Here is a 57,671-nt window from a genome sequence, read left to right on the forward strand (position 1 = left end):
GCCCGTCCACTCATGACGGGCTATAAGAGCCCATCCCACAATAACAATTAAAATTGTAAGTTATTTAATTCGCGATCCTTACTCCTACACCCGTTGGGAGGTCAAACAAAAAATATTCGATCATTTATTGACGACGAAAGCGGTAGGGAAAGGAACGGGATTAGGATTGGCGCACGGCTGATTGTAGTTGAGAAACACTTTAGTATGCTAGAAGTCAACTCAACTTTAGATCGCGGTACAGAATTTATAATTTCACTGCCATGTTGAACATTACCTGGGTAATTTATAGCCAATTTTGGGATTTTTATTGAAAATTGAAAGTTTTTTACACCCGACTTTACAATTTATAGTGAGGGATAACTTCTGCCAAAGTCTTGATACTTCCGTCGGGCTAATTCATAAAGGAATCTCGATCGCAAATTCCGTACCTTCTCCTACGGTGGAACGGCAGCTTAAGGATCCGGCGTGTTTTTCCGCGACAATTCGGTAACTGATGGCTAACCCTAAACCAGTGCCTTTTCCCATCGGTTTTGTCGTGAAAAACGGGTCAAATAATCGGCTACGCACGTCTTCTGTCATGCCGATCGCATTATCGGAAATGCGAATACAAATACTATTTTCGTTCAGGGCTTCTGTGCGAATGCTAATAGTTGGTTCCCAATCGTCGCCGCCGGCTGCCGCTCGCCTTTTTTGGTTGCAAGCATCTTCCAATGCGTCAATACTGTTGCTCAGCAGGTTCATAAATACCTGATTTAGCTGACCTGCATAACATTCTATTAAGGGGAGTTTACCGTAATCTTTGATTACTTTAATTTCTGGATAGTCGCCTCTGGCGCGCAGTTTGTTGTGTAAAATTAGCAGCGTATTGTCTATGCCTTCATGAACGTTGGTAGGCTTTTTTACCGAGTCGTCTAAACGCGAGAAATTTCGCAAGCTCAGAACTATTTCGCGAATGCGATCGGCTCCCATTTTCATCGAAGATAATATTTTCAGTAAATCTTCTCTCAGAAATTCTAAATCGATATTGTCAATACATTCTTGAACTTCTACCAGCGGCTGAGGATAGTGTTTTTGGTAAAGTTCTACAAGCTGCAACAAGTCTCTGATATATTGGCTGGCGTAGGAAATATTGCCGTAGATAAAACTGACAGGGTTATTAATTTCGTGAGCTACTCCAGCTACCATTTGACCGAGACTTGACATTTTTTCGGTATGAATTAGATGAGCTTGAGTTTCTCGGAGTTCTTTGAGAGCGATTTCTAGCTGCTGGGCTCTGTTGTTGGCGATCGCCTCGGAGAGGCGCAAAGCATCCTCCGCTGCTTTGCGCTCTGTGATGTCAAAAATGGCGCCGTTGAGGGATAAAACTTTACCGTCTGCGTTGAAAAGGGCTTGACCTTTCTCTGCAACCCACCGCACATTTCCGTCGCAGTGAATTAGGCGATATTCGATGATGTAAGGTTGTTTTGTCTTAATAGCCCGATCGATAATTGTCTCGATTTGCTCCACGTCATCGGCATGAACTATACTCGGAAAAGCCTGCACCGGTTTTTGCATAAAGTTAGCTGCCGGATAGCCGGAAATAGCTTCGATGCCACTGCTGATAAAAGTTACGCTCGATCGCCCCGCAGCACTGCAGCGGTAAACCGCACCGGGAATGCTAGAAACTAATGACCTAAATTCTTCTTCCCTTTCTCGCAAAGCTGCCTCAATCCGCTTGCGTTCGCTAATGTCACGAGCAAACGCACACTGATATTCTTTGCCGTTAAATTCCAAATGGTTGATGGTAATTTCTACGGGAAAAATGCGACCGTACTTAGTGAGGTGGTGAACTTCAATATTAACCGAACCGCAGCGTTTTAAGACTTTCCAGTGCAAACTCCAAGCAGTTTGGGGAAAATCTGGATTGATGTCGTGCACGGTCATCGAGAGCAATTCTGCGGCAGAATATCCTAATGAAGTGCAAGCAGCGTCGTTGACGTACAAAAATTTACCGTCGGGCCCGATCCAGAATATCGCATCTGCCGATCGGTCGATCGCAAATTGAGTCAGTTGCAACTTTTCCTCAACCCGCTGGCGATCGGCAATTTCTTTTTCTAACTGTTCGTTAAGCGAATTGAGAGCTAAAGTGCGATCGACAATAGTATCTAAAGGGTAAATATCGAGCAATTGTTTTGCCAATTCTCCTTTCTCGATATCATATTCGGGCTGATTTTGTTCTACTTTTTTTAAAGACATTTGTTGAAATTTTTCTTTTTGATTGAAACCAGACTCGGCAAGTGCTTTCGGCATGAGGGCGAGGGCAGTTGCGGCTAAAAGCAAAGAAATCAAAGCACTTGCTGCTTTGAGAGTTATCAACAGCCAATATATGGAATGCCAAAGCGTCCAAACTTCCGTCAATTTAGCGGCGCTCCAGGCAAAAAAAACAATGGCAAACAGCCGGAAAATCTTGCGCTGAGAACCTTGGCGGGTAAAATAAACTAACGATAGGGCGATCGAGCAATAAGCCAGTGCCGTCAGCGAGTCAAAAACAGCGTACAATCGCAACTCCGGCACCAGGTTGCAGGCGAGTCTAGAAGATACAGCAAGTGTGGAAAAAAAAATTGTTAATTGTTCTTGCATAAAGTTCAAGAAAAAAATTATCTGTACCAATGCAAATCGGATCAAATCTAATTATTTGATTTCGGCTAGTGAAATATTTACATAATTATATACTTTTTTCATTTTTTATGAAACAGCTATTTTTTCAGGAAATGTCAAAACTGTCGAGGTGGGGCCCTGGGAACGAAGTTTTTCCCAAGCATGAGCCATGCCGAGCGTCACGGCTCGCAACGTAAGCATTGCTCCCTGTGACGGAATACATAGGTTTGCCTACTGATTGCTTCAGAAACATTTAAATAGTTAACGATCGCTATTAAATTTTCTTTGAGATTACTTAAGCAGTGAGCCAGGGGTTAAAAACCCCTGGCTCACAGATGGACTAACAGACTTTTAAGGCAAAGAAAATCTCAATTTTTCCGCTGGAAATCCACAATTAAGCACCGCCCAGCGCCCAATGCACCAAAGTCCGAACACCAAAACCAGTAGCCCCAGGGCCATTATAGCCATTTTCTTTGTCAGTCCAAACCGGGCCGGCAATATCTAAATGCGCCCATGCAGTATCCTTTACAAACTGCTTCAAAAATAGCGCCGCCGTAATCGAACCGCCGGGACGCGGGCCAGTATTTTTCATGTCGGCGTGCAATGCTTTCAACCCCTCAAAATACTTCTCTTCCATCGGCATCCGCCAAAATTTTTCGCCGGCCAATTCTGAGGCGGCGACTATTTCGGCAGCGACGCTATCTTGAGGACTCCACAAACCCGCGATATCGTCGCCTAAAGCAATTACGCAGGCCCCGGTTAGAGTTGCTAAATCTACTATTGCGTCAACTCCCAATTTATCAGCAAATACCAAAGCATCAGCCAGGGTTAAACGACCTTCAGCGTCGGTATTGTTGACTTCAATTGTTTTGCCGTTGGAAGCTGTAAGAATGTCTCCAGGGCGCATGGCGCGGCCGCTGATCATGTTTTCTGTGACGGCGCTGATAAAGTGAACTTCCACATCGGGTTTGATGTGACCGATCGCCTTTGCCGCTCCCAAAGTAGCCGCAGCGCCGCCCATATCTACTTTCATCATTTCAATGCCGCTGCCCGCACCTTTGATGTTCAAACCGCCAGAATCAAAGGTCAATCCTTTGCCGACAATTGCTATTTTGCGGCGCGGTGTGCCTTCGGGTTTGTAAGTTAAATGGATGAATTTAGGCGGTAAATCAGATGCTAGGGCAACGCCGAGAAAGGCTCCCATTCCAAGTTTTTCGCAGTCTTCTCGCTCCAATATTTCTAATTCTAAACCGCATTCGGTAGCTAGACTTTGAGCGGTTTCTGCCATGGTAATCGGGGTGACAAAATTTGCAGGCGCTGCGACTAATTCCCGTGCTAAAATGACTCCGGCAGTGATTTGGCGGGCGCGGACGATCGCACTTTCGGTACCGGCAAAACCGAGCAAATGAATTTGTTCGAGTTGCGGGCTTTTGTCTTCCTGTTCCGATTTGAAACGGTTGTCTTGATTCAAGGAGAGTTCTACACCTTCGGCGATGGCGCTTGCTGTAGAATCCGGCGCGTTTTTCCACACCGGAAAGCTAATTCCGAGGGTTTTGCATTTCTCTTTTTTGGCTAACTTGGCGCAAACGCCTGCAGCTTGCCGCACGGTGTCTAATTTTAAGTCCTCTGTTTTGCCCAAACCGACGATCGCAATTTTGCGAATGGGATTATTGCCGCCGACGCGGGTGATGGCGCTCGTGCCCACTTTGCCCTTAAAATCTACTTCCAGTAGCAGCTCTTTCAAAGTGCCTGCAAGCTTTTCATCTAATTGTGCCAGCTCGCCGGTGAATTCCAAGCCGTCCTCAAATAGACCAATTGCCAGGGCGTCTCCTGTCCAAACAGAGCGGGGCGTATCGGTGACTAGAAATTCCATGTTTTGATTTACACTTTAGATTTTAGATTTTTGATTGTACTTTGCAGTGGGTGGTTTGTGGTTTTTCGTTGGTGCGGGGAAATAGATCGATCGCACAAATTTTCGGCTCCACATCAAAATAAATTCTGCTACTATATCAGCCAAGTCCGCCTGCGATCGGATCTTCCACCAATCTCAATCATCTGTTTGGGGGTCGGCTGTCCGTTTTTGCCCCACTATTAACATTTATTTCTCGTTGAACAGGCATCCTGCCTGTGATGGCGTAGAACACCCATCCTGCCTCTGATGGCTCTTGACAAACGATCGGTTCTCTATATCTTATTCTCTTAAATTTTCCCATGCTAAAACGACGCCGGGCCCGATTTTCTGTTTTAATCAGCGTTTCAGTTTGCGTTATTGCGATCGGCTCTTTGGTTGCTGCGATGAAATTGATGGGTTTGGGCTCATCCCAGAAGGCCGAGCAGCCCCAGAATGCAGCGAATTCCGAATCGCAAGTCAAGATGCTGGTATCGCTGTCACCGAGCGAGCGATCGGCGAAATTAGTTGAAATTGCAGCCAGTCAGCCTCCTGCAAGTACGAACCCGCAGCAGCAAATCTCCCCTCAAAGCCGCGCCCGCTACCTGCTGGCCAGCGATTTAATCCAGCAAGGAAATGCCGCCAAAGCATTAAAATTATTGGACAAATTAGAGCAAGAATATCCGGTTTTAGCCTCTCACATTGCCCTAAAAAGGGCCCGAGCTTACCAATTGAGCGGCGACAAAGGCAAAACTAAAAAAGCTTGGGAGGAACTGCTCAAAAACTATCCGAGGGACCCGGTAGCAGCGGAAGCTTTATATGTTTTAGGCAAGTCAAAACCGGAATATTGGCAACAGGCAATTACTGAATTTCCCGCTCATCCCCGCAGCGTAGAAATTGCTCTCGGCAAGTTAAAAGAAAATCCCAATCAGCCCCAGTTAATGCTGCTAGTAGCAAAACACGGTCATTATGTCAAAGATTACGGGACAATTGTGGAACAACTGGTGCAGCGAAACAGCGCAGGTTTGAAACCGGAAGATTGGGAAGAAATTGCCTTTGGCTATTGGGAAAAACAAGATTATGGCAAAGGAGCTATTGCTTACGGGAAAGCTCCCCGCAACGCCAAAAATCTTTACCGCAAAGCTCGCGGTTTGTGGCTCGACGGAAAAATCCCGGAATCGAGAATTGCCTATCAAGAATTAGTGCGCGATTTTCCCGATGCCGAAGATACTGGTTTGGGTTTAATTCGGCTATCGCGGCTGAGCGAACCGAAAGAAGCGATCGTTTTGCTCGATCGAGTTATTAGCAAATTCCCCAATCATGCCCCCGAAGCTTTGTTAGATAAATCCCAACTTCTCGACAAAGCACGCAGTGGTCAATCCGCCTCAGATACCCGGAAGTTGCTCTTGACAAAATACAATAATTCTGATAAAGCAGGCGAATTGCGGTGGACGATCGCCCAACAGTTTGCCAAAGGCGGAGATTTAAAATCAGCTTGGCAGTGGGCCAGAGAATTAACCACCCATAATCCCGACAGCGAACAAGCTCCAGAAGCAGCATTTTGGGTCGGGAAATGGGCACAGCAACTCGGTCGGCAACAAGACGCCAAGACTGCATTTGAGTACACTATATTACGCTATCCAGAATCATATTTTGCGTGGCGATCGGCTGTACTTCTCGGCTGGCCCGTCGGCGACTTTACCACAGTCCGAGATTTGTCTCCCAATGTAGTGCGGCCGCCTCAGCGCCCCGAACCAATGGCAGGTTCTCCTGCCTTGAAAGAACTCTATCAATTAGGTCAAGATAGAGATGCTTGGACGCTGTGGCAAATAGAATTTATCGACCGCGTAGAACCCAGTATTGCCGAACAGTTTACCGACGGTTTAATGCGAGTTGCAGTCGGAGACAATTTAGACGGTTTGTGGATGGTTGGGAGTTTGCGGCAGCGCGATAAACCAGATGATAGAACCCAATACCTCGAACTCAGACAGCAACCGATTTATTGGCAAGCACTTTATCCTTTTCCTTACTTAGAAACCATTGTCAAATGGTCGCAAGATCGCAAAATAAATCCAGTATTAGTAACAGCATTGATCCGGCAAGAATCGCGATTTATGCCCGCTATTAAATCATCAGTTGGCGCCACAGGTTTAATGCAAGTAATGCCGGAAACAGCAGCTTGGGTTGCTGGACAAATTAGCCTCAAAAAGTATTCATTGGAGAATGTGGACGACAACGTTAAACTCGGTACATGGTATTTGGATCACACTCACGACGAGTACAAGAATAACTCAATGTTAGCTGTGGCGAGTTATAATGCCGGGCCAACTGCAGTATCAGATTGGTTGAAGAGGTTTAATTTTAGTGACCCGGATGCTTTTGCGGAAAAGATTCCGTTTCCTGAAACCAAAGGATACGTAAAATCGGTGTTTGAGAATTACTGGAATTATCTGCGGATTTACAATCCAGAAGTTAATCAGTTAATGAGTGAGCATTATGCGGCTGCTCAGAAAAAAGCAAAGTGAATTATTCGTGGTGTGGGGGCGGGTTTATCTAAATTGTTGGTAATCCTTAGATATTTTTGGTGGAACCCGCCCCTACCAAATAGGGTTTCGTAGGGGTGGGTTCCACCAACCATAATCGCCCCAAACAAACAATTTCAAAAACCCGCCCCCACCCAACAAACAATCATCAGTAATTGACCGGAGATGATATCAGCGGCATCCCAAAGAATCGCGAGTAGAAATCCCAGTTTGGGAATTAATCCCGGTGGCCTTTGTGCACAATTCTTTAACTTGTGATCCGTCCATAATTGCATCAGTAAAGTCAGCGCCGGTAATATCAGCTCCCTCAAAAGTAGAACGCAGCAAAATTGTTTCTGCTAATATTGCATCGCTTAAATCGGCCTTAGTAAATTTAACTTGATCAATCATTGCATTAGTTAAATTTGCTCCGTGCAAATTCGCCTCAGTCATCACCGAAGCGCTCATAATTGCTCCCCGCAAATCGGCATTAGAAAAATTAGTCAAGTCCATATTAGCGTTAGAAAACTCAGCGGCCCGCAGCATTTGACCAGAAAAATCGCGTCTTGTCAGTTCGGCGTTGCTAAAGGACAAGGGCGGAGCGTAATATTTAGATTGAGCTTGGGCTGGCCGCGGCAGGATGAAGATAGTTAGCGCGAATAGGAATGCTGCTAGTTGCCGGAGTTTCATAATTCTGATATTCTCGCAAGGTGGGTATTTCGTAGTGTATCCCGAACTTTGGTCGATCGACTAAACAGTTACAATCTGAATTAATAGTGATGGAGATGGAAAAAAAGATATGCTAAGTTTTTTCTTAACTTGGATAGTAGCCGCAGTTTCGCTGGTCATTACCGCTAACATTGTACCAGGTATGGCGGTGGTTAGCTTTCCGGCGGCGATGCTGGCTGCTGTTGTTATCGGATTGGTGAATGCGGTTGTCAAACCGATTATTACATTGCTGACGCTTCCTTTGACCATTATTACTTTAGGTTTGTTTTTATTCGTTGTCAATGCAATTTCGCTTTCCCTGGCTTCCTGGTTAGCGAGTGTGTTCAGTATCGGCTTTGTGGTTAACGGTTTTTGGCCGGCTTTGGTGGGTTCCATTGTGTTGTCATTCGTTTCTGGGTTGATTGGTCGATTTGTGAATGCCAATACTTTGTCTCAGTAGTAGATTATCCCAGATATTCGATCGGGCAAACTGCAACGGCTACTGTTACCGCAGAACCCGCCCTAACCCCTCCTTGTGAAAGGGGGGGATTTTTGCTGCGAAATATTTGTTTAGGGACTAAAAGCCTTTGCTGGGCGGACAAGATGCCCACCCCACAAGCAGATTCAGTCTTTGTGGAACAGGCATCTTGCCTGTTGTTGAGAATTGTAGAACAGGCAAGATGCCTGTTCTTGAGAATGGTACGGGCAGGCAAGAGGCCCTCCCCACAAGCAGATTCAGTCTTTGTGGAACAGGCATCTTGCCTGTTGTTGAGAATTGTGGAACAGGCATCTTGCCTGTTCTTGAGAATAGTACAAGATATTAGTTCGATCGCACAAAGTGCCGCAGCTTCTGCTACGCTGGGCGTGCCGACTTCTTTGACTACAATATTTGAAGGATTGGGGACTTCTACGGAACTTAAAATGTCAGCCCCAAAGGTTTTTAACGGCCAATTTCGCGCTTGACAAAGCTCCAGCAAGCCGACTTCACCTGCTTTAGTATCTATTGTAGCAATACCTGCGATCGCACTTTCGGCTAAATGATAAGCACGGCATACTTGTTTAATCGCAGTTTCGATTAATTCTCGCCCTGTTCCGCCTTCACAACCTATCCCTACCCACAACACTCTCGGATGCCACTGAACCTTTGGCAAAACAGATTCCGGCGAAAATCTTCTCTGGGTGAAACTAATCCAAATTCGGGCTTTGATAGTTGATAGATTTTCCCCATCCCAATACAAAGAATGTTTTTCTGGCAGACTGTTTTGCCACAACGTAGAACCCACTTCTTGAATTACTTCGACAGTTTCCCCTCTAGCAAGAGCCGCCGCCACTCCAGTCCAGTCACCTTCGCCCCGCCTCCAACCGCTGGGAATCTCTAGCATATCTAAAGTAAATTCATCGTTCATTATTCAGTTATCTATTCTGTAGTTTCACTGCGACCGCAATCTTAAAAAAAACTTAACACTCTGTTTAGTGAAAATTTTGGTATAATTGTAGCACAAACTACAAAAAACCCAAGATTTAAGATGGTAGAACTAAATCAGTTACTGTTAGAGTTTGAAAGCAACCTCAAATGGGAAGGAGTGACAAAAGAATGGATAGACCGCCGGGAAAGTTGGGTTAGCGATGTGGCAGCATCAGTTAACCTGACATATCTAGCAGAATTGCTAGTTGAATTGGAATCTAACTTGCAGTGGGAATCGGTGGATATTCAGTGGCAACAGCGTCGAGACCGTTGGGTAGAAGAATGTCTGGCAGCATCGATTGTTCAAGAAGTATCAAGTTTATTGCTGGAACTTGAAACCAATACCAATTGGGAAGCGGTTACCGATGAATGGCAGCAGAATCGCGAGAAATGGGTACAGCAAATGCACAAGTTTAAGGAGTAGTTTCGAGGATTTAGAGCCTGTAGATATGCGTTTTCAGACTCTAACATTTCCTAATGACTAATCACTAATTCTTCATCTTTCTGCCAAACTCCATTCAGAAAAATATCAGCGAGTCCTTCAGCCATTTCCTGCATTTGCTGCCGAGAAGCATTCGGCTTCATAATCGTATTTTGACTGAAGGGCGCCACTGCAAACATTCTCAAAAATACCTGAGCCGTTTCCCAAAAAGCCTCAGCCACATCGCTCACTATAAAAAACCAAGAGTCTAAATCAATAAAATTTGTACAAAAATAGCACCAACTGCAAACAAGACAAAATTTAATATGGTAGAACTAAACCAATTACTGTTAGAGTTTCAAGCCCACCTAAACGGGGATGCAGTGACGGAAGAATGGAAAGAACGTCGCGACTGTTGGATGAGCGAGGTGTCAGCAGCAATTGACGAAAAACACCTAGCCAAATTGCTAGTTGAATTAGAATCAAATTATCAGCGAGAAGCAGTACAAAGTCTCTGGAAAATGATCCGTGAAAGTTGGGTAGAAGAATGTCATATAGCATCGACGCTGGAAGAAGTATCAAGTCTCTTGCTGGAACTTGAAAGCAATACAACTTGGGAAGTAGTGACGGATGAATGGCAGAATAATCGGGAGAAGTGGGTACAGCAAATGTACGAATTTATAGAGTAATTGGGGATTGGGGATGGGTGAGGGGTTATTGGTTATAACTGAGATATTGCACCATTCTCAATTAGCCGTAGGGGCGGGTTCGCCAACAGCCTTAAAGCTTGCAAATAGGTTCTATAAACCCGCCAGACCCCACGAAAAATCCTCTTATTGATATTGCTGCAAGATGTCGGTTATAACCAATAACCAATAAATAACCAATAACTAATAACTAATGACTAATTATTCATCTTTCTGCAAAACCCCATTCAGAAAAATATCTGCGAGTCCTTCGGCCATTTCCTGCATTTCCTGGGGCGAAGCATTCGGCTCCATAATCGTATTTTGACTGAAACCCGCGACTGCAAACATTCCCAAAAATACCTGAGCGACAATCTTCGGATTCATCTTCCGATAAACTCCTTTTTCCATCGCGGTTTCAAAAAAAGCCTCAGCCACATCGCTCATTTTTCCGATGACTTCCAACTGAATTCTGTCGCGCAAATCCGGGTGAAATTGTGCCTCCAAAAAACACACCCGCATCATGTCGCTATTCTCGCGGATATTCAGCATCCGTCGCCGCATCACCTGAGCCACTGCTTTGTAACTGCCCATCTCGCTTAATTCTGTCAGCAAATCCGTCAGCAACTCCACCCATCCTTCCGTCGCCACCTCAATCAAAATCGCTTTTTTATTATCAAAATGCCGAAAAAGCGTACCCTCGGCCACCCCCGCCGCTGCTGCTAAATCGCGAGTTGTCGTCCCGTCGTATCCGCTGCGGGCAAACAACCGCTGAGCGGCTTGTAAAATCCGCTTCTTGGTTTCTGTTTCAGAAGGAGGAGACTGATTAAAAATTCGCATGGCTTTGCAATGGGTAATTTGCTACTTGGAACTACGGGAGCTGGACTGAGGGACTAATTGATGTTAAGTTTTAAAAAGAATCTCTGGCATTGAGGGCAAACATTTTTTTGTTTGACAATCCAAAATCCAAAATCTAAAATCTAAAATCGAATGACCCTTTTTGAGATTTGCTGTATCAGCCTAACATCTGCGGCGCAACAGATCGCTTATGCCTCAAAAAATCTTTATCCTGAGAAAAGAATCTCTGGCCACCGAGCACAAACATTGTTTGTTTGACAATCCAAAATCTAAAATCTAAAATCTAAAATCGAATGACCCCGCAGTTCCAAAAACCCCGTGAAGCGAAGCTATCCCCTAGGGAATCGCCCGTGAGCCAAACTCGATTCATTGCCTCCCTGCTGGCCGCTGTACTGCTGTGGTGGGGAGTTTCCCCCGAAATAGCCCTTGCCCGCCCCAACCCTGCTAGCGGCTCCCAAGCAGTCTCTGTTCAACCGTCGCTCGATCGAGTAATCAGCCAAGTCAGCGAATTTAAGCTCGACAACGGCATGAAATTCATCGTACTCGAAAGGCCCAGAGCGCCCGTAGCATCGTTTCTGATTCACGCCGATGTCGGCGGGGCAAACGAACCCGACGGCCAAACCGGAGTCGCTCACTATCTCGAACATTTAGCCTTCAAAGGCACGCCAAAAATCGGCACTACCGACTACCAAGCCGAAAAGCCGCTGCTAGAAAAACAAGACCAACTCTTCGAGCAAATGCAAGCAGCCAAGGCCAGCGGCAAAACTGAAGAAGTCGCCCAATTAAAAGCAGAATTTGACAAAGTTGAAGCCGAAGCGTCGCAATTTGTCAAGCGCAATGAACTGGGCAAAATAGTCGAACAAGCAGGCGGAGTCGGACTAAATGCCGCTACTTCCACCGACGCTACGATGTATTTTTACAGCCTGCCAGCTAATAAGTTAGAAATGTGGATGTCGCTGGAATCAGAGCGATTTCTAGAACCAGTATTTCGGGAATTTTACAAAGAAAAACAGGTAATTTTAGAAGAGCGCAGGCTGCGAACCGAGAATTCTCCGATCGGACAAATGGTTGAAGCTTTTGCCAACAAAGCTTTCTCTGTTCATCCCTACCGTCGCCCCGTAATTGGCTACACTGAAGACATTAAAAACCTCACCCGCAGCGACGTGCAGAAGTTTTTCGATACTCACTATGTCCCCAGCAAGCTGACTGTGGCAGTGGTAGGAGACGTGAAAGCTTCGGAGGTGAAGCGACTCGCTCAAATTTATTTCGGCCGTTACAAGGCTTCACCAGAGCCTCCAGAATTGCAGATTGTCGAACCTCCCCAAACGCAAACTAAGGAAGTGACGCTGCAATTAAAAACTCAACCTTGGTATTTGGAAGGATACCACAAACCGGCGATGAATCATCCCGACAATGCGGTTTATGAAATGATTGGTTCTTTGCTCAGCGATGGCCGCACTTCTCGGCTCTATAAATCTTTGGTAGAACAACAGCAATTGGCGCTGGCTGCTCAAGGTTTCAGTGGTTATCCTGGGGAAAAGTATCCGAATTTGATGTTATTTTACGCTCAAACTGCTCCGGGCCGCACGGTTGATGAAGTAGCCTCCGCTTTGAGGAAGGAAATCGAGCGCCTGAAAACAGAGCCGGTTTCTGCTTTGGAATTGGAGCGCGTGAAAACTCAGGCGAGAGCCGATTTGTTGCGATCGCTCAATTCTAATATGGGCATGGCATTTTCGCTGGTGGACTATCAAGTAAACACCGGTTCGTGGCGAAATTTGTTTAAGGAATTGGATGCGATCGCGGCTGTTACTCCCGCTGACATTCAGCGTGTCGCTCAGGCAACTTTCCGCCCGGAAAATCGCACGATTGGTAAGCTTTTGCCTCTGTAAGAAGAAGGAAGAAGGAAGAAAAACTCGTTTTCAGGCTCTGCCCCTTCCTGACAACTTAAGACTAAAACCCATAATAAATGTCGCTTTTAGTCGAATCTAGATCCCCCTAAATCCCCCTTAAGAAGGGGGACTTTGAGAACACTCTTGTCCCCCCCTTAATAAGGGGGGTTAGGGGGGATCTTGCAGTTCGCGACAAACAAGAGAGACGGTAGGTTTAACGTTAAGTTGTCACGCCTTGGGCAGAGGCGGGGAACGCAGATCCAGAGGCTCTGCCTCGCTATGTCACAATAGGAAACTTAGGAGAAAGAATGAAAAGGACTAAATTGATACTGAAAAAAGTAAAGTTATTTCTGCTATCGCTGTGCTTTTTTACAGTTTCACTGGGCACGTTTAATTTGTTACCTTCCTTTGCTGCTGCACCGAAACACTACGACGAATTAACATTTCCCCCGCTGTCCGAAATTAAACTGCCTAAATATACTCGCTTCGAGCTGAAAAATGGTATCCGGGTTTATCTTATGGAAGACCGGGAATTGCCGTTAGTCGGGGGAACGGCGCTATTTCGCACGGGCGATCGTTTTGAACCAGCCGATAAAATTGGATTGGGAGGTTTGACGGGAGAAGTGATGCGAACTGGCGGTACTAGCCGGCATACTGCTGATGAATTAAATCAGTTGCTAGAACAGCGAGCAGCTTCGGTAGAAACGGGGATTGATGTTGCTTCTGGCACGGCTAATTTTAGTGCTTTAGCTGAAGATTTGGAACCCGTGTTTGACTTATTTGCGGAAGTGATTCGGGAGCCAATGTTTGCTCAGGAAAAGTTAGATTTAGCGAAGAACCAAACTCAAGGTGCGATCGCCCGCCGCAATGACGATCCTAACGATATTACCGGCCGCGAGTTTCAAAAGTTAATTTATGGCGATCGCAGTCCTTACGCGCGCACGGTAGAATACAAAACCCTCGCCAATATTTCCCGCGACGATGTGGTGAGTTTCTACCAGAAATATTTCCATCCCAAGAATATGATTTTGGGTATTGCTGGCGATTTTGATACAGCTAAAATGCGATCGCTCGTCGAGGAAAAATTCGGCAACTGGGAACCGAATCAAAGTGCAGAAGTGCCTGCTCTACCAACCGTATCGCCAGCAAAGGACGGCGGCATATTTTTAGTAAATCAGCCGCAATTAAGTCAAAGTTACGTGCAAATGGGACATTTGGGCGGAATGCTCAGCAGTCCAGATTACGGTGCTTTGGACGTAATGAACGGGGTTCTCAACGGTTTCGGCGGCCGTTTGTTCAATAACGTGCGATCGCGCCAAGGCTTAGCTTATTCAGTATACGCGGCTTGGAGTCCGAGATATGACTATCCGGGGGTGTTTGTCGCAGGAGGCCAAACGCGATCAGATGCCACCGTACCGTTTATCCAGGCAATTCGCGCCGAGATCGATCGTATCCGCACCGAACCAATTACCCAGGAAGAATTAGCTTTTGCTAAAGATTCCACCCTAAATTCATTCATCTTCAAATTTGAAAATCCCAGTCAAACTTTGTCGCGATTAATCCGCTACGAATACTACGGTTATCCCGAAGATTTCATTTTTCGCTACCGCCGCAGCATCGAAGCAGCAACAATTGCCGACGTGCAGCGCGTAGCTCAGACTTATTTGAAACCGGAGAATCTGGTAACATTAGTAGTGGGAAATACGGCGGCAATTGAACCGCCGTTATCGAGTTTGGGAACTTCGGTCAAAGTGCAATCTGTTGATATCACAATTCCCTCGGCGACTTAATTTATTTGTGATTAGGAGTCGCCGATCTGGGTAAGGACACGGCAATGCCGTGTCCCTCCTCTTTGCCACACAATCCTACACTAAAAATCAATACTCAAAGGCGATCTCGGAAACGGAATCACATCCCGAATATTCCCCATTCCAGTCATAAACTGCACTAACCGTTCAAATCCCAAACCAAACCCAGCGTGAGGTACAGTGCCGTAGCGGCGCAAATCCAAATACCACCACAATTCCTCCTTATTCATACCCTGGGCTTCCATGCGCCGCTCCAACACATCCAGCCTTTCTTCCCGCTGCGAACCGCCGATAATTTCCCCAATATTAGGAGCCAAAACATCCATTGCTCGCACCGTTTTCTCGTCCTCATTTAAACGCATATAAAATGCTTTAATCCCGACGGGATAATCGCTGACAATGGTCGGCTTTTTAAACAAATCCTCAGCCAAATAACGCTCGTGTTCCGACTGCAAATCCAAGCCCCAACTTACCGGAAAATCAAACTTTTTGTCGGCTTTTTCCAAAAGTGCGATCGCCTCGGTATAAGTAATCCGCTCAAACTGATTATTAATGATATTTTCAGCAGTAGCCAAAACCGTTTTGTCAATGCGATCGTTGAAAAACTCCATATCTTCCGGGCAATGCTCCAAAACGTATTTAAAAATGTACTTTAAAAACGCCTCAGCCAAATCCATATCTCCCTGCAAATCGCAGAAAGCCATCTCCGGTTCAATCATCCAAAACTCCGCCAAATGCCGCGAAGTATTAGAATTTTCCGCTCGGAAAGTCGGGCCAAAAGTGTAAACATTTCCGAAAGCCATCGCCATAACTTCCGCTTCCAACTGGCCGCTAACTGTTAAATAGGCGCGCTTTCCAAAAAAGTCTTTAGCATAATCAACCTCTTGCGAATCAGTGCGTGGCACATTCTTTAAATCAAAGTTAGTAACGGCGAACATTTCCCCCGCACCTTCGCAGTCGCTAGCAGCAATAATCGGAGTATGAACCCACAAAAAACCGCGTTCTTGAAAAAATTGGTGTACCGCCGCCGAACAAGCATTGCGGACTCGAAAGACAGCACCGTGAGTGTTTGTGCGCGGCCGCAAATGCGCGATTGTCCGCAAAAATTCAAAGGAATGGCGCTTTTTTTGCAGGGGATAAGTTTGCGGGTCTGCATCACCGTAAACTTGTACTTGTGAAGCTTTCAACTCAATTCGCTGTCCTTTTGCGGGAGACGCTACCAGCACACCCGACACTTCTAGAGATGCACCTGTATTCAGTTGTTTCAGTACATTTTCAAAATCTGGCAAATCGGAATTTATGACTACTTGCAAGTTAGCCATCGCCGAACCATCGTTGACTTCGACAAAGGCAAAATCTTTCAATTCGCGCTTAGTGCGAACCCAGCCTTGAACAGTTACCGTTTCGTCGGGTTCACCAGCGCGCAAAATTGCTGCAATCCGTTGATTTGTCATATCCACTCCCGTTTATTTAATATTTTGCACCATAATTCTCTCTTTTCTCTTCCTCTGCGCCCTCTGCGCCCTCTGCGGTAAAAAAAAATCAAAAATCATAACATAATTCAACCGACATAGGATTTCAAAATCCAACCGATCAAAATGCCAAGCCCCCCAAACCGAACTGCTTGCCAAAAAGGTTGTTTTATGCTTCCCCACGAAAACAGGCTGCTTTCTAAATTCAACTCGATAGTTTCCAATTCTTGCTCAATTTCCCGCAATTCTTTTTTGAGTTGCGGCAATGGATTTGGGCGCTTGGACTGGCGGATTTCTTCGCGCCGATGACCGAGTTCGACTTGGCGCTGTCGATCGACCTGAATTTGAGTGTACCGTTCTTTGACTGCTGCGAGCGATCGCTCAACGGCTGCGATCGCTTGAACAAACTCACTTTCTTGCTCTTCGGGATTTAACTCTGACGGCTGTTGAGGCATTTCGATCTGCAAACCTGACAATAATAATAAAAAAAACCGATTTCCAATTAAGTTGTTATTATATGCAGTATATTTTTAAAATTCTGAAACGGCAGCCAAATCCGTATAATTGCCAATTATGCTTGAAACTACACAAACAACCCAAACTGTCAACCTCAACGAGCTGAGTACGGTAGAACTAGCCCAAGCTCTCGCCGCGCGCCTCGCCATCCCCGAAAAAGATTGGCATCGCCTCAAAGCCAACCGTTCCGCGCGCGCCTGCGAGCAAGCTGCGGCCGCTTTGGTCTTTTTGCTCAAAAAACAGCCCGAAGAAGCTCTCCCGCGCTTAAACCAAGCGGCAGGATGGCTGGATCGATCGATATCTGCTCCTCCCTGTCCCACCCACGGCAAATGATTTTGAGTTTTGATTCTGGAGTTTTGGCTTGAGTAGTTGCTCAAAACTTAGACAATCGCGCCGCTCGATCGAGCAGCGCGATTGTGAGTTCAAAAGATTTATACTTTTTTAACTCAAAACTCACATTTTGCATTACGATCAGCTATCAATAGCCATAGCGTTCAAATTCTCACTGCAAACTTCAGTCCGGGAACGAAAAAATTTCCAGGTCTAGCTGAGGTGAAAACTGCTGCTTTCATAGCGGTGCTAGCGCAACCCCGGCAGCCGATACCGACTGGGAAGTTCTTTGCACAGCCGTAACTCGGTACCTTGAGAATTCCACTCTACCCGATCGAATATTTGGTAAAGAATAAACAACCCCCTACCACATTCCTGTTCCACATGGGGTAGTGCAGAGTTATCTGCAACCTCCTCTGCGAGGAGATTGTCGCAATCATCGGTATAAAGGTTGCAACTGCAAGGGGCCTTAAAGCCAGAACCTTCATCCGATATCACCCACCAATATTGGTTTTGGACGATCGAAAAACGGACTCCAACAGTTTTACCTGGATCTAATTTGTTTCCATGCTTAGCAGCATTTACCAAAGCTTCTTGAAGCCCCAACCGCAATTGGGCTTGCCAGATTTCTGGCACCTCTGCTAGGAGCAGATCCAAAATAGGACAAAGGTATAGAGTAGAAGCGAAGCTAATAGTAATCCAATTGCGTCCGACGGGACGAGGTGAAATAGCAATCACTCAGAAAACTCCCTAACTTTCAGGTGGATAAAGTTCACACCCTGCATAGTTGGCTCCCTAGTATTCAAAATGCTAATTAATTGAGCGGCGCAGCTCTACTTATATCTTAGAGTATCCAAGCAATTAAGAACAGCAAACCACGTCACAAAATATTCAGCGATTCTGAGAAACTTCTGCAGAGAACCATCAGTAATTTTACTTATAAGTTCTCCCAGCAGCGAAATTTTGAGCTCAGCTTTTGCCAGCTAGCAACCAAACCACTAGCTGCATCCTCGAAGCCGTCAACACCTCTTGAACAAACGATCCCCACCTGGAAAAGCTCTCCAATAACTATAAAAAAGTCGATCCCTTCACCCTCGCCCATCAGGTTCGACCCTCGCAGCCCCTAGGCAAGCGCCATCGCCTAGAACTTGCTTTTGCCGCCAAACAGCAAAATCATCATACCTAGGTATGTTGCAGCCAAAACCCAATTTATTATCCAAAATGCGATCGGGTCAAATATCTCCCATTGCTGCGCCCCTCACAAAATCAATATTCGTTACAAAACTTATTAATTCTGAGTGCGTGAGAACCCGATATCTCAACTCGCCCAAATTGACCAATCCTTTGCTGGCGCAACTTCTGCTCCTTGGTAAAACTATATAAATCTGAATGTCGCGATACAATAGTTAAAGTAAATAATTATTTCTTTACACTATGCAAACAACCCCAGCCATCACCGCAGCCCCCATAGCTGGCACTTACTGGCAGTGGCGAGGGCATTCAGTATACTACGTTCGATCCAGCGATCGGCATCCAGAACGCCCTCCCCTGCTGTTAATTCACGGTTTTGGCGCTTCCACAGACCACTGGCGCAAAAATATCAGCGGCCTGAGCAAAGACTTTGAAGTGTGGGCGATCGACCTTTTGGGATTCGGGCGATCGGCAAAACCCGAATTACAGTACAGCGGCGACCTCTGGCGCGACCAACTCCACGACTTTATCACCAACATCATCGGCCGGCCCGCCGTACTAGCAGGCAACTCCCTCGGAGGCTACGCCGCCTTGTGTGTAGCAGCAGGGCGCCCCGAATCAGCAGCCGGACTCATATTAATCAACAGCGCCGGCCCCTTCAGCGAACCGCAGCCCGCACCCGAAGCCCCGCCCTTGCAAAAAGCCATATCTGCAGTAGCTAAAACCTTATTTCAGCAAGATTGGGCAAGTTTTCTGCTGTTCCAGTACGTGCGCCAGCGATCGACAATTCGGAAAACCCTAGAAAAAGTTTATCTCGACCAAAGCGCCGTCACAGACCAATTAGTAGAAGAAATATACCTTCCCTCCTGCGATCCCGGTGCCCCCAAAGTATTCGCCTCCGTATTCCGAACACCCCAAGGCGAAAAAATTGACGTATTGCTGAGTCAATTAACCAGCCCGTTGCTAATGCTGTGGGGAGAAGGCGATCCGTGGATGAATTCCACAGAAAGAAGCGCCAAATTTCGCAAACACTATCCGCAGTTAACAGAACACTTTATCAAAGCCGGTCACTGTCCCCACGACGAAGTACCAGAACAGATAAACGAACTGATTCGCGCATGGATAATTGACAAGGGCATGGGGCATGGGGCATAGGGCATAGGGCATGGGGCATGGGGCATAGGGCATGGGTTACTGGTTATTGGTTATTAGAACGAATAACTAACAAGAAACATAGGACAAATAACCAATGACTAATGACTAATGACTAATGACTAATGACTAATGACTTCATTTAACTTTCAGGTTAAATTATACTTACATATTCTGAGGAGACGGAAACAATGACCCGCAAAAAGACTCGCCGCCATTTTATATTGAGCAGTATAGCTGTTGCCAGCGGCATTGCAGGTGCTAAGGCGATCGAACAGCAGGATCGGGAAATCATAGCCGCACCCAATAACCAGGCGGCCGCCACAGTAAAAATGCCAGAACGACTTTTAGGCAACACCGGCGTGAAAGTGCCGATTTTCGGTTTGGGGGGGGCCGGACAAACACCGCTGTCGCAGCCGGGAAGAGAAGCAGAAGCAGCGGCGCAAATTGAACGGGCGATCGAACTAGGCATTCGCTATTTTGACACGGCGGCCGACTACGGGCCCAGCGAAGAAAACTTAGGCAAAGTTTTGCCACCATATCGAGATCGCCTATTCCTAGCCTCAAAAACCGCCGCCAGAGACAGAGACGGTGCGTGGAGAGACTTAGAGCAATCGCTCAAAAGATTGAAAACCGATCGGCTAGACTTGTGGCAACTCCACCACGTCTCATTCCAAACAGAATTAGACCAAATTTTCAGTACCAAAGGAGCAATAAAAGCGATCGAAGAAGCCAAACAGCAAAAAATAATTCGTTTTTCCGGCATCACCGGACACCACGAACCAGCCATCATTGCTGCAGGCTTGGAACGCTATCCTTTTGACACAACATTAATCTGCCTCAACGCCGCCGAAAAACATCACCCGCGCTCCTTTGTTACCAGCGCTTTACCAGTGGCCAAAGCCAAAAACATCGGCGTCATAGCCATGAAAATACCAGCTTACGGCAAATTATTTCAGAACGGTGTTTTAGATGGAATGCACCAAGCAATGGGCTACACGCTTTCACTTCCCGGCGTGCACTGCTGCGTCATCGCCGCCGAGTCAGTAAAGCAATTAGAAGAAAACTTAAAAGTCGCCCAAGCATTCAAACCCCTGAACCCAACAGAAATGGCAGCACTTGAAAAACGCACCGCCGCCGCTTGGCAAGAAAATACATTTTTCCGACAGTGGACTTAAGATATCAACTCCAAAATTCCCTTTTTCATCTGTGTTTATTTTAGTGTTTTTATTGTGTCGCGGGCGTCCCGCCCGCGGTCTCAACTCCACGCTTCATCAGAATTATTCATCTCTCTTATCTCCCTCTGTGTTCTCTGCGTTCTCTGTGGTTAAATCCTTCCGATCCAACCGGAAACGATAGGAATCATAGTTTTGTATGAAAACTCAAGTCCTCACTACGAACCTACAACGTTTATGTTACCAAACTTGATATCATCTGCGGTGAAAATACCTCAAATCACAAAACAAGGCGAGCCAACCCGCTCGCCTTGCTTGTTATCATAAAAAATGCACTTTGTCAACAGCAAAGAGCTACTTTTTTTTCCGTTTAGCCTTATCTAACCGCCTGCGATCGCGCCACTCAACCGCTGTCAAATAAGCCACCCCACCAGTCACTGTCAGCAGTAGTACAAAGGCCACTAAAACGAGAAAATTAGCAATCGAAAATTCCACAACCCCTCTTCCTCTGATTTTACATTTTCTACTTTCGATTTTAGATGAAAAATGTTAACAATTAACAGTTGAATTTAGACGGCTAACTGTTAACTGTTAACACTCCCTTCAAACTGCTGGCAACTCTGACAAAATGGTAAACCTAACATGATTAATTGCCAGACTTCCCACGGAAACCTCCTCCTTATTTAAAGGAAGACCGCCGCTAGTGAGACTTTGAAACCGAATTCCCTTGCCAATTTCTACGTGATACCAAGCCAAACCCATAAAAAATCGCAACGGATAAGGGCCTCTATCTTGAATATCATCAGGATTAGATTCCATCGGCACCCAGCCAAAACCCGGAATGTAAAACTCCAGCCAAACGTGATTGAAATCCGGTTCCAGCGACACACCTTTTCTGTCACCAAAAGCGGGGCACTTGTAGCGGCCGATCGTGCGGCAAGCAATCCCGTTTAACCTAGCCAAAGCTAACAAAAGTCCCACGTATTCGCCGCAGGAACCGATACCACGGCGCAGCACAATATCGGGAGTGTCAATGTGAGGCCTAATTCCGTAAGAAAGTTGATCGTAAACAAAATTACGAATGCTCAGCAATTGCCTGAGAATGTTAGTTTCCGAGCCAATGGCAGCCACAGCAGCCGATCGCACAATTTCCGTATCCATCGCCAAATTGTCATTATCCACCAAATACTTAGCTGCAAACTCCGGCGACAGCTTCGGAATCTTTTCCACATCCCTCGGTGACAACTGATACTTAATCGATCGAACTTCTAACAAAGCCTTCCAGCCAAAAATTCGGCGTTCCCCAGGGTGCAGCCGATCGAACTTAAACACCGCCACCCGTTCCCCTTCCTGAATTTCCTCAGTAAAAGGCATTCCAATCGGCGTAATTTTCCTAACCTTTTGCCGGTGAGTTTGCGAAGGCAAAGCAATCCGCCACTCCAAATTTTCGATGTCTACCTCATCGAGAGGAGACAGTTCCTCCACATAAGACATTTCCATCAAAAAACCGTTTGACAAAGCGTAGCGATCGGCTTCATTGTAGTGAAAAGACAAAGGCTGAATAAAAGTGCGATCGCGCTTCGTCAACTGAAAAGGATCTTCCGAATTCGGGTCATCCCGGATGTAAAGTTCATCCCCGGCATAAGCCACGTACAGAACCTCCTCCCCCGTTTCGGAATCCTTGTGAAAAGCCAAACCCGAAGGCGACTCAAAGGGAGTCAAAACACTAAATTTAATCTCCCCAGTTCCCCGTTCCAAACAGTAAACAGTTTGCTCAGTCTTGTCGCAAACCCAAATTTCCTCATCCCGGACTGTGATATTTTCTACCCCAATACCGGGGGCGTAAAACCGAGTAATTTCCCGACCAGTTTTCAGGTCAAAAACCAGAATATAGCCCAATCTCTGGCAAGTCACATAAAGCGTAGATTTCCACACAGCAATCCCGTCAGCAGGATAAGAAAGCGAAACAAAATGTTCCGGTTTGAGTTCAGCGATCGCCCCGTCCAGAATTGCGCCCCGACAGCAACAAATATCCTCATCCCGCGCAAACCAGAGAGTATCTTCCGAAATAGCCAGCCCCGTTGCGCCGGCAAACTTAGCCGTTTGATAAGGATTCAAAACAGTAGTGTTGTCACTTTCTCGATCGATCTCCAATAGCAGCCCTTCGGCGCGATCGACAGCGAACAACCTATTTCCTAAAAAAGCAATGCCGTGCAGTGCCAAGACTCCGATGGGTCTGACCATCCGCAGCCCCGAAGGCTGTTTGTCCGAGAGAACAGGTGAATCGAGATTCATGCTAAATTTCTTGCCGGTATTGTACACAAAAACTGATTTGTAACTTGTAGCCGATCGCTTGAGGTTCACCAGCAAAATTGCCGAGTTTCCTGATATCCAGGACTGACGCATCAACCAGGTGTTTTTACCAAAAGACGCGTTGTAGCCTCTTGCTAGAGTTAAAACACCCCGAATATTAGGGTTTAACAAGCTCAACCCAACCTGCTGCTGTGAATGGAAGTAAGTATAACTACTAAGCTACCACTGACAAACGCGACAGAGAATTCTATGTTGAACAGAGCGACCCAAATAATCGTATCTGCCTGAAGATATAAATTAAGTACAACAGATTACTATATCGGTCAAAACCTTGGATAGAATAAAACCGTGCGATAAAGTTCCTAGGTTCATCAGAAGGCAGGTTCGTCATGGCTTTGAAGTCTGCTCTAAATATCAGTGCTCTTTCCTTAATTCTGTCTTTAAAGGCACTGGCCGCCGGTAGTTTTTTAATACCAGCAGAGGCTCTCAACAGCCCCGCAAACATTGTCCAGCGCGCATCACCACCGCAGCTACCCCTCAACTGGCAAACAGTTCAACCCGCCCAAGCAAGCGGAAGTAGACCCAACAGCGAGCAATTGGGATCCGCCTGGAATAGCTTTCAACCGCCACAGGACGGAGTACCCGGAAGGCGGGAAGGGGGAGGAACCCGTGGCTTAGAATGCCCCACGGCCACCACTGCCTTAACTGCCTTGATTCCCCAATCAACTATGGGGCAAACCATATCAGCAAAGCCAACATTTTTCTACTACCTTCCCGTAGCCCTAGACAAAACAGTTCAGTTTGAGTTAGCAGACGAAAGGGACAAAACACTATACAAAAAAAGTTTTCGCATGGTAACTAGCCGTGCAGGTGTAGTTAGCGTCAGCCTCGACTCCGACGACAACTCGCCAACCTTGGAAGTTGGCAAAAACTATCAATGGTACTTTACTATCAAATGCAACCCAAAAAATACAAAAGATGATGTTCTCGTTTCCGGGTGGATCAACCGCACCGCAGTCGCCCCAACCGTGAAAACAGAGTTGGATCGATCGTCCGATCTCACCAAGCTCAGCATCTTCGCCCAACAAAATCTCTGGTACGAGTACCTGGCAACTCTAGCTCAATTGCGTATCCAGTCTCCCAGCGATGCCAGTTTAGCGATCAAATGGTCAGCAGTTTTGAATTCAGTCGAACTCGGCAAAATAGCCCAAGAACCCTTAGTCGCAAGTGAGTTAACACCTATCACAAGAAAATAATTCGATACCAGCTTCACGCAAAGAATGCAGCGGTAGGCCCGTACCCCAAACCCTGATACCCATAAGTCAGTCGATTTGAGATTTGAGATTTGAGATTTTAGATTTACTTGCTGCATTGAATCTGGGAGCAGGAACAGGAGTCTAAAATTTTAGGATCTACACTGATGAACATTCGGGGCACGGTATCCGTTTTTGGGCGAGTCATTGCCAAATCTAAAATCTAAAATCTAAAATCTAAAATAGTATGAGGGGTGCAGCAAGTACGAAAAGCTCGGTTTCGATCGCGGTATTTGGCAGCGCCCCAAATGATTTTTGCCTGTTGCGGGTTGTTTGGTCGATCGTCCTAAATAAATTAAAATTTTTGTAACGATCGGCAGTTCGGACTTTTGGCATCTGGAAAGGCGGGCGGTGGAAATTTTGATGGTCAAATTTCGCCTAATACTAAATGATAAACTGGCATAGTCAAGCAGCCGACAAACTTATTTTAGAGAAATTATTAATTATGCGCCCGAATGCAAATATTGCACTATTTCGGTTGGGGATTTCACTTCTAACAGCGCTCCCGATGGCTTGCTTTTACGCCAATAAAGCTATATCCCAAACAAACGATATTTCTCAGTTGCCGATCGCCGCTGACAACTCAGCAGATACGGGCAATCAAGTATTAGCACTGCAAAAACTAGAAATCAAGCAGGATGAAACAGCAACAAACTTAAATCAGCTTCCCGATGCGATCGAGACCAACCCTGAACCAGAAAGACCATCGAACCGGGCACAGAACAGCCAAGAAGCCTGTTCCACAAGCAGTTTGATTGATTGTGGTACGGGCTTCTTGCCCGAAGCAACAAATCTGGTTGACAACGATCGCCAATGTCAGAACCCGCTAGATTGTAATTTTTTAGCCCAGAACCCGCAGACGCCACCGGGAAACCTCCCGCCCGACTTAAACCGCGATCTAGTACCAAATCCGCTGTTACCGTCGCCGCCGACTCAGCCAGATCCCAATCGCGATCGATTTCTGCAACCGGCCCCGCAGCCTTCCCCAGAACCTCCCCAAGTACCGCCCACAGTAGCGCCGCCGTCTCCGTCGCCAGTTCCCCCAACGCTGCCGAATACACCAATTGATGTGCAGAAAATTCAAGTAGTTGGCAGCACAATTTTAAGCCAAGACGAAATTAATGCCTTAGTCAACCCCTTAGAAGGCCGTTCTACCACCCTAGAACAGCTCAAACAAATCGCCGACAAAATTACCGAAATTTACCTCAATCGTGGCTACATCACTTCGAGAGCAGTCTTGCCGCCCCAAACTATCACCGCAGGGGTAGTCCAAATTCAAGTGATTGAAGGCAAGCTAGCCCGAATTGAGGTAGAAGGAACTAAAAGATTGAATCCAAGTTACATCCGCAGCCGGATTCGACTCGGTGCCGGAAGGCCTTTAAGCACAGCTTTATTAGAAGACCAACTCCGGCTGCTGCGAGTCGATCCTTTATTTGACAATGTAGAAGCCAGTCTGCGGGCCGGGGATAATGAAGCCGAGAGCATTCTGATCGTCCGAGTCTCGGAAGCTAATCCATTTCAACCTACTTTCAGCATTGACAATTACTCGCCTCCCAGTGTCGGTTCCGAAAGATTGGGAGTTAGTTTGCGGCACCGCAATATAACAGGAAATGGCGACGAACTGGCAGCAGCTTATTATCGATCGCTCGGCGATTCAGACGTGTTTGATTTTAGCTATCGCGTGCCGCTAAATGCGATGAACGGCACTTTGCAATTGAGGGCGGCACCGAATCGCAACAGTATCGTACAAGCACCTTTTAACCGTTTTGACATTTCGGGAAAATCGCATTTATTTGAAGTTAGTTACCGCCAGCCGCTGCGGAGAACGCCGATCGAAGAATTTGCCTTATCTGCTGGTTTTACTTATCAGACAGGCAGAACTTTTCTCGAAGGCGAACCGTTTCCTTTTGGCACCGGCCCGGACTCCAATGGTGTCAGCACTACGAGTGCAATTAAGCTGGGACAGGACTACATTCGGCGCGACCCGCAGGGTGCTTGGGCCGTGCGATCGCAATTTACAATCGGCACTAGCTTGTTTGATGCTACTCAAAACGAAGGTTCCGATCCCGACGGACAATTTTTGAGTTGGCTGGGTCAAGTGCAGCGAGTACAGCGATTGAATGACAAACATTTATTAATTTTGCAGGCAGACTTACAGTTGTCAGCTAATAGTTTGTTGCCTTCCCAGCAATTTGTAATTGGCGGCGGACAATCTTTGCGCGGCTATCGCCAAAACGTCCGTTCTGGTGATAACGGCTTCAGAGTTTCCATCGAAGATCGGATTACTTTACAACGCGATGCTTCGGGAAATCCCAAACTTCAATTGGCTCCTTTTTTGGATGCGGGTACCGTATGGAACGTTGCGAACAATCCTAATACATTAACCAATCAGACATTTTTAGCAGGTCTGGGTTTGGGGGTAATCTGGGAACCAATACAGCGGGTGAACCTGCGAGTAGATTACGCTTTTCCTTTGGTGAGAATTAGCGATAAAGGCGACAATCTGCAAGATAACGGCATTTACTTCAATATAATTTATACACCCTAAAGGGACTTACTGATATCTGGCATCATTGTCAGCAACAGGCAAGATGCCTGTTCCACAAAATATAAATTTTCTTGTGGAACAGGCATCTTGCCTGTTCATAAAACCCACATTCCGCAGATGTGGGTCAAAAGATAATAACATCGACGAGCCAACGCCCCGCCGCCGATTCAAGTTACATCCCTTAAAGTCTTTTCCTCACCGTTGACGCAGCCAATGACAGACAAAGATTATAAAAAATGATAGAGTTTCTCTTTAACATAAATATTTTTTTTTGACAACTAACGCCCAGCCAATCTTAATTTTAATCACCTCGGTAAAAAATGAGCCAACGCTAAGCAGATTTGCCTATCCAAAAAGAAACTATAGCTTTTGGCTTTTACGGATTCGCTAGAGAAAGGTTTAGTTGACCCCCCTCTCCCAATTCTTAACTCTCCCAAAAAACAATTATGCTGCCAGATAAATACCGAAAAGTGCATCGCTGTCTCCCTCTGGTGATAGGAGTTGTATTCGCTACCACCTACAGCATCCCCATCAGCGGCCAACCCAGAACTACCAGAGTGTCTCAGTCATCAACAACAGAAAACCTTAACCCATCAGGAATAAAACAACCAGTACAAGCATTTGCTGGACAACTCGCCGTGTTTTTAGGACATGAGGCGGATCTCACCAGTGCTGTCTTTAGCCCCGATGGCAGTAAAATTTTGACGGCGAGTGAGGATGAAACTGCCCGTCTATGGGATATTAATGGCAATCATTTAACGGTATTTCGAGGTCATGACAAAGAAGTCAGACGTGCTATCTTTAGCCCCGATAGCCAGCACATTCTGACCATTACTGAGTATGAAGCCATCCGCCTGTGGGATCTCAAAGGCAATCTCCTCAAAGAGTTCCGAGGGGTTGAGAATGGCGATAAAGTCATAAATGCCGTATTTAGTCCAAATAGCCGGCAAATTCTCACCATTAGTCGGTTTTCCGAGCGAGCCGGTTTTAGGGATAAATTTCATTTGTGGGATATCAACGGCAATCTCCTCGCTGAGTTCCAAGGTCATCAAAAGATAACAAGTGGCGGATTAGTCTCCTCAAAAGCTGTATTTAGCCCGGATGGTCGCCAAATCCTTTCTGTCGATTCCCATGGAATTGTTTACTTGTGGGATATCAACGGAAATCTTCTCAAAGAGTTTCAAGGGCATAAGGATAGTGTCATTAATGCAAAATTTAGTCCCGATGGTAGCCAAATCCTCACGGCTAGTGCAGATAAAACTGCCCGTCTGTGGGATACCCAAGGTAATGGGTTAGCCGTGTTTCAGGGGCATAAAGAGTCGGTTTACAGTGCAGAATTTAGTCCCGATGGTCGGCAAATCCTCACCGCTAGTAGCGATACAGCCAGGGTTTGGGATACTAAAGCCAATCTTTTAGCAGAATTCCAGGGACATAAAGTTTATCGCTGGGGTGTCCAAGGATTTAGCCCCGATGGCCGGCATATTCTAACCAGTAGTCGAGATGGAACTGCTCAAATTTGGGATACCAAAGGCAATCTCAAAGCAAAGTTGCGGGGACATGAGAGTGCAGTGAGTGCAGTATTTAGTCCAGACGGTAAGCAAATCCTCACCTTCGGGTGGGATCGCGTGCCTCGTTTGTGGGACGTTTCAGCCTCAATTGCTGCTGAATCTGAGCAAATAGTTGCTAGGGAAACCCTTCTAGAAAGTGTGTCTGAAAATAATGCTCAACTGGCAATATTTCGGGGACATGAAAGTTTGGTCAGCAGTGCTGTCTTTAGTCCCGATGGCCGGCAAATTCTCACCGCCAGTCGAGATGAAACGGCACGATTATGGGATCTTAAAGGCAATCTCCTGGCAGAGTTTAAAGGACATGAAGAAGGCGTCTATCGAGCCATATTTAGCCCAGATGGGAGTCAAATCCTCACCACCAATGGTGAGAACATCCGTTTGTGGGATAACAAAGGCAATCTTCTCTCTGTATTGCAAGGGGGCAGTCACATCAATGCAGTATTTAGCCCGGATGGTAGCAAAATCCTCCCCACCGATTGTCAGTGCTATCCGGTTAGCTTGTGGGATAGCCAAGGTAATCTCCTCACTGAGTTGCGCGTACCCAGGAAAGTTGAGGACATAGAAGAATTGCAGTGGATGGTTAACGGTGCAACATTTAGTCCCGATAGTAGCCAAATTCTCACCGCCAGTGAGGATAAAATTGCCCGATTGTGGGATACCAAAGGTAATCTCTTAGCCGAATTCCCACTCGGACATGAGAAGGCCGTCAAAAGTGTCGTTTTTAGCCCCGATGGTCGTCAATTTTTGACAGCAAGTGATGATGAAATTGCCCGTCTGTGGGATCTCAAAGGTAATCTCTTGGCTGAGTTCCGAGGACACAAACGGGGACTGGAAACCGCCGTATTTAGCCCAGATGGCAGCCAAATTCTCACGACCAGTAATGATGAAACTGCTCGCCTGTGGGACACAAAAGGCAATTTCTTAGCAGAGTTTCGGGTAGATGAAACACATCTTGGAAGTGCAATTTTTAGCCCCGATGGCCGGCAAATTCTCACGACCAGCAGTGAGACTTTCGGCCCTGGAATCGCCCGGTTGTGGGATACCAAAGGTAATCTCTTAGCTGTGTTTCGGGGACATGAAGGTGCCATTCACAGTGCAGTCTTTAGCTCAGATGGTCGGCAAATTCTCACTGCTGGTAATGAAGGCACTGCCCGGTTGTGGGATGTGTCAGTGGCAATTACTGCCCAAGCCGAGCAAATGGCTGCCCTACAAACCTTTCAGGAAAGCTTGTCCCAAAATAACGCTCAACTGGCAGAGTTACAGGAGAACCAGGAAGTCCAGCGTGCGGTATTTAGCCCGGATAGTCGCCATATTCTTACCACGACCGAGAAAGTGGTTCACCTGTGGGATACCAACGGCAATCTTCTAACCCAGTTTCAAGTTTCTAAAGAAAGGCTCTCCAGACCAGTATTTAGCCCCGATAGCCGACATATCCTTGCAGTGGGTGATGAAACTGCCTACTTGTGGGATATCAAAGGTAATATCCTGGCAAAATTCCAAGGACACAAGGGTTCTGTTACAAGGGCAGTATTTAGCCCAGATGGGAATCAAATTCTCACTGCTAGTATAGATAGTACCGCCCGTCTGTGGGATACCAAAGGAAATCTCCTGACTGAGTTTCGGGGGCATGAGTATCAAGTCAACACCCTAGTCTTTAGTCCAGATGGAACTCAAATCCTGACCAGCAGTTCGGATAAAACCGCCCGTCTGTGGGATACCCAAGGTAATCTCCTAGCAGAGTTTCGGGGGCATGAGTGGGTTGATAATGCCATCTTTACCCCCGATCGCCGGCAAATCCTTACCCTCGGCAATGATTCCCACGGGTATGCTCGTCTGTGGGATACCCAAGGCAATCTCCTAGCAGAGTTTCGGGGGCAGAAGGATGTAGAGAAAGGCTCTAGTTCTAGCAGCAGCGTCGTATTTAGCCCGGATGGTCGGCAAATTTTAATCACCAGTGGGGATAGACTCTCCCGGCTATGGGATATCAAAGGCAATCTGTTAGCCATATTCCGAGATCATGACAGTTCTGTCAACACCGCCGTATTTAGTCCTGATGGTCGCCAAATTCTCACCGCTAGTGAGGATAAAACCGCCCGCCTGTGGGATAACCAAGGCAATTTGTTAGCAATCTTCCGAGGACATGAAGATAGTGTCGAAAGTGCCGTATTTAGCCCAGATGGTCGCCAAATTCTGACTGCTAGTCGGGATAGAACCGCCCGTGTCTGGGATATCGCCACCGGAATCAAAGTTTCTGCGGCTGAAGTCGCATTTTTCAAGGGAAATCAACTGTCTAGCCAAGAAACCGCCGAATCTAGACAACTCGCACTTCAAAAGTTAGAAGAAGCCCTCGCACTCTATCGTGCAGAGCGAAACTACGCCCAAGCTGCACAGACTCTCTTATCCATTGGTAAGATTTACGTCAATTTCGGACAATTTCAATCTGCCTTAGACTCGTACAATCAAGCGTTGCCATTATCAAAACAAGCAGGTGCTAAAACAGAACAAGCAGCCCTACTCAACAGTCTCGGTCAACTTTACACTGATTTAGCTGACCCGAAAACAGCCCTGGATTACTATAACCAAGCGTTGCCCTTATTTTATCAATTAAATGACCAAGCGACAGTCGCCAACACCCTCAACAACATTGGTAATATTCACGCTGCTACAGGAAACTGGAAAAATGCCCTAGACTCCTACAACAAAGCCCTAGTCATCTCTCGACCCGCAGGTAATTTAGCAGTAGAAGCTACTGCCTTAACTGGCATTGGTAGCACCTACATCGCTTCAAAAGAATGGTCAACTGCCCTGAATGCGTACAACCAAGCCCTGAGCATCTCCCGACACCTAAACGACAAAGTAAAAGAAACCACAGTCCTCAATCAAATGGGGAAAATACAAGCTGCTTTAGGGCAAAGTTCTACCGCCATTGAAAACTATAACCAAGCTTTATCTCTATCCCAACAACTCGGTTACAAAACAGAAGAAGCGCACATCATCTACAATCAAGCCATCTTAAACCGCCAACAAAATAACCTCACAGTTGCCCAAACCGAAATCGAAACCGCAATTAATATTATTGAAAACCTCCGCACTCAAATCGGTAGCCAAGAACTGCGGCAGTCTTACTTTGCCCGCAACCAAGATTATTACCAGTTTTACATCGATTTGTTGATGCAACTGCACCTGAAAAATCCCGATAAAGGTTACGACGCACAAGCCTTTCATGCTAGCGAACGTGCCCGTGCCCGCAGTCTGCTTGAACTCCTTAGCGAAGCCAGCGCAAATATTCGCCAAGGTGTTGACTCGCAACTGCTAGCCCAAGAACAAAATTTGCAACAACAACTTAGTGATTTTCAGACTCGCAAATACCAAATTGTCATCGCTAAATCTACCCAAGAAGCTGTGAATGAAATTCAACAAAAAATCGATACGATTCTCAAGGAACTTGCTCAAATAGAAGCTAAAATTCGCGCTAGCAGTCCTCGTTACGCTGCCCTCAAATATCCCGAACCTCTCAACTTGCCACAAATTCAACAACAGGTACTCGATGACAATACGCTACTTTTAGAATATTCTCTGGGTGAGGAGCGCAGTTATTTGTGGGCGGTGACGAAAACTTCTTTCACCAGTTACGAACTCCCTTCTCGCACCGAGATTGAAGCTACGGCTAAGAATTTCCGCGATACTTTAACCAAAGAGACCACGAGAACCTCTCCTCAAATGGTTGCTGAATCTGCTGCACTTCTGAGCCAAACGATCCTCGCTCCGGTTGCTTCTGAGTTGGGCAACAAGCGCTTGCTAATTGTTGCGGATGGAGCCTTGCAATACATTCCTTTTGGCGCCCTTACTCTGGAAAAATCTGAAGCGCCGCTAATAGTTAAGCATGAAATTGTTAATCTGCCTTCTGCTTCAACTTTAGCAATTCTGCGGCGGGATATGGCGACTCGTGAACCGGCTCCAAAGGCGATCGCCTTGTTTGCAGATCCAGTTTTTAGCACTGACGATGAACGGCTCAAAGGCACGAGTACATCCTCTGTAGCGAAGAATCAAACTGTTGAAAATCTGCCAGTGGAAGCGCAACAATTACAGAGATCAGCCTCTGAGGCTAACATTTATTGGACTCGCCTACCTTTCTCGCGAACTGAAGCTGAGCAAATCTTGGCTTTGGTACCGGATGATTTGGAAAAACAAGCGTTTGACTTTATGGCTAATCGTACCACGGCAACCGATCCTGATTTATCTCAATATCGCATTGTTCATTTCGCTACGCACGGATTTGCTAATAGCAAACATCCAGAATTATCGGGATTGGTGCTTTCTTTGGTTGATGAGAAAGGTACGTTACAAAATGGCTACTTGCGACTGAATGATATTTTTAATCTCAATTTACCGGCTGAATTGGTGGTGCTGAGTGCGTGTCAGACGGGTTTGGGAAAAGATGTTAAAGGAGAAGGGTTGGTGGGTTTGACGAGAGGGTTTATGTATGCGGGTGCGCCGCGTGTGGTGGTTTCTCTGTGGAGTGTTGAGGATCAAGTAACTTCTGAGTTGATGACACGATTTTACAAAAAAATGCTCCAAGATAAGTTGGCGCCTGCTGCGGCATTGCGATCGGCGCAAATCGAAGTGCTACAGCTTCCAGAATGGCAATCTCCTTATTATTGGGCTGCTTTTGGGCTGCAAGGAGAATGGAATTGAGTGCGCTTCTGGCGGGAGAGGGGGAGAAAGTGGGGGAGTGCGATATGAAGAAAATATTTCCTTCTTGCTTCTTCCCTATTCCTTCTTCCCTCTTCCTTCCACATCCGATATTAATCGCCGACTTCCCCGACAACCTCCGCAGCAGCCTGAGTTTCCAGCCAGAGTTTGAGCAGCAAGAGCTCTGCCCGATCGCCCAACACAGTCGCAAACACGCCCTGGGCCCCCTCAGACGCATCAGAAATCCACGTACCGCGCAGAGTCACTTCTACAAAGTCAGCATCAGCAACACAAAGCTCGATCGCATCATTGTCGTTTCGGCGCGCCTCAGATTCCAACAGAGACAGCGCCGGCAAATTCGCGGGCAGCAAAAATGCCGCAGTGCTCGGTTCGACGCTGATGCTTTGACCAACTCGCATAGCCAGCACAACTCGCAGCGCCACTAACTGTTCGGGAGATTGAGCCAAACGCTCGAGGTTAAAGCCCGTTTCAGTGTAAGTCAACTTCAGCATATTGACAGCCCTAAATTTGGAATTGAAAGTTAAAAATTGGTAATTGAAAATTGGCGATCGGGAATTTGGAATTGGGATTTAGGGCAGATTTTAGATGAGCATTACGCATCAATTTAAAATCTAAAATCTAAAATCTAAAATCTAAAATTCTTCCCATGCCCTATTCCCCTATTTGATATTCGTGCCAAAACAGTTCGGCAAAAGCAACAGTGGGGTGTATGGGGGCTTTCGGCTTAGTTCGCAGAGACATTCCAGCTTCTACGGGAGTTCGATCGCCCTTACGAGAGTTGCACCGTTCGCAAGCCGTCACCACATTGTCCCAAGTATGCGGGCCGCCCTTCGATCGAGGCATCACGTGATCCAGCGTCAAATGCCGATTGCTACCGCAGTATTGGCAAGAATGAGCATCGCGGCGCAGAACTTCCCGGCGATTGACCGGGGGCACTTTCCACAGGCGTTCCCTGTTACCAAAAGTCAAGCGGATTTGTTCGGGTACGTGGATGCTGGTGCTGGGCGATCGTACCAGCCAGCCGTTGCCAATGCTAAAATCAAGAGGTTCAGCCTTGCCTGTTACCAACAGTACGATCGCCCGTTTGATGTTGACACGGCTCATCGGTAGGTAATTCTGAGAAAATACCACCACAGATTGCCTCAATACATCAGTTACTACGGTCACGGCTTGCTCCTCCTCATTTGGATTTTGGATTTTAGATTTTAGATTTTAGATTTTGAATCTTGCTTGCTTCGTCAGCATTGGCTACATCTGGTTTTTTCCCAGTTCCCCAAGCCGATCGAATTTCTCAAATATCCAATCAAAATGCCCCCGCTTCTCTTACGAGAGAAGCGGGGGCCAGAAAAACTGCTTTCATGCAAATTTTCATCCTGTCTTGGTACAGTAGTTTAGCTGTACCTCCCGCTTCGCCTCTCTCGATATGGCTGTGCCACTTGCAGACCGTCCCGGTCTACCTCGTTGTCATTAATTTCTGCAATTTGTCCTAATCCACTATAACCAGGTTTTATTAGGCCCAAGCCCGCCCACGAAGTCGCTGCAACAGTCGCAAAACCATTGCTAAAGACGTGCCGTGACGACTCTGAGCGACCCGTGGGGCGATCGCACTTCAGTTGATAGGTGGAGTAGGTGGGGAGAAATTTCAAAGTCGGCAGAAGGTGGTTAAGAGGCTTTCAATCTAGCTGTAAACATACTACACTGATATTACACATATGTCCACCCGTCACGGAGAAAAAATTATGCATACCCTACCTAGAACCTCAACCACCGAAATGGAAGTCACCAGCATTCGACTCGAAAGAGAGCTCAAGGAGAGACTTAAAGAGCTCGCGGGCAATCAAGGCTATCAAGCTTTAATTCGAGATTTGCTCTGGAATTACGTGCAGCAGAAGTCTGGAGAGTATCGGCAGATGTTTTCTCGATCGGATATTCGAGCTAGCATTAATGCCACAGCACAGCAGGAGGAACGCTGCGCGCTTACAGGAGAGTTGATCCGACCGGGCGGCCCGATGTTATTAGGCCTGACGATGCACGGCGAAATGGTGCCGCTGAGTATAGGGAGTATGGCCGGATAAACCAGTTTACCCTTAAATTTGTGAGAGCGATCGGCCTGGGGTGAAGGCCCCAGGCGCTGAAGATCAGACTATTTTAGATTTTAGATTTTAGATTTTAGATTTCAATACTTCAAACAGTTTTTGATTACCAACCGTAGAATAAGGGTTTCCCGGCTCCAAGGCAATCGAGATACCAACGAAAAATCGAGGGTTTCAGACTACGAACTAAAAACAGTCCGGACTATTGGTATAAAATTCCGCAGTCTTTAAACAATCTCTATTTAACCAACCGCGAAGACGCGAAGTGCGCGAAGAAAGATGGAGAAGGAAGAAGATAGGCAATTTTAGCGGTTCGGGAGTTTGGTAATGCAGATCCGGAGGCTCGCCCCACGCGCGAGAAGAATGCTAAACTTTCCATCGGGCGTGCCGAACAGACGATCGTACATTATGATGAAAAAAATTAAAGTAATGCTGAAAAACCGCTACTTGACTGCTGCGAGTTCGATCGCCCTTCTCACAATTATTGCCGGATGCGCCGCTACTGAATCAGCTCAACTTGCATCTCCCTCTCCTGTAGCTGAATCCTCCCCGCCGCCGGTTAAACCAAGTCAGCCTCAGCAGCCATTAATAGTCTCTGCTACCAATCCCGAAACCCCCACAAATACCAAAATCCAGCAATATCTCAACGAGTTGGCCGCCCAAGGTTTTGCCAAAGAAAACCAAGGCGTCTGGATGCAATCTGGCAATACTTTGCTAGCCAATCATCAAGGTACCGTTCCTCTGTCAGCCGCTTCTATTACCAAAGTAGCAACATCTCTCGTAGCGCTGCAACAATTCGGGCCGGAACATCAATTTATTACCTTAATTGGTACAACTGGAAAAATTGAAAACGGCGTATTAAAAGGCGATTTAATTATACAGGGAAACGCCGATCCGTTGTTTGTCTGGGAAGAGGCGATCGCCCTTGGTAACGCCTTAAGTCAAAAAGGGATCAAGCGAGTCAGTGGCAATTTGATAATTGTCGATAAGTTTTACATGAACTTTGAACTTGATCCCCTCAAATCGGGAGAATTGCTCAAACAAGGATTGAACAGTCAAATCTGGCCCAGCGAAGCCGCCGCCCAGTATCAAACCCTGCCTCCAAATACGCCGAAACCCCAAATAGCAATTGAGGGTTCTGTAAAAGTTTTGTCAGCATCTCCCAATGACGTGCAGCCTTTAGTCAAACATTATTCTTTGCCCCTCGCTGAACTGATCAAAAAAATGAATCAGTACAGCAACAATCTCATGGCAGATATGCTAGCTGATACTGTCGGTGGCGCTAAAACAGTCGCGCAAAAAGCAGCAGCAGCAACCGGAGTTCCTCCCGCAGAAATTCAACTCGTCAACGGTTCGGGATTGAGCGAAGAAAATCTCATTTCTCCCCGGGCTGCTTGCGCGTTGTTTATAGCTTTAGAACGCTATCTTGAACCTTACAGCATGACAATTGCTGATGTCTTAACTGTAGTTGGGAAAGATGAAGGAATACTATCAGAACGGCCGCTACCCCAATTAGCAGTGGTCAAGTCGGGCACGTTGGATAATGTTAGCGCTTTGGGCGGAGCTTTGCCAACTCAAAAACAAGAAACTGTGTGGTTTGTGATTATGAATGGAGGGGCAAATGTCGAGACATTTCGCACTCAGCAAGAGGTTTTGCTGAAAAGCTTTTTGAATGAGTGGGGAAGTGTTCAAGTTTCGCCGCCGGAATTAACGCCAAATCCTGCTAGAAAGAGTAAGGTATCTCGCAGCGAAATTGTCAATTGATTTGAGGCTGACGATGGGGGCCCAGAAACCGGGTTTTTTTACAAAAAGACGGGTTGCCATCCGCAAATTCGGCAAAAAACCCGGTTTCTCTACTTGGTAGGGTGCGTCATATCGTTTCCGGTTGCATCGGAATGATTTAACCGCAGAGGGCGCAGAGAACGCAGAGGGAGAGAATACAGAGATGAATACAGGACGATGCTACCGGATTTGATATCAGTACAGAAATTGTGAATTGGCAGCTAAAATAATGCAAGCTGATGCAACCTAGGAGTACAAACTAATTTAATTAGGTGTTTTCGCCCTAGCGACTACTATGCCGATCGCACTTTCGACTCTGCTAATATATCTCTGTAAGTCGTAAGCAACTGTTACCTCCCCAGCCGGCGAAGCGTGAATTAAACCCATATTGCCGTCCGCATTGCGGTAGACTAAACCTGTGTGGGTGACATCCAATCCTTTAACATCGGTGGCTACCGCTACAATATCCCCTGGTTTTAACTGAGAATAAACACTTTTTATGCGATTTGTGGGGATGTAATTAACAGTAGTTTTGGCTAAGTCGGCTTCTTGGCTGACTATGCACTGATAAGTTGCTTCGTCTTTGAGCATTTGCGGGTAACTGCTGCGGTGCTGACTCATGAAATTTAGTGTTTTATTCATGGGCACTCCGCCTAATTCGGCGGTGATATTTTCCACAGTTTGCCGTTTTTGATTGTCGTTAATCCAGTCGGAAAAATAGTGCAATCTGCTGCAATAACCGTTCATTTTACCGTTTAAATACCGCTGTTCTTCTATGCGATTTACAAAGTTTTGATAGTCGTAATCTTGTACTGCTACGCCCCTGGCGATCGCCAAAACGGTTTCTACAAATAAAACGCAATCAAATTTATTCAAAGTTACGATCAACTTTTCTTCGCCGGATTTGTCCAGCAAGCCAGCGGCGTAGGGCTTCCCTAGGAAGTTATCGGCGATCGCCTGGACGATTTCTCCCATCGAGCGATCGTGCAAATTTTGTTGTTTTGCATACTGTACAACCTGTTCAAAACGTGCTATGTCTTCAGGCTGTGCAACGGTTTCTCTCTCGGTATTATTGGAGTCCGATCGTCTCGCCAGCAGTTTCAGCAATTCGGAATAGGAAATTTCCGCTAAATTGTTGAAGTCCCACAACATACTCGGAAAACTGGAAACAGTTGGCTTGTTTGTTAATTCCAGATTTTCGCTTTCTCCCGTCAAGGAAAACGCTAGATCCGCGCCCTGTGCTGCTGTCTGTCGATCGACAACATATCCCGTAGTAGATTGAGACTGAAATGCCCAAACATCAGGTATCAAAGAATTATTCACGCCGACGATCGCAAATCCCAAAACAGCCAGACTCCAAAAATTTTTCATGTTTTTCCAAGGATTTTGCTTCAACTCAGTGCTATCCTGAAAATTTTACAATTACTAGAATTCTCAATCAGCCTAGTAGACCGATAAAATTGGCAACAGCGGACTAGATCGATACACTTGTCATTTAGATGCCGCCCTATTATAAACTGATCGTGCGAGTTTGATAGCACAAAACTGTAATGCAAGTAGAACGCCGACGCCGCCCCCGCCCAATTTCCCCCCGACGCCCAATAGAGCCCCTAGGCGCAATCGGGCCACGACGCCAAAGCAGCCAGCCTCCTGTCAAATCCCGTCGTCGAGTCAGGACGAAATTTTCTCGCTTAAAATACCGTAACATCCTGTGTTTAATTGCCGGGGCGATCGCGATCGGTTGGATTGTCACAATACCGTTCAGAATTCGCCGCGCCCCAGAACCACCAGTCATCTTGGCTCAACAGGCCGTCTCGCCTCAAGAAACACTCTCGCCTCCGACAATTGAACCATCGGAAAATTTAGCCGATCGTCAAAGCGAGCCTACCTTTAGCTACAACATAAAAACACCTCCCAATCCAGTTTACTCTCAAGAATTGCAAGGGATTGTTGATGAAGCTGTGAAGATTGCAACCACCAAAGGAATGCCCGCAGAACGGCTATCAATTACCTTATTTGATGTCAGCAATTCCCAAAGTCACACCTTTGCCGGATATCAAAATCAAACTCTCCGATTTCCCGCTAGCGTTGCCAAGTTATTTTGGATGGCCGCCTTTTACTCAGCCATAGAAAAAGGCATCATTACGCAAAGAGAATCTGCATTTAAAAACGACCTAGAACAAATGATTCGCGTCTCCAACAACGATGCTGCTAGCCGAATTTTAGACAAAATCACAGATACAAAATCCGGCGGCAGGCTCGCAGGAGAAGAGTTGCAAACCTGGCTGAAAAAGCGCACTCAAATTAACACATTTTTCCAGTCCGCCGGCTACAATGATCTTCGTATAAGCACCAAAAATTATCCCATATACTATTTAAGACAAGAAGGGCCAATCGGTCGCGACTTGCAATTGCGGGGCGATGCTTCTGTGCCGATTCGCAATCAAGTAACTACCGACCAAGCGGCAAGATTAATATATGAAATCTATACGAGGCAAGCCGTTTCCAGCGTCGCCAGTCGCAAAATGGCTTACTTGCTGACTAGAGACTTAGACCCCAAGGCATGGAAAAATGACCCTAGCAATTCGATAAAAGGATTTCTTGGCGAATCTTTACCAACTAATATTTATTTTGGTTCCAAAGTAGGCTATACTTCCAAATCCCGCAGCGAAGCGGCCTTTGTCAGAACTTTAGACGATCGCGCGATTTATATCTTAGTTGTTTTCGCAGACGATCCGGCTTATTCCAAGGACGAAACAGCATTTCCGGCAATTTCCCGATACGTTTTCGATCGGCTAAATGCTCGTGGCCCCAGCACTTTGCAGTGATATGGAGTAGGGCCTGTTGACTGTTGACTGTTGAGTGTTGACTGTTAGTCGAAAAACTGAATGATGGTTGATCTCAAATCCGGTAGCATCGGAATTATTCATCTCTCTGTTCTCTTCCTCTGTATTCTCGGCGTCAACAGCGGTTTAATCATTGCAATGCAACCGGATTTGATATGAGTGTTGAATGTTAACTCGATTTTATAGCAACCGCCAAGACGGTTAGGACGTTGTTAATGGGTGAAACGATTGATTTTATTCCTTCTTCCTTCTTCCTTCTGCTATACAATTCCGGCGCAGTCAGAAGTGATCTTACGCACAAACAACGGTTTCTGCGAAAAATGGAAACTGGCGACCAAAAAAACCAATTTCTTGACCACCAATCTAGGATTTTAGGTAAAACCCGCAGGAATAAACCCGGTTTCTGATATCCTATGATATTATTTCCGCTCGATTACCCCTAATACGGTAGGGGCGGGTTCACGAAAAATATCTGCCAACAATTGACAATCTCAAAAACCCGCCCTTTTAATCGCTCGTCGCCCTTGGTCAGAATAGAAACAATGAGTTCAACAATTGATTGACCGGACACAATTTAACTGGGGCGAAAGGATTCGAACCTCTGAATGGCGGGACCAAAACCCGCTGCCTTACCACTTGGCGACGCCCCAACGTCTTAACCTTCACTATCTTAACATTCAAACACAGGAATCTGTCAAGCATTTTGACAAGAAAATTTTAAAAATCTTTTTGAGACCGATCGCCCGCAGGTTTATTCTTTGATCGCAGGGGGGCGAGCTACCGGGATTTCAATCCTGAAATCCGCTCCCTGTCCAGGTTCGGAGATACACTTCAAACTTCCTCCGTGTTTTTCCACCACTATCTGGTAGCTGATAGACAAGCCGAGCCCCGTACCCTTGCCTACAGGTTTAGTGGTAAAGAAAGGGTCAAACAAGTGGCATTTAGCTTTTTCGGGCAATCCGGGCCCGCTGTCTTGAATCCGAATCACCACAACTTGACCCCTCGACTTTCCTGACTCATCAGCCTCCGAGTCTGGGTTCACCACCGCCGTCGAGATTTTGATCGTCTTGGGTGGAGGCTGATTTTCCAAAGAGTCGATCGCATTCGCCAAAATATTCATAAATACTTGGTTGAGTTGTCCGGGATAGCACTCTACCTTCGGCAAGTCGCCGTAGTCTTTAATTACCTCAATTCCCGGCACTAGCCCGTTTGACTTCAAGCGACTCTGCAAAATCAGCAGCGTGCTGTCAATCCCTTGGTGAATGTCCACCGGCTTCATCTCTGCTTCGTCGTGCCGTGCGAAGTTCCGCAGAGACAGGACAATTTGGCGGATGCGTTCAGTTCCCATCTCTATTGAAGACAGAATTTTCAGCAAATCCGGCACTATGAACTCAACATCGATTTCTTCGTTTTTGTCGAGAATTTCGGGGCAAGGCTCGGGGTAATGCTTTTGATACAAGTGCAGCAAATCCAGCAGATTTTTCATGTACTGCTTGCAATAAGTCAAGTTTCCGTAAATAAAATTAACCGGATTGTTAATTTCGTGGGCGACGCCGGCGACCATTTGACCGAGAGAGGACATTTTTTCGTTTTGGATGAGCTGAGCTTCTTTCTGCTGCAACTGCTGCAATGTTTCCGTCAGTTGGCGGGCTTGAGTTTGGGCGGCTAAGGCGGCAGCGCGGGTTTGGGCGTAGAGTTCGGCTTGGTCGATCGCGATCGCCAGTTGATCCACCACCGCTTGCAGCAATTCCACTTCGCTCGTCGCCCAGGAACGGTGGCTGCTGTAATGGTTGCAAACTACAGCACCCATTTGACCGGAGCGAGTCTTGAGCGGCAGCAGCAGGTTAGAAACAATCCCGATACTTCTCAAAAAAGCTCGCGTGGCCGGTTCGATGCACAGTGCTGTGGCAGCGTCGCCGATCCGAAGCGTTTGGCGGTGGCTAATTTTCTCGGCCAGCAGCGTTACTTGTTCGATCGGGTATTCTGTGAGCCGCTCTTTGAGTTCGGGATTTGCCGCCTCGTGGGTAATTGCAAAGCTGGGCTGACCGTCTCGCGAGATGGAGTACCACAAAAAGTAGCACTGGTCAACCTGCAACAAGCTGCGAATTTCGTTCACAGCCGTATCTAAAATTTTGTCGAGGTCTAGGGAATTCCGCATCTGGCTGGCGAGGCCGAAGAGCAGGCCTTCCCGGCGGCTCAACAATTCTTCTCGGGCTGCGTGGCGATCGATCGCCACGGCGATGGCGTTAGCAATGCAACCCAGAACTTCTAGCGCTCCCTCGCTTGCCAAAGCGCTACTGCACAGAGCCATCACTCCCACCAGCCGCTCTTCGACAATCAACGGATAGGTAATGGTACACAGAGACGGGTTCGACATTAGACACACAGGAGCCGTTTGGAGTTTTCCCACTTCTGTTGGCACCCAATCTTCTATTTCTTTTGCCCAATCTTGGCTCCTAAGTCCTGAATTGGCCTGCAATTCTAACCGCTCTGTCTGCTGGTTGAAAGTCCAGATGCTCGCCCCTGTGGCGTCGAGGTACTCTACCATTGCCTCGGTGCAGCGATTGAGGATGACCGATATTTTCCCGCCTTGTCCGAGGGCTGCACCGACTTTAGCTTGCAGGGTTCCCAAGCGAGCTCGCTCTTGTAGGGACGCTGCCGTCAGTTGGCGATCGGATGTGTCGCCCGGGCCGGCAACGATTTCTCGGATTTGTTGGGTATCGTCCGCGCGCCCGATGCCCGCTGAAGCTTCCCACACATATTGAGATGTGCCTGTTTCCCCCAGCGTCGGGAGGTTTTTTGTGCCGTATATTGTCCTGCTACTCTGTGGCGTAGGTACCGCAGACAAGCTCGATCGGTTCGAGCCAGAAACTAACTCCGAGATTTGCGGGCTGTCCGAGGTGATATCTTCTACCTCTGGCAACTGTTTCTGGGCTTTGACTAATTGCCAGCGCAGCTCCACCAAACTCGCAACTTGCCGACTTAAAGCTTGCATAGCTTCTATCGTTTCTTTTGTCAAGTCTCGCGGCACCGAGTCCATGACGGATAGCACTCCCAGCACCTGCCCCTCAGAGCTGACAACTGGGATTCCGGCGTAAAATTTCACGAAGGGGTAGAAAACGATCAGCGGATGATCGCCAAATCTCACATCTGTGGAAGCGTCTCTAACAATGGCGGCAGGCAGTTCTTTAAAGGAATTTATAGGAAGTTCGATCGCAAATTCGGAAGCAACGGGCGGTTGTTGCAGGGAAATTGCCCGGTCAAATTCCGACTTTGAGTTTGAACTCTGGGCGAAATCTTCGGGAGTTGGGTCTAGGGCGCGAGCGCAAAAATTCAGGTAACGGTGGGTCAAAGTTCGATCGATACCTAACTGCGACTTCAACCAGTGGCGATTACCGTCAATCAAGCTCAAGAAAGCAATAGGAGTTCGGCTCATCTGAGCTGCCAAACCGACCAAACTGTCCAAGCAAGCCTCTGGATCAGATCCCAGAAGCTGATACAAATCAATGTTATGGAGCTTGAACACTTTTTTTTTACCAAGAGGCAAGGGTGCTTTCATCATGTGTAACTGCCCGTCTAGTTGCTGGCAACCGCCCTTCTCAATACTTCCCTTGAAAAACAAGCTATGAATTCTGTGCTGGGAGACTCGGGGCGCAAGTTCGGCGCAGGTTGCTTGCGCCGAATTCAGACTAACCTCTTGACTGATCTGAAAACTTTTGAGTTATCGGAGTTAGAGCACCCCATATCTAAGACTATATAAATTATACTTCCAGTTGACTATGCTTTTGAATACCTCGGACTCTCTCAATCTAAGACCCTCTGTTGGGAGGAAGCAGCTTTCCAAAATATATGACTATTGCTTACCTAGAATTTTTTTATCAGTTTAATTGTATTTTAACAGACTTCTCTAATCGTGGGTAGCTGGCTTGCTGGTAGATTTAAATCAGGGGTTTGTGCCACAATACCAGTGTCCTTTACCGAGCTGTGCCTTAGCCGAGTGTTCAACTACAGTTAGGAGATGAATTACAAAAAATTGGTAAGATGTTAAACTTTGTAACAATAGTTGTTCAAACTCGACCTTTTAGGGTTTTTGACCCCGGATGCACATTTTGCAACTGTTGTAATTGCCGATCGACCACTCTCCCAATCCCTTTTTTCGAGTTTGAGGTAAAAAAACAGGGGTAAAGTTTCAACTAACGCTCCAACGGAGTTGACAATTATTGGGTAGAGGCAACTCTCAAAAAATAACTGAACGAAGTATGTTTTGTATTTTCAAGAACTATAAATAAACAGGGAGAAGAATATGTCTGCAAGTAGCAGTCAAGTACCAACTATTTTGGCAGTTGATGATAGCGTCGTGATGCAAGGACTTGTTAAACAGGCCTTAAGCAAAGAGTTTCGAGTTCTCGTAACCGACAATGCAGTGGATGCTTTGTCAACGATTTATCACGAACAAATTTCGGTTTTGTTGCTGGATGTTTCGATGCCTGGTATTGACGGATTGGAACTCTGCCGCACGGTGCGGAGCTTGCCTCAGTTTCAGAATTTGCCGATCGTAATGCTGACAGCGCGAGATGGAGCCTTTGATAAGGTACAGGGGCGTTTGGCGGGAGCAACAGAGTATTTAACTAAGCCGTTTGATGCTGATAAGTTGCGCGAGGTAATTGGTAAGTTTATCAAAATCAAATAATCGGACTTAGGACAAAAATCAGTTTTGAGTAATTAATGAAGTAAAAAGTTGCGATCGCGCTCTCTGATCCTCGACTTCTTTAACAAGTCGAGGGGCGGGGCATTCTGCACTATTTGCGAGGTAAGTCCTAAATTTTTAATTTTGCCAGGAGTAGGGGAGCGATCGCACTGACAGGTAGAACATATTGGGCGGCACCGAGGGCGATCGCCTCCTTGGGCATTCCGAAGACAATGCAGCTAGCCTCGTCTTGGGCGATTGTCAACCCCCCTTGTCTAGCGATCTCCAACATTCCGTCAGCACCATCTCTACCCATTCCTGTCAGCAAAACCCCCGCTGCTGCCCGACTATAAAAATTAGCTACCGACTTAAATGTCACCGTTACAGAAGGGCAGTGTCCCGCAGCATGAGCAGCTTCTGAATAAATAAATCGCCCTTGAGAATCCAATTCTAAATGACGTTTTTCTGGAGGAAAATACACAGTCCCTGCTTGTGGCAATTCCCCAAAAGCAGCTATCTTAACAGGCAGTTTCGATTCATAACCCAGCCAATCAACTAATCCTTGCAAAAAACCTTCACTGATGTGTTGGACACAAATTATAGGCACGGGAAAACTAGCTGGAAGTTTAGAAATAATCGCGTACAGTGCTTGTGGTCCGCCTGTAGAAGCCCCTATCGCCAATATTTTAATAGTTGGAGATTTAACATTTTCGTTAGAAAATTTGTAATTAGGAACTGGTGCTTGGTTGAGTTTTACAATTTGATTTTGATCTTCAGTAGGTATCTTTTTTGGATGCCGTGTAAATACTTTAACTCCTGAGAGAATTTTCACCTTAGCTATTAATTGATTAGCTAGGCGATCGTAATCAGATACCAACCCGCCCATCGGTTTCGGAAAAACATCCAATGCACCAGCCTTTAACACTTGAAATACATTCTGAGTATCATTCGCTTGCACTGAAGCACTAATTACTAAAATTGGTAGCGGATATTTCTTCATTACTTCTTCGGTAAATTCTAACCCGTTCATTGGTGCCATGTCCAAATCCGTACAGATTACTTGGGGCTGAAGTTTGGGAATTAATTCTAGTCCTTCTAATCCGTTGCAAGCAGTTCCTACAACTTGGATGTCTGGCGAGGACTCAAAAATTCGTTTGAGAACGATGGTAACTACTGGAGAATCTTCAACTAACAATAGTTTAATGGGCAACAACATCAGTTTGCTCGGAAATGGGGAATGGGGAATGGGAAATGATAAATTCGGCATCCATGCACGGGGAATTTTTCACTAGACACAGGGCATTGGGCTTTGCTAATTGGTAGTAAATAACAAATAGCTAATAACAAATAGCTAACAACAAATAGCTAATGACTAAACTAACCTTTTTAGTGTCTCTACCAACACATCTTGATTGAAAGTACCTTTAGGAATATAAGCATTGGCCCCCGCATCAGCACCTCTTTTTTTATCTTCATCCGATGCCAAAGATGTCACTAAAATTATCGGCAACTCACTGTATTCTTTTTGCTCGCGAATCTTAATAGTCAGGGCCAAACCGTCTAAATTTGGCATTTGTATGTCAGAAATCACAGCATCAAAATCGCGAGTTTTCAATTTATGGAAAGCATCCAATCCGTCTACCGCAGTCACAACTTCGTAACCTGCAGCTTCCAGTATGCGCTTTTCTTGAGTGCGCGTGGCGATCGAATCTTCTGCTAATAGTATAACTTGTTTTCTGCTGGCAGTCTCAAGTTGCGATCGCGCACTCCCAACCCCACGAGACGAAACTTGCTGGCGTACAGATTTTATCAAATCGTGGGGATTGAGTACCATACAAACTTCCCCAGTACCGAGAATTGTGGCACCAGAAACATTTCGCACCCGTTTGAGCAATTGACTTTGAGGTTTCATCACCACATCCTGTTCGTCTATCAAAGCATCTACAAATAATCCCAATCTTTCCTCCCCAACTTTTAAAACAATACAAGGCATTTTTGAAGAACTTGAATTTCGGAAGTAGTTTTTATTCTCCTTCAGATTTTCTCTCCCGGTTTCCTGTCTCAAATACCGATTTTTTTGCCACAGTTTTTTATTATTTAATTCTAGTAAATCTGTCAGATGAGCAACTGACAAAGGCTGACCCTTTGAAAGTATAGTTTCCTTACCTTCTATAGCAAATATCTCAGACTGAGACACCTGTTGTGCCGTGTCTACAAACTCGACTGGCAGAGCATAAGGAATGTCTTCAACTATGACAATTAATACATTTGCTGTAGCTAAAGACGTGCTGATTTGCAGCCTCAAAGTGCATCCTTTTCCTGGTAAAGACTCTACTTGAATACTACCTTTTAGGGCTTCAACATTAGTGCGAACTACATCCAATCCGACCCCGCGCCCCGATACTTCGGTAACAAATTTTTTGGTCGAAAAACCCGGAGTAAAAATTAAAGATTGTACTTGATTTTCGGTCATTTCTGCCAGTTGTTCAAGCGTACAAATATTACGTTTTAGCGCCGTTTGTTTAATGCTCTCTAAATTTAGTCCCCGACCATCATCAGCAACTTCAATAATAATATTGCTAGCCATATTATAGCCTTTAATTCGGAGAGTAGCCACGGGAGGTTTACCTAGTTTTTTCCGCTCCTCAACAGTTTCAATGCCGTGGTCGATCGCATTTCTAATCATGTGCATTAAAGGGTCTTTCATTTCCTCTAAAATGCGTTTATCGGCTGTAGTTTCCCCTCCTTCAATCACTAAGGCAACTTCTTTACCTTCCCGTTTTGCTAAATCTCGAACAGTTCGAGGAAATAAATTAAAAATAGTAGACAAAGGCAACAGTCTCAGAGTGCGAATTCCTGATTCTAATGCCTCAGCGATTAATTCGAGTCTGGCAGTATCTTCATAAACTCGATTTCTCAAGCAGTTTACTAAAGTTCCAAGACGTTCTAAACGTTCTTCTGTACGTTGATAGTAATCCTGCAATTGGCTAAATTTGCCGTTGGTTTTAATACCGTTTTCATCTATTTGCATCCGATCGACAGTCAAGCTAGTTACAAAATATTCTCGGCTCCACTCTTCCCACAAAGTTGTAATTTTTTCGATCTCTGCAACTCGGTGTCCTAGTCGAGTTTTTGTGACAGTAAGTTCCCCTGCTTGAGTCATTAAATCGTCTAAATTTTGAGTCGCAACGCGAATGGTTTCAATGCGGTAAGATGAGGTAGAGGATGCAGTAACTGCCGACTGCGACGCCGACGCAGGGGCGGAATCAGAAGGTGCAGGCAAGTTTTGAGCTTGCAGTGGAAATTCTGGCTGGGATTGTAGGGGTAAAAAAGAGGAATTCTTCTCTAAGTTAACGACTTCTGAATTTTCAACGTTGGTTTCTGGTTGTTGGGTAGGAGGCTCAGTAAATTGCGGTTCTACCAACGGTTGTTCTGGTACTTGTGAAGATGAGGAATCTACTATTGAGGCGGCCGCCTGTGGCTGTAACTGACTAGAAGCACCCATCATGCTAGCGAGGATGTAAAAAGTATTAATGCCGGAATCTTCGCCGGTAACTGCTTCGTTAACGAGTTGGCGGATGGCGTCTAAACCTTGCGAAAGTCGATCGCTAATATCGGAATTGAGTTGAGTTTCTCCCCGCTTGACAGAACCCAAAATATGCTCCATTTGATGAGCTAAAGATGCTACATTTTTTACGCCTAGCATCCCAGCATCACCTTTAAGAGAATGGGTTTCGCGCAACAATTGTTCTAACTTAGCTAAGTCGCTTGGATGTTGTTCTAAGTACAGCAATCCGTCGTCTAGTTTTTGTAAGTGTTCTTGACTAGCAACTTTAAATACATCTCGAAGTTCTTGATCTTCAATCATCATATATGTTTTTTAGTAATAAGTAATTGAGCATTGCTCATGGGTAATGGGTAATGATAATTATGTTGAATACTCAGTCGATTGCTAATGACTAATGACTAATGACTAATGACTAATGACTAATGACTAATGACTACACTACTTCTTTAAGATTAAATGCAGCTTCTGTCAGTTGTTGAGTACCGATTTTAACTTGAGTAATGCCGCTTACTGTTTGAGACGCTGATTCCTTCATAGAACTCATCGCATCACCTACTTGCTGAATTGCGATCGCCTGCTGTTTCACATTAAATGAAATTTGCTGATTGCTAGCAAACACCAGATTGCAAGCTTCCCTCACACCCATAAAAGCTTCTGCCGTATCTTGTGCTGTTTTTACCCCTTCTGCAACCGTTTTGCGACTATCTTCAGTTGCTTTCACCGTGGAGTCGATCGCACCCTTAATTTCTGGAATAATACCATTAATTTTTTGTGCTGCTTGTTGGCTTTCATCTGCTAACTTACGAATTTCGCTTGCTACCACCGCAAAACCTTTACCGTACTCGCCGGCTCTGACTGCTTCAACAGCAGCGTTGAGAGCCAGCATATTAGTTTGGCTGGCTAAATCGCTAACCAAACTTGCGAGAGTCGATATATTGCCAATCTGACTCGTGCTGTCGTCTAGTCGATGATTTTGCTTAGAAATTGCCACCACAGCTTCTCTAAGATTCAGCATTTGATTGAGAGTTTGATCTACCTTTGTAGTACCTTCTTCTGCTAGATTTAAAGCTTGGCGAGCAGCAACGGCAACAGACTCAGCTTGCTCGGCTGTTTGCTGAGAAGAGCGGCCTAAATTTTCGAGAGTTATAGTTGTTTGGTTAACCGAAACAAATTGCCTATCTGCTATTTGTTCTTGCCTGTTCATATTAGATTCTATTTGCATTGAAAATGACGAAATTTGGTAAATCAGCCCCCGAATGAGAGCAACAATTTGTTGCAGAAAAAACCATCCAAATCCCAGCACCACAGCCAGGGAAACAATAGCTATCGTCGCTGCTATTTTTTGAAGAGAATCGATGGAATAAAATAACAATTTTTTGGGTGAAGTATCCACAATTACTAAAAACTTATTGGTATTTTGTTTGCTGGGGAAGACTGTATTATAGCTAATCACTAGCTCCCGATTTTCAATATTTCCCTGACCACCTGAGAGTATTTTAGCAACAAGGTCTCCTGAATAATCATTTTTGACATTTTCCTTAGTTTTGAGTTCAAGTCCCCAGGCTTTTTTAGGATTGGGATGAGCCAGATAATACCCATCTTGGTTTAAGATAAAAGATTTGTCTGATAGTTCAGGATTGAACTTTTTAACCATATCGAGCAGAGTGTTACCCAGGGCATTAGTAATGATAAAGCCTTGTCTTTCTCCTTTAGGATCAAAAATTGGAGTTGCGTAGCGAATTGTTGGCTTGTAAGGAATTTCTATTTTCCCCATTTCCTGATTCAGATTTAAGGAAGACACATAGACTTCTCCTTGTTTTAGCTTCATAGTTGCCGAAAAGTAATCTGTGTCTGCTTTATTTTGTAGTTGAGAATCTGGAATAACTTGGAGATTTGTGCCGTCATAATCTACGCGGACTATCTCCTTACCGCTGTTATCTATGTAACGCAATTGCACATAATATGGCTTAGCTTCCATCATGGATAAGAATGTGAGCTGCATTCGATAAACCCAATCTTTATAAGTTGAATTAGTTTGTTTGTCTACTCCATTTCCTGCCCTGGCTCTAATCATTCCCTGAACAGGGGGAGTTTTGCGGAGAAACAAAATATCTGCTCTCAGATTTTCAAACTTGTTAATCATTTGATTGGCGGTAGAATTAACACTGTCACTAAGGGTTATCAATGCTAACTTTTGCAGTGCTTCTGTTGAAGAATAAATTCCATACCAACCAACAATAGATACGGGAATTAAGGTACTTAAAATTAGAAGTAGCAACAGTCGGTGCTGCATTTTTTGGAAAAATTTGTTAATCATTGGTTACTGGGAATCGGTTACTGGTAACTTGTACGATCGCATAGTCTAAGTATAGGGAATTGGAAAACTGTAGGATCGGGTAGCCGAAGTATTGGGAATTGGGAAGTGGTAGTAAAGAAAAAATAACAACCCCCTAATAATAACTCACAACTCACTACACTGCTGATTTGATATTAGGTTTTTATTTGCATTTGCCCATAAACAAGTTATTACTCCGGTTAATATCGCTGGAATGGTAGGGAAATCGATCGCCCAAGCAATTGCTTTCATTCTTAAGGATATATTTGGCATTTTTGGGGAACTACTCATAATTCATTGCTCTCCTACAAAACTGCTTTCAAATCTAAGGCTGCTTCATTCAATTTTTGAGTACCGACTTTAGTTTGACTGATACCGCAAGCGGTTTGGGCTGCGGCTTGATTGAGAGAGTTCATAGCTTGCACTACCTGTTCGATCGCGATCGATTGCTGTTTGGCATTCAGCGAGATTTGCTGAGAGCTCAAAACCACATTGTTAATGGCATTGGCAACTCCTGCAAATGCAGCCGCGGTTTCTGAGGCAATATTCACGCCCGATTCCACTGTTTTAGTTCCTTCATCTGTCACCATTACTGTTGAGTTAATTGCCTTTTGAATATCAGCAACTAATAGATTAATTTGTGCTCCTGACTTTTTACTGCGATCGGCAAGTTTGCGAATTTCTGACGCCACCACGCCAAACCCCTTGCCGTGCTCTCCCGCCCGCACTGCTTCAACAGCAGCGTTGAGTGCTAACATATTAGTTTGATTCGCCAAATCGCTAACTACAGTTGAGATATTACCAATGTGATCTGTTTGTTCGCTCAACTCTATAATTTGTCCTTGAATATCCTGAACTTTAGTTTTCAGAGTTGCCATTGCTTCTAAAGTTTGTTCTACAGCTTTTGTGCCACCTCCAGCTAAATTCAAAGCTTGCATTGCTTGAACCACGGCTGTTTCTATCTGCTGTGATGTCGCCCTGGAAGATGCTCCCAATTCGTCCATTGTAGTAGTAGTTTGATTTACGGAAGCTGCTTGCTGACTTGCCATGCGTTCCTGTTCTTCTACGGTGGCTGCAATCTCAGTGGAAGAAGCGGCGATCGAGCTAATTGCGCGATCGATAGTTTGAGCAATTCCTGACGAAATCAGCCAAGCTATAACCGCACCTAACACCAATAAAAACACGGAACCAAATACCAAGGCCGAGATTAAAAAAACTAAAGATTGCTTCGTTTTTTCAGTAGCTTGCTTAATCGCTTTTACTTCTATGTCGCGAAATTGCTTATTTATTTCCACAAATTCATCCACAAATTGTGTCTGTTTTCCGGTATTAAAGAGAGCCAAGGCAGCAGTTCTATTATTTTTTTGTAATAAAGCAACTATTTCGCTAGAACCGTCATAATATTCGTTGCAGAGTTCTAGCATCTTCTCTAAACGCATCCTCTGTTCAGGATTTTCCATCTTCAACTCCGCACTATTTCCCGACTCACGAGCTAATTCTCCACCAGTCTTAAAATCATTTAAAAACTGCGGATTTTTATTAATTAAATACCCGCGCATCCCCCTTACCATTTGTTCAGCACCTGCGGACATATCATTTGTATGTCTGAGCACATTTTCGATCCTTTCTACTTCTGCAAAATTATTCAACACCTGATTAGTAGTTGTATAAACTAGCAGGGGAAAACCCAAGTATATAGTGGCAGGGGCTACATAAGCCAGCAACATTCTATTTCTAATATTTAATTTTATTAACTTAGCAAACATATTTTTCTCCTTAATTTAAGCACGTGAATATACGAATTAGATTGCTTCGTCAAATCTGGCTTGAAAAGCAGATTTGGTATAACTGAATACGCTTTGGTTAAAACTATTTATTCCTCAGAGATTCCTTGCAGCATCCCCCGCATCGTTGCGAGGACTTTGAGTAAGTTCTTGTCCACCCCCTACTCCCCCTTTGTAGGGGCGGTGCGACCCCTACTCCCCGTGCCCGCCCTTGGCGCCGGGAGATCGAGCTTAACTCAACCGTATTGTGGTATAACTAACTTCTTTAGTGGTGGACGCATTTCAAGATAATTCTCTCATGCTAAGTCCCGCTTGTTACCAGTTCTGATCTCTGCGTTGGATCGGGATTGCGAAGGAAATGAAGTATCAAGCCAGGTGCTTCACTGAACTCATGATAGAGATGCTTTGCGTAAGTCCTGTTCTGGATTCAAACCTCTTCATCAACAACTACTCCTCCTTTTGTCAGCAGTTTTTGCAAGTTCAGAATAGCCATCATTTTTTCCCCGTAAATAGCTGTCCCCCGTAGATATTCGCGGTTGGCAGAATGCAGGGCTGCCGGAACAGCCGCAATTTCCGACACATTTAAGTATATAATATCTAATATTTCGTCAACAACTATACCAGCGACCAAATCTGTCACTTCAACAACGATCGCCTTAGAGAGATAATTTGCAGTCTCCGACATATTTAAAGACATATTTAAAACACTGCGAATATCAATTAAAGTCACAATTTCTCCCCGTAAATTTATATTGCCCACTATGCGATCGGGAGTGCAAGGAACCGGAGTTACTTGGTTGATATCAGTAAATTCCCGAACTAAATCTAAATGAATACCAAAGTATTCGCCATTCAAAACAAACACCGCCAGGTACATATTAGTGGCTGCATCATTTTCTCCCTCGTTTCGCCGCCTCAAATGATTAGCGCGCGATTGAAAAATTGCTTTTTCTTCGGGGGTAGCCTGCGGGCAAAAAACGTGACGGTTGCTCAAAATTTGAGGATTTTTTCCTAACAATTTTGCACTTATTAGCCCGTGTAAATTTTCCGTCTCTGCCTCACCTGCTGCTTCACTACCTGCATGGCTTGGAGAAACAGGCCAGCTTTCCTCTGACTTTTCGGGAGAATATCGAATTAATTGATCGAGATTGAGCAGCATGATAATATCGGCTTCGCTGCGGGCTAGTCCAGCTACAAAATAATGAGAGGCTTCTAAATTCTCTCGCCCATAAGATAGCTGCGGAGTGATGGCCTCTTCTGAGAGTTCCTTAACTTCGCGAACTTGATTGACAATTATACCGATTTTCGATTCTTGCCACTCTATGACGATCGTACTATCTGTCACAGCATACCCTTGCCAAACGTATCCAAAACGGAGATTCAGATCCATCACGGGCAGAATTTCGCCCCGAAGGTCGATCGCCCCAACAATATCTTGAGGTGCTTCTGCAATTGCTGTCAACTCCGGCAGAAAGAAAATTTCCCGAACGTAGCAGGCTTCTATACCGCAGAGAAAACCGTTCTGTTCAAAGATAAGATACGGTTTAGTTTCCATATTTTAGTGTACAGTTTCTTTACTGTATAATTTTAACAATTTTTTTTTAACATTCATCAGCACTTGACTAGCTGTCATTTTTCCCTGGGAATCTATGGGAGTGTTTGGCGGTAGTGCTTTCAGGATTTCACAAGAGGAATTGTACATTTTAATAGCTCTTTTTATTTGACCTTCTTTATGGTATATATTCCCTAGTTCTATATAAGCTGAAACAAAAGATGGACACATATAAATAGTCCTTTTTAATAAATTTTTTGCTGTTTCCAACTGCCCCTGTTCTTCAGCAATTTGAGCTTGTAAATAATCAGTATATACTGACCCAGGATCTACTTTCCTAGCTCGATTACAGTATTCTATAGCCTGAGAATAATTGCCGGAATTTGCCTGAACTTGAGCAATTAAAAAATAAGCATCAAAATTAGGGCCCTGCAACTCTATTGCCTCTTGTGCCTTGTTGATTGCCTCAGCATAATCTTGATTTTTAAATAACTTTTTAGCCTCTAAGATTAGCATTTGATGCGTTTGATTTTGAGTATTTTCTGCTATTATTTTTTCTGTAACTGACACGGCATTGTTCGGCAAGCCGTCCTCCAGATAGCGATAGGGCAGCATATTTCCCAGCGGATTACTTATTTTTAATACCGGAGGCATCTCTATCTCTGGAAAATTGCTGTTAGTAGTAAAACGAGGTGGCATAGTTTCCCCTGTTAGCAACTCACCACTATCATCGCCCATAATATCTGCTTTCGGGAATTCCCGAAATGCCGAGTTGGCTTCTCCTACAGTCGCAACCATAGACTCTATTTGACAGCCTTCCTCCGGTACTGCATTCCGACGCTGATACACCACCGACTCCGGGAAAATCTTGGCTTCAAACTCGTTCATAATTTGACCGTAAACTTCAGCGTGACCGGTCATTAAATATCCTCCAGGTCTCAGGGTCTTGGAAAATTTTTTCAGTACCAGTGAAATATACTTATGTTCAAAATACACAAAAACGTTTCTACATAAAATTAAGTCTATGTTATAAAGATTTTGGTAAATATTAGGAAAGTCATCTGTGATTAAATTTACACAACTAAAGTTGACACTTTCGCGCAATTCTAGATTAATTTCCCAATCATTTTGCCTCTGATGAAAATACTGCTTTTGTATCTGCGGGTCAACCAAGCGAAACGACCAATGACTGTAAACTCCCTGGGGCGCTTTTTTGATTACTTTTTCATTGATATCTGTACCTAGAATTAATATTTTCCATTGCTCCCAATCGGGAATCAATTCTTTTAAAACAATAGCTAAAGAATAAGGTTCTTCACCGGTGGAGCAGCCCGCACTCCATATTCGCAGTGTCGGCTGCATTCCCAAGGTCTTGTGCAAGTTTCTTTTCTGCTCTATCAATTCAGGAAAAATTACTCTTTTCAACAGAGCGAACTGTCCTTTATCTCGCATAAAATAACTTTCAGTTGTTGTTAATAGCAATACTAATTTCGCCCATTCATTTTTACTTTCAAAAGTTTTGGCGGTTAAAAGTTTATAATACTTTTCTGGGTCTGCAATTTTTTTTTCTCTCATCCTACTCATGATTTTATGAGACAAACCAGCTCGATCTTGAGACCTAATTCGCACACCCATCTCAGTAGTAATTAAGTTGATAAATAGCTGAATTATGGAATCATTCATGTCCACTGAGGTAGATTAATTTAATAATTTGGGTAGTGGCAACTTTTACTGAGCTGCTGCTGAGTTTGGGCTGAGCATAGCTGCCAGCCTGCGGCTCGTCGGTTCGCAAAGCCGCAGGGAGCCGAAGGGAAGTGCGTAGCTGAACTATTGGGAATTGGGTAACTTGTAAGCTCGTGTAGTAGAAGTATTGGTAATTGGAAATTGGGGAATTTGGAATTAGAAATCTGGAATTTAGCCGATCGCCTGAACAAGAACAGTGTCACACCATATCATATCAGAAACTTGCCAGCTACTTAAAGGAAAAAGGCAAAAGGTCAAAGACAGAAGCCAGGAAAAAATTATCCCTTCTGCCTTCCACCTTCTGCCTTCAAAGGCACTAATCTCCCACTTTAAGCTGGATATATCCGCAGGCGGCGATTAGGTTCTTCCCCAAAACTGTGGGATTTCAGGTGATAGTGTTCCACAAGTTCGTGCTGCATTTTGCGGACGTTGGGAGAACGGGGCAGGAGTTCCACCGGCTGTCCCTTGGGAATGACAATTTGCTCGACTGCCAAGCGGGTTTCTTCGAGAGCTTCGAGCTCGTCAGAAGAACCGCTGCGGGCGAATAAGGCGAGGTCTGCCACTTCCGGGGTACCTGGGTCATCCATGTCCAACAGGCGCCGCAAAGCTCTCGCTACGTGGGGAATAGTGGCGGCCTTAATTGTGTGCAGGGGAACTTGGCGAGTTTTGGCCAAGTGCCTCAATTTCGACTGGTTCCGAACGTTCGATCGCAAAGCCAAAACCACGTCAGCACTCTCAATATCCTTCGTCAGCAGCACCGGCAGGTTCAGCGTCGAAATCACCTGTTCGAGCTGGTGACGAGGTATGCCGTAAGGATAAACGTGGAGGGGCAAATCTTCGCCGTTAGGGCCGACATTCTGGGAAAAACGTCCGGGCTTAGGTACCGGCTCGACGGACAGGGATTCTTCGAGCAGTTGCTCGAAATACCGAGTCTCAGAAACCGGCGCGCTTTTAGGAGCGAAGTTCTCGCCTGGAGCGGGCATCGGCACCATTTTGCCAGCACTCCGCCAGCCAGAGAGCGGTGTGACGGGCCGGATTGCTGATACCGCAGCCGTGCTGCTGGAAGCGGCCATCCCCGGAAACCGCGCGGGGGGAGCGGCTGACTCGCGCTCGATAATTACTTCTCCTGTCTCGCTGACGCTTCTGATTTGCTGGCTCGGTTCGCGTCCCCGCAGCAGAGTGTCGATCGAATCTGCAACTCGCTCGTGGATTACCCAGCGCTGGCGTTCCAGCATTTCGATGGCAATTTCAAAAGTTGGCGGTGCTTTGCGCTCCAAAACCGTCTTTTGAGAACCGCGCCGTCTTGCTTCGTCATCTCCCAGCGTCACCGCTTGGATGCCCCCAATTAAATCTGCCAGAGTCGGGTTTTTCATCAAGTTTTCGATCCGGTTCCCGTGGGCGGTACCTACCAACTGCACGCCCCTTTCGGCGATCGTCCGAGCCGCCAAAGCTTCGAGCTCCGTGCCGATTTCGTCAATCACGATCACTTGCGGCATATGGTTTTCCACTGCTTCGATCATGACTTGGTGCTGGAGTTCGGGGCGGGAAACTTGCATTCTGCGAGCTCTGCCGATCGCCGGGTGCGGGATATCTCCATCTCCGGCAATTTCGTTGGAGGTGTCGATGATTACCACCCGTTTTTCCAAGTCATCGGCGAGCACGCGGGCAATTTCCCGCAGGGCCGTGGTTTTGCCGACTCCGGGGCGGCCGAGCATCAAAATTGACTGACCGGTTTCCACCAAATCGCGGATAATGCCGATCGTCCCGAACACAGCGCGGCCCACCCTCAAAGTCAAGCCGATAATCTCGCCGCTGCGGTTGCGAAGGGCGCTAATTCGGTGCAGGGTTTGCTCGATACCGGCTCGGTTGTCGCCACCGAAGTGGCCGACTCGCTCGATGCAATAGTTGAGGTGTGCTTTGGTAATCGGAGTTTGGGAAAGAGGTTCGGCCAAGGATGGAAAACGAGCTTCTGGTTGGCGGCCCAAATCCATGACAATCTCAATGAGATTGTTGCGCTGCGGGTGCTGCTCTAAGGGCTGCCGGATCTCATCTGGCACGATGTCTAATAATTTGTTGAGGTCGTCTGTAATCTGCATTCGCCTCGATGT

Annotated in this window: 39 protein-coding genes, 1 tRNA gene and 2 pseudogenes; 19 read left to right on the plus strand and 23 right to left on the minus strand. The window is 45.8% G+C overall.

Annotated features, from left to right (window positions below):
* Nucleotides 1-97: 97 nt before the first annotated feature.
* Nucleotides 98-267 (plus strand): annotated as a pseudogene (locus QUB39_RS30650) (sensor histidine kinase); the annotation flags it as partial.
* Between the two features lie 129 nt (nt 268-396).
* Here the strand turns inward: QUB39_RS30650 and QUB39_RS19295 are convergent.
* On the minus strand, nt 397-2,619 hold the full coding sequence (locus QUB39_RS19295) for a PAS domain S-box protein (RefSeq protein WP_333056370.1): 2,223 nt from the start codon (nt 2,617-2,619) through the stop codon (nt 397-399).
* A gap of 412 nt (nt 2,620-3,031) precedes the next feature.
* On the minus strand, nt 3,032-4,510 hold the full coding sequence (locus QUB39_RS19300; RefSeq protein WP_333056372.1) for a leucyl aminopeptidase: 1,479 nt from the start codon (nt 4,508-4,510) through the stop codon (nt 3,032-3,034).
* Between the two features lie 338 nt (nt 4,511-4,848).
* On the opposite strand from QUB39_RS19300, the gene QUB39_RS19305 reads away from it, so the two are divergent.
* Entirely contained in the window at nt 4,849-7,050 is a 2,202-nt protein-coding gene (locus QUB39_RS19305) for a transglycosylase SLT domain-containing protein (protein WP_333056373.1), read from the plus strand.
* Between the two features lie 189 nt (nt 7,051-7,239).
* Here the strand turns inward: QUB39_RS19305 and QUB39_RS19310 are convergent, their stop codons facing one another.
* On the minus strand, nt 7,240-7,737 hold the full coding sequence (locus QUB39_RS19310; RefSeq protein WP_333056374.1) for a pentapeptide repeat-containing protein: 498 nt from the start codon (nt 7,735-7,737) through the stop codon (nt 7,240-7,242).
* A 109-nt stretch (nt 7,738-7,846) separates the two neighbouring features.
* Here QUB39_RS19310 and QUB39_RS19315 point away from each other — a divergent pair, with 109 nt between their 5' ends.
* Nucleotides 7,847-8,215 carry a phage holin family protein gene (locus QUB39_RS19315; protein ID WP_333207835.1) on the plus strand — a complete coding sequence of 123 codons (369 nt, stop codon included), beginning with the start codon at nt 7,847-7,849 and terminating at the stop codon, nt 8,213-8,215.
* A 4-nt stretch (nt 8,216-8,219) separates the two neighbouring features.
* Here the strand turns inward: QUB39_RS19315 and QUB39_RS19320 are convergent, their stop codons facing one another.
* Nucleotides 8,220-9,161 carry a cobalamin biosynthesis protein gene (locus QUB39_RS19320; protein WP_333207833.1) on the minus strand — a complete coding sequence of 314 codons (942 nt, stop codon included), beginning with the start codon at nt 9,159-9,161 and terminating at the stop codon, nt 8,220-8,222.
* Between the two features lie 120 nt (nt 9,162-9,281).
* Here QUB39_RS19320 and QUB39_RS19325 point away from each other — a divergent pair, with 120 nt between their 5' ends.
* Nucleotides 9,282-9,644 (plus strand): hypothetical protein, encoded by a 363-nt coding sequence (locus tag QUB39_RS19325; protein ID WP_333056380.1) that lies wholly within the window; start codon nt 9,282-9,284, stop codon nt 9,642-9,644.
* A 50-nt stretch (nt 9,645-9,694) separates the two neighbouring features.
* Here the strand turns inward: QUB39_RS19325 and QUB39_RS19330 are convergent.
* Nucleotides 9,695-9,892: pseudogene (locus tag QUB39_RS19330) on the minus strand (TetR/AcrR family transcriptional regulator); the annotation flags it as partial.
* A 75-nt stretch (nt 9,893-9,967) separates the two neighbouring features.
* Here QUB39_RS19330 and QUB39_RS19335 point away from each other — a divergent pair.
* Nucleotides 9,968-10,330: a hypothetical protein gene (locus QUB39_RS19335; RefSeq protein ID WP_333056382.1), complete on the plus strand. Its 363-nt coding sequence runs from the start codon at nt 9,968-9,970 to the stop codon at nt 10,328-10,330.
* Nucleotides 10,331-10,549: 219 nt separating this feature from the next.
* Here QUB39_RS19335 and QUB39_RS19340 read toward each other — a convergent pair whose 3' ends face one another.
* Complete coding sequence (locus QUB39_RS19340; protein ID WP_333056383.1) at nt 10,550-11,167, minus strand: helix-turn-helix domain-containing protein; 618 nt, start codon at nt 11,165-11,167, stop codon at nt 10,550-10,552.
* A 150-nt stretch (nt 11,168-11,317) separates the two neighbouring features.
* Here QUB39_RS19340 and QUB39_RS19345 point away from each other — a divergent pair, with 150 nt between their 5' ends.
* The 3 genes from QUB39_RS19345 (at nt 11,318) to QUB39_RS19355 (ending at nt 14,864) form a co-directional block, all read left to right on the plus strand.
* Entirely contained in the window at nt 11,318-11,443 is a 126-nt protein-coding gene (locus tag QUB39_RS19345; protein ID WP_333485130.1) for a hypothetical protein, read from the plus strand.
* Between the two features lie 35 nt (nt 11,444-11,478).
* Entirely contained in the window at nt 11,479-13,074 is a 1,596-nt protein-coding gene (locus QUB39_RS19350; protein WP_333261404.1) for a pitrilysin family protein, read from the plus strand.
* A 308-nt stretch (nt 13,075-13,382) separates the two neighbouring features.
* On the plus strand, nt 13,383-14,864 hold the full coding sequence (locus QUB39_RS19355; RefSeq protein ID WP_333485131.1) for a pitrilysin family protein: 1,482 nt from the start codon (nt 13,383-13,385) through the stop codon (nt 14,862-14,864).
* Nucleotides 14,865-14,944: 80 nt separating this feature from the next.
* Here QUB39_RS19355 and asnS read toward each other — a convergent pair whose 3' ends face one another.
* Together asnS and QUB39_RS19365 are read right to left on the minus strand one after the other, a co-directional pair.
* On the minus strand, nt 14,945-16,336 hold the full coding sequence (asnS, locus tag QUB39_RS19360; RefSeq protein WP_333261399.1) for an asparagine--tRNA ligase: 1,392 nt from the start codon (nt 16,334-16,336) through the stop codon (nt 14,945-14,947).
* A gap of 107 nt (nt 16,337-16,443) precedes the next feature.
* Nucleotides 16,444-16,809 carry a DUF2203 domain-containing protein gene (locus tag QUB39_RS19365; protein WP_333056390.1) on the minus strand — a complete coding sequence of 122 codons (366 nt, stop codon included), beginning with the start codon at nt 16,807-16,809 and terminating at the stop codon, nt 16,444-16,446.
* Nucleotides 16,810-16,927: 118 nt separating this feature from the next.
* On the opposite strand from QUB39_RS19365, the gene QUB39_RS19370 reads away from it, so the two are divergent.
* Entirely contained in the window at nt 16,928-17,203 is a 276-nt protein-coding gene (locus tag QUB39_RS19370; RefSeq protein WP_333056391.1) for a DUF6439 family protein, read from the plus strand.
* Between the two features lie 246 nt (nt 17,204-17,449).
* Here the strand turns inward: QUB39_RS19370 and QUB39_RS19375 are convergent, their stop codons facing one another.
* Entirely contained in the window at nt 17,450-17,938 is a 489-nt protein-coding gene (locus QUB39_RS19375) for an anti-sigma regulatory factor (protein WP_333056392.1), read from the minus strand.
* A gap of 696 nt (nt 17,939-18,634) precedes the next feature.
* Here QUB39_RS19375 and QUB39_RS19380 point away from each other — a divergent pair.
* Both QUB39_RS19380 and QUB39_RS19385 read left to right on the plus strand, forming a co-directional pair.
* Nucleotides 18,635-19,546: an alpha/beta fold hydrolase gene (locus QUB39_RS19380; protein WP_333485132.1), complete on the plus strand. Its 912-nt coding sequence runs from the start codon at nt 18,635-18,637 to the stop codon at nt 19,544-19,546.
* 188 nt (nt 19,547-19,734) lie between these two features.
* Nucleotides 19,735-20,721 carry an aldo/keto reductase gene (locus QUB39_RS19385; protein WP_333246835.1) on the plus strand — a complete coding sequence of 329 codons (987 nt, stop codon included), beginning with the start codon at nt 19,735-19,737 and terminating at the stop codon, nt 20,719-20,721.
* Between the two features lie 351 nt (nt 20,722-21,072).
* Here QUB39_RS19385 and QUB39_RS19390 read toward each other — a convergent pair whose 3' ends face one another.
* The gene (locus QUB39_RS19390) at nt 21,073-21,213 is read right to left on the minus strand and encodes a hypothetical protein (protein ID WP_333056396.1); all 141 of its coding nucleotides are present in this window, start codon (nt 21,211-21,213) and stop codon (nt 21,073-21,075) included.
* Nucleotides 21,214-21,321: 108 nt separating this feature from the next.
* The gene (locus tag QUB39_RS19395) at nt 21,322-23,013 is read right to left on the minus strand and encodes a transglutaminase domain-containing protein (protein ID WP_333056422.1); all 1,692 of its coding nucleotides are present in this window, start codon (nt 23,011-23,013) and stop codon (nt 21,322-21,324) included.
* Nucleotides 23,014-23,420: 407 nt separating this feature from the next.
* Here QUB39_RS19395 and QUB39_RS19400 point away from each other — a divergent pair, with 407 nt between their 5' ends.
* From QUB39_RS19400 to QUB39_RS19415, 4 genes are all read left to right on the plus strand, one after another.
* Entirely contained in the window at nt 23,421-24,287 is an 867-nt protein-coding gene (locus tag QUB39_RS19400) for a DUF928 domain-containing protein (RefSeq protein WP_333056397.1), read from the plus strand.
* A gap of 244 nt (nt 24,288-24,531) precedes the next feature.
* Nucleotides 24,532-24,654 carry a hypothetical protein gene (locus tag QUB39_RS19405; RefSeq protein ID WP_333207822.1) on the plus strand — a complete coding sequence of 41 codons (123 nt, stop codon included), beginning with the start codon at nt 24,532-24,534 and terminating at the stop codon, nt 24,652-24,654.
* A gap of 78 nt (nt 24,655-24,732) precedes the next feature.
* A complete protein-coding gene (locus QUB39_RS19410) occupies nt 24,733-26,892 on the plus strand; it encodes a ShlB/FhaC/HecB family hemolysin secretion/activation protein (RefSeq protein WP_333056399.1) in 2,160 nt (719 codons plus the stop codon).
* Nucleotides 26,893-27,338: 446 nt separating this feature from the next.
* Complete coding sequence (locus QUB39_RS19415) at nt 27,339-33,155, plus strand: CHAT domain-containing protein (protein WP_333207820.1); 5,817 nt, start codon at nt 27,339-27,341, stop codon at nt 33,153-33,155.
* Nucleotides 33,156-33,265: 110 nt separating this feature from the next.
* On the opposite strand, the gene QUB39_RS19420 is transcribed toward QUB39_RS19415, so the two are convergent.
* Nucleotides 33,266-33,664, minus strand: coding sequence for an alr0857 family protein (locus QUB39_RS19420; protein WP_333207818.1), 399 nt, complete (start codon nt 33,662-33,664; stop codon nt 33,266-33,268).
* Between the two features lie 160 nt (nt 33,665-33,824).
* Nucleotides 33,825-34,340 carry an HNH endonuclease gene (locus tag QUB39_RS19425; protein WP_333056402.1) on the minus strand — a complete coding sequence of 172 codons (516 nt, stop codon included), beginning with the start codon at nt 34,338-34,340 and terminating at the stop codon, nt 33,825-33,827.
* Between the two features lie 572 nt (nt 34,341-34,912).
* On the opposite strand from QUB39_RS19425, the gene QUB39_RS19430 reads away from it, so the two are divergent.
* Both QUB39_RS19430 and QUB39_RS19435 read left to right on the plus strand, forming a co-directional pair.
* On the plus strand, nt 34,913-35,248 hold the full coding sequence (locus tag QUB39_RS19430) for a ribbon-helix-helix domain-containing protein (protein WP_039886507.1): 336 nt from the start codon (nt 34,913-34,915) through the stop codon (nt 35,246-35,248).
* A 426-nt stretch (nt 35,249-35,674) separates the two neighbouring features.
* Nucleotides 35,675-37,030: a D-alanyl-D-alanine carboxypeptidase gene (locus QUB39_RS19435; protein ID WP_333485133.1), complete on the plus strand. Its 1,356-nt coding sequence runs from the start codon at nt 35,675-35,677 to the stop codon at nt 37,028-37,030.
* Nucleotides 37,031-37,312: 282 nt separating this feature from the next.
* On the opposite strand, the gene QUB39_RS19440 is transcribed toward QUB39_RS19435, so the two are convergent.
* On the minus strand, nt 37,313-38,419 hold the full coding sequence (locus QUB39_RS19440; protein ID WP_333485134.1) for an N-acetylmuramoyl-L-alanine amidase-like domain-containing protein: 1,107 nt from the start codon (nt 38,417-38,419) through the stop codon (nt 37,313-37,315).
* A gap of 179 nt (nt 38,420-38,598) precedes the next feature.
* Between QUB39_RS19440 and QUB39_RS19445 the strand changes: the two genes are divergently transcribed.
* Nucleotides 38,599-39,876: a serine hydrolase gene (locus QUB39_RS19445; protein WP_333056406.1), complete on the plus strand. Its 1,278-nt coding sequence runs from the start codon at nt 38,599-38,601 to the stop codon at nt 39,874-39,876.
* A gap of 596 nt (nt 39,877-40,472) precedes the next feature.
* On the opposite strand, the gene QUB39_RS19450 is transcribed toward QUB39_RS19445, so the two are convergent.
* Together QUB39_RS19450 and QUB39_RS19455 are read right to left on the minus strand one after the other, a co-directional pair.
* Nucleotides 40,473-40,544 (minus strand) — tRNA-Gln (locus QUB39_RS19450).
* Nucleotides 40,545-40,645: 101 nt separating this feature from the next.
* Nucleotides 40,646-43,420, minus strand: a complete 2,775-nt coding sequence (locus QUB39_RS19455; protein WP_333485135.1) for a GAF domain-containing protein — start codon at nt 43,418-43,420, stop codon at nt 40,646-40,648.
* Nucleotides 43,421-44,197: 777 nt separating this feature from the next.
* On the opposite strand from QUB39_RS19455, the gene QUB39_RS19460 reads away from it, so the two are divergent.
* Nucleotides 44,198-44,584 carry a response regulator gene (locus tag QUB39_RS19460; RefSeq protein WP_015175702.1) on the plus strand — a complete coding sequence of 129 codons (387 nt, stop codon included), beginning with the start codon at nt 44,198-44,200 and terminating at the stop codon, nt 44,582-44,584.
* Nucleotides 44,585-44,711: 127 nt separating this feature from the next.
* Here the strand turns inward: QUB39_RS19460 and cheB are convergent, their stop codons facing one another.
* The 7 genes from cheB to QUB39_RS19495 all read right to left on the minus strand — a co-directional run bounded on the left by cheB (nt 44,712) and on the right by QUB39_RS19495 (nt 57,659).
* A complete protein-coding gene (gene cheB / locus QUB39_RS19465) occupies nt 44,712-45,797 on the minus strand; it encodes a chemotaxis-specific protein-glutamate methyltransferase CheB (protein WP_333485136.1) in 1,086 nt (361 codons plus the stop codon).
* A gap of 156 nt (nt 45,798-45,953) precedes the next feature.
* On the minus strand, nt 45,954-48,449 hold the full coding sequence (locus QUB39_RS19470) for a hybrid sensor histidine kinase/response regulator (RefSeq protein WP_333056424.1): 2,496 nt from the start codon (nt 48,447-48,449) through the stop codon (nt 45,954-45,956).
* Nucleotides 48,450-48,582: 133 nt separating this feature from the next.
* Complete coding sequence (locus QUB39_RS19475; protein WP_333056408.1) at nt 48,583-50,466, minus strand: methyl-accepting chemotaxis protein; 1,884 nt, start codon at nt 50,464-50,466, stop codon at nt 48,583-48,585.
* 323 nt (nt 50,467-50,789) lie between these two features.
* Nucleotides 50,790-52,250 (minus strand): methyl-accepting chemotaxis protein, encoded by a 1,461-nt coding sequence (locus QUB39_RS19480; protein WP_333207810.1) that lies wholly within the window; start codon nt 52,248-52,250, stop codon nt 50,790-50,792.
* 445 nt (nt 52,251-52,695) lie between these two features.
* Nucleotides 52,696-53,823, minus strand: a complete 1,128-nt coding sequence (locus QUB39_RS19485) for a chemotaxis protein CheW (RefSeq protein WP_333207809.1) — start codon at nt 53,821-53,823, stop codon at nt 52,696-52,698.
* A gap of 3 nt (nt 53,824-53,826) precedes the next feature.
* Entirely contained in the window at nt 53,827-55,503 is a 1,677-nt protein-coding gene (locus QUB39_RS19490) for a CheR family methyltransferase (protein ID WP_333207808.1), read from the minus strand.
* A 389-nt stretch (nt 55,504-55,892) separates the two neighbouring features.
* A complete protein-coding gene (locus QUB39_RS19495) occupies nt 55,893-57,659 on the minus strand; it encodes a R3H domain-containing nucleic acid-binding protein (RefSeq protein WP_333207807.1) in 1,767 nt (588 codons plus the stop codon).
* Nucleotides 57,660-57,671 lie beyond the last annotated feature (12 nt).

The organism is Microcoleus sp. AT8-B5, from assembly GCF_036705565.1.
GTDB lineage: Bacteria > Cyanobacteriota > Cyanobacteriia > Cyanobacteriales > Microcoleaceae > Microcoleus.

Bases quoted from the DNA above. Each gene is read 5' to 3' on its own strand.
- QUB39_RS19295 (WP_333056370.1), bottom strand. From the start codon at position 2,619: ATGCAAGAACAATTAACAATTTTTTTTTCCACACTTGCTGTATCTTCT.
- QUB39_RS19300 (WP_333056372.1), bottom strand. From the start codon at position 4,510: ATGGAATTTCTAGTCACCGATACGCCCCGCTCTGTTTGGACAGGAGAC.
- QUB39_RS19305 (WP_333056373.1), top strand. From the start codon at position 4,849: ATGCTAAAACGACGCCGGGCCCGATTTTCTGTTTTAATCAGCGTTTCA.
- QUB39_RS19310 (WP_333056374.1), bottom strand. From the start codon at position 7,737: ATGAAACTCCGGCAACTAGCAGCATTCCTATTCGCGCTAACTATCTTC.
- QUB39_RS19315 (WP_333207835.1), top strand. From the start codon at position 7,847: ATGCTAAGTTTTTTCTTAACTTGGATAGTAGCCGCAGTTTCGCTGGTC.
- QUB39_RS19320 (WP_333207833.1), bottom strand. From the start codon at position 9,161: ATGAACGATGAATTTACTTTAGATATGCTAGAGATTCCCAGCGGTTGG.
- QUB39_RS19325 (WP_333056380.1), top strand. From the start codon at position 9,282: ATGGTAGAACTAAATCAGTTACTGTTAGAGTTTGAAAGCAACCTCAAA.
- QUB39_RS19335 (WP_333056382.1), top strand. From the start codon at position 9,968: ATGGTAGAACTAAACCAATTACTGTTAGAGTTTCAAGCCCACCTAAAC.
- QUB39_RS19340 (WP_333056383.1), bottom strand. From the start codon at position 11,167: ATGCGAATTTTTAATCAGTCTCCTCCTTCTGAAACAGAAACCAAGAAG.
- QUB39_RS19345 (WP_333485130.1), top strand. From the start codon at position 11,318: ATGACCCTTTTTGAGATTTGCTGTATCAGCCTAACATCTGCGGCGCAA.
- QUB39_RS19350 (WP_333261404.1), top strand. From the start codon at position 11,479: ATGACCCCGCAGTTCCAAAAACCCCGTGAAGCGAAGCTATCCCCTAGG.
- QUB39_RS19355 (WP_333485131.1), top strand. From the start codon at position 13,383: ATGAAAAGGACTAAATTGATACTGAAAAAAGTAAAGTTATTTCTGCTA.
- asnS (WP_333261399.1), bottom strand. From the start codon at position 16,336: ATGACAAATCAACGGATTGCAGCAATTTTGCGCGCTGGTGAACCCGAC.
- QUB39_RS19365 (WP_333056390.1), bottom strand. From the start codon at position 16,809: ATGCCTCAACAGCCGTCAGAGTTAAATCCCGAAGAGCAAGAAAGTGAG.
- QUB39_RS19370 (WP_333056391.1), top strand. From the start codon at position 16,928: ATGCTTGAAACTACACAAACAACCCAAACTGTCAACCTCAACGAGCTG.
- QUB39_RS19380 (WP_333485132.1), top strand. From the start codon at position 18,635: ATGCAAACAACCCCAGCCATCACCGCAGCCCCCATAGCTGGCACTTAC.
- QUB39_RS19385 (WP_333246835.1), top strand. From the start codon at position 19,735: ATGACCCGCAAAAAGACTCGCCGCCATTTTATATTGAGCAGTATAGCT.
- QUB39_RS19395 (WP_333056422.1), bottom strand. From the start codon at position 23,013: ATGAATCTCGATTCACCTGTTCTCTCGGACAAACAGCCTTCGGGGCTG.
- QUB39_RS19400 (WP_333056397.1), top strand. From the start codon at position 23,421: ATGGCTTTGAAGTCTGCTCTAAATATCAGTGCTCTTTCCTTAATTCTG.
- QUB39_RS19405 (WP_333207822.1), top strand. From the start codon at position 24,532: ATGAGGGGTGCAGCAAGTACGAAAAGCTCGGTTTCGATCGCGGTATTT.
- QUB39_RS19410 (WP_333056399.1), top strand. From the start codon at position 24,733: ATGATAAACTGGCATAGTCAAGCAGCCGACAAACTTATTTTAGAGAAA.
- QUB39_RS19415 (WP_333207820.1), top strand. From the start codon at position 27,339: ATGCTGCCAGATAAATACCGAAAAGTGCATCGCTGTCTCCCTCTGGTG.
- QUB39_RS19420 (WP_333207818.1), bottom strand. From the start codon at position 33,664: ATGCTGAAGTTGACTTACACTGAAACGGGCTTTAACCTCGAGCGTTTG.
- QUB39_RS19430 (WP_039886507.1), top strand. From the start codon at position 34,913: ATGCATACCCTACCTAGAACCTCAACCACCGAAATGGAAGTCACCAGC.
- QUB39_RS19435 (WP_333485133.1), top strand. From the start codon at position 35,675: ATGATGAAAAAAATTAAAGTAATGCTGAAAAACCGCTACTTGACTGCT.
- QUB39_RS19440 (WP_333485134.1), bottom strand. From the start codon at position 38,419: ATGAAAAATTTTTGGAGTCTGGCTGTTTTGGGATTTGCGATCGTCGGC.
- QUB39_RS19445 (WP_333056406.1), top strand. From the start codon at position 38,599: ATGCAAGTAGAACGCCGACGCCGCCCCCGCCCAATTTCCCCCCGACGC.
- QUB39_RS19460 (WP_015175702.1), top strand. From the start codon at position 44,198: ATGTCTGCAAGTAGCAGTCAAGTACCAACTATTTTGGCAGTTGATGAT.
- cheB (WP_333485136.1), bottom strand. From the start codon at position 45,797: ATGTTGTTGCCCATTAAACTATTGTTAGTTGAAGATTCTCCAGTAGTT.
- QUB39_RS19470 (WP_333056424.1), bottom strand. From the start codon at position 48,449: ATGATTGAAGATCAAGAACTTCGAGATGTATTTAAAGTTGCTAGTCAA.
- QUB39_RS19475 (WP_333056408.1), bottom strand. From the start codon at position 50,466: ATGATTAACAAATTTTTCCAAAAAATGCAGCACCGACTGTTGCTACTT.
- QUB39_RS19480 (WP_333207810.1), bottom strand. From the start codon at position 52,250: ATGTTTGCTAAGTTAATAAAATTAAATATTAGAAATAGAATGTTGCTG.
- QUB39_RS19485 (WP_333207809.1), bottom strand. From the start codon at position 53,823: ATGGAAACTAAACCGTATCTTATCTTTGAACAGAACGGTTTTCTCTGC.
- QUB39_RS19490 (WP_333207808.1), bottom strand. From the start codon at position 55,503: ATGAATGATTCCATAATTCAGCTATTTATCAACTTAATTACTACTGAG.
- QUB39_RS19495 (WP_333207807.1), bottom strand. From the start codon at position 57,659: ATGCAGATTACAGACGACCTCAACAAATTATTAGACATCGTGCCAGAT.